General features: G+C 35.3%; 58 protein-coding genes (1 of these 58 running past the window's edge). 50 read left to right on the top strand and 8 right to left on the bottom strand.

Going from position 1 to position 57,671, the window contains the following annotated elements; translation table 11 throughout:
• From BUB90_RS21725 to mutY, 3 genes are all read left to right on the top strand, one after another.
• On the top strand, positions 1-752 hold the 3' portion of the coding sequence (locus BUB90_RS21725) for an RsiV family protein (protein WP_084139427.1). Its footprint begins 193 nt before the window's first position; only the last 752 of its 945 coding nucleotides appear in the window; its start codon lies beyond the left edge, outside the window; its stop codon occupies positions 750-752.
• 76 nt (positions 753-828) lie between these two features.
• Positions 829-1,311 (top strand): DNA-deoxyinosine glycosylase, encoded by a 483-nt coding sequence (locus BUB90_RS21720; protein WP_073291485.1) that lies wholly within the window; start codon positions 829-831, stop codon positions 1,309-1,311.
• A 95-nt stretch (positions 1,312-1,406) separates the two neighbouring features.
• Positions 1,407-2,573 carry an A/G-specific adenine glycosylase gene (gene mutY / locus BUB90_RS21715; protein ID WP_073291482.1) on the top strand — a complete coding sequence of 389 codons (1,167 nt, stop codon included), beginning with the start codon at positions 1,407-1,409 and terminating at the stop codon, positions 2,571-2,573.
• A gap of 303 nt (positions 2,574-2,876) precedes the next feature.
• Here mutY and BUB90_RS24185 read toward each other — a convergent pair whose 3' ends face one another.
• The 3 genes from BUB90_RS24185 to BUB90_RS21705 all read right to left on the bottom strand — a co-directional run bounded on the left by BUB90_RS24185 (position 2,877) and on the right by BUB90_RS21705 (position 5,932).
• Positions 2,877-3,011: a hypothetical protein gene (locus BUB90_RS24185; protein WP_278277321.1), complete on the bottom strand. Its 135-nt coding sequence runs from the start codon at positions 3,009-3,011 to the stop codon at positions 2,877-2,879.
• Between the two features lie 152 nt (positions 3,012-3,163).
• Complete coding sequence (locus BUB90_RS21710) at positions 3,164-4,060, bottom strand: LysR family transcriptional regulator (protein ID WP_073291479.1); 897 nt, start codon at positions 4,058-4,060, stop codon at positions 3,164-3,166.
• 174 nt (positions 4,061-4,234) lie between these two features.
• Positions 4,235-5,932 carry a S8 family peptidase gene (locus BUB90_RS21705; protein WP_084139426.1) on the bottom strand — a complete coding sequence of 566 codons (1,698 nt, stop codon included), beginning with the start codon at positions 5,930-5,932 and terminating at the stop codon, positions 4,235-4,237.
• Positions 5,933-6,157: 225 nt separating this feature from the next.
• Here BUB90_RS21705 and leuC point away from each other — a divergent pair, with 225 nt between their 5' ends.
• Together leuC and leuD are read left to right on the top strand one after the other, a co-directional pair.
• The gene (gene leuC, locus BUB90_RS21700; RefSeq protein WP_073291476.1) at positions 6,158-7,423 is read left to right on the top strand and encodes a 3-isopropylmalate dehydratase large subunit; all 1,266 of its coding nucleotides are present in this window, start codon (positions 6,158-6,160) and stop codon (positions 7,421-7,423) included.
• A gap of 139 nt (positions 7,424-7,562) precedes the next feature.
• Positions 7,563-8,048 carry a 3-isopropylmalate dehydratase small subunit gene (gene leuD, locus BUB90_RS21695; protein ID WP_073291474.1) on the top strand — a complete coding sequence of 162 codons (486 nt, stop codon included), beginning with the start codon at positions 7,563-7,565 and terminating at the stop codon, positions 8,046-8,048.
• Positions 8,049-8,143: 95 nt separating this feature from the next.
• On the opposite strand, the gene BUB90_RS21690 is transcribed toward leuD, so the two are convergent.
• Positions 8,144-8,536 (bottom strand): hypothetical protein, encoded by a 393-nt coding sequence (locus BUB90_RS21690; RefSeq protein ID WP_073291472.1) that lies wholly within the window; start codon positions 8,534-8,536, stop codon positions 8,144-8,146.
• A 313-nt stretch (positions 8,537-8,849) separates the two neighbouring features.
• Between BUB90_RS21690 and BUB90_RS21685 the strand changes: the two genes are divergently transcribed.
• The 12 genes from BUB90_RS21685 to BUB90_RS21630 all read left to right on the top strand — a co-directional run bounded on the left by BUB90_RS21685 (position 8,850) and on the right by BUB90_RS21630 (position 26,517).
• The gene (locus BUB90_RS21685) at positions 8,850-10,226 is read left to right on the top strand and encodes an aminopeptidase (protein WP_073291470.1); all 1,377 of its coding nucleotides are present in this window, start codon (positions 8,850-8,852) and stop codon (positions 10,224-10,226) included.
• A gap of 224 nt (positions 10,227-10,450) precedes the next feature.
• Positions 10,451-11,539: a 3-isopropylmalate dehydrogenase gene (leuB, locus tag BUB90_RS21680; RefSeq protein ID WP_073291468.1), complete on the top strand. Its 1,089-nt coding sequence runs from the start codon at positions 10,451-10,453 to the stop codon at positions 11,537-11,539.
• Positions 11,540-11,630: 91 nt separating this feature from the next.
• Positions 11,631-13,301, top strand: coding sequence for a dihydroxy-acid dehydratase (ilvD, locus tag BUB90_RS21675; RefSeq protein WP_073291466.1), 1,671 nt, complete (start codon positions 11,631-11,633; stop codon positions 13,299-13,301).
• 33 nt (positions 13,302-13,334) lie between these two features.
• Positions 13,335-15,011 carry a biosynthetic-type acetolactate synthase large subunit gene (gene ilvB, locus BUB90_RS21670; protein WP_073291464.1) on the top strand — a complete coding sequence of 559 codons (1,677 nt, stop codon included), beginning with the start codon at positions 13,335-13,337 and terminating at the stop codon, positions 15,009-15,011.
• A gap of 354 nt (positions 15,012-15,365) precedes the next feature.
• Positions 15,366-16,451: a 3-phosphoserine/phosphohydroxythreonine transaminase gene (serC, locus tag BUB90_RS21665; RefSeq protein WP_073291462.1), complete on the top strand. Its 1,086-nt coding sequence runs from the start codon at positions 15,366-15,368 to the stop codon at positions 16,449-16,451.
• Between the two features lie 52 nt (positions 16,452-16,503).
• Positions 16,504-17,667 (top strand): phosphoglycerate dehydrogenase, encoded by a 1,164-nt coding sequence (locus tag BUB90_RS21660; RefSeq protein WP_073291460.1) that lies wholly within the window; start codon positions 16,504-16,506, stop codon positions 17,665-17,667.
• Positions 17,668-17,742: 75 nt separating this feature from the next.
• On the top strand, positions 17,743-18,984 hold the full coding sequence (locus BUB90_RS21655; protein WP_073291459.1) for a DUF1015 domain-containing protein: 1,242 nt from the start codon (positions 17,743-17,745) through the stop codon (positions 18,982-18,984).
• Between the two features lie 243 nt (positions 18,985-19,227).
• Complete coding sequence (locus BUB90_RS21650) at positions 19,228-19,863, top strand: YesL family protein (RefSeq protein WP_073291458.1); 636 nt, start codon at positions 19,228-19,230, stop codon at positions 19,861-19,863.
• A 248-nt stretch (positions 19,864-20,111) separates the two neighbouring features.
• Positions 20,112-22,757: a 1,4-alpha-glucan branching protein GlgB gene (gene glgB, locus BUB90_RS21645; RefSeq protein ID WP_073291457.1), complete on the top strand. Its 2,646-nt coding sequence runs from the start codon at positions 20,112-20,114 to the stop codon at positions 22,755-22,757.
• A 47-nt stretch (positions 22,758-22,804) separates the two neighbouring features.
• Positions 22,805-23,704 carry a mechanosensitive ion channel family protein gene (locus tag BUB90_RS21640; protein WP_073291456.1) on the top strand — a complete coding sequence of 300 codons (900 nt, stop codon included), beginning with the start codon at positions 22,805-22,807 and terminating at the stop codon, positions 23,702-23,704.
• A gap of 77 nt (positions 23,705-23,781) precedes the next feature.
• Complete coding sequence (locus BUB90_RS21635) at positions 23,782-24,045, top strand: hypothetical protein (protein WP_073291455.1); 264 nt, start codon at positions 23,782-23,784, stop codon at positions 24,043-24,045.
• Between the two features lie 354 nt (positions 24,046-24,399).
• Entirely contained in the window at positions 24,400-26,517 is a 2,118-nt protein-coding gene (locus BUB90_RS21630; RefSeq protein WP_073291454.1) for a glutamine synthetase III family protein, read from the top strand.
• Position 26,518: 1 nt separating this feature from the next.
• Here BUB90_RS21630 and BUB90_RS21625 read toward each other — a convergent pair whose 3' ends face one another.
• The gene (locus BUB90_RS21625; RefSeq protein ID WP_073291453.1) at positions 26,519-26,839 is read right to left on the bottom strand and encodes a DUF3892 domain-containing protein; all 321 of its coding nucleotides are present in this window, start codon (positions 26,837-26,839) and stop codon (positions 26,519-26,521) included.
• 327 nt (positions 26,840-27,166) lie between these two features.
• Between BUB90_RS21625 and BUB90_RS21620 the strand changes: the two genes are divergently transcribed.
• From BUB90_RS21620 to argC, 3 genes are all read left to right on the top strand, one after another.
• Positions 27,167-29,281, top strand: coding sequence for a glutamine synthetase III family protein (locus tag BUB90_RS21620; RefSeq protein ID WP_073291452.1), 2,115 nt, complete (start codon positions 27,167-27,169; stop codon positions 29,279-29,281).
• 288 nt (positions 29,282-29,569) lie between these two features.
• Positions 29,570-31,288 carry a methyl-accepting chemotaxis protein gene (locus BUB90_RS21615; RefSeq protein ID WP_073291451.1) on the top strand — a complete coding sequence of 573 codons (1,719 nt, stop codon included), beginning with the start codon at positions 29,570-29,572 and terminating at the stop codon, positions 31,286-31,288.
• Between the two features lie 361 nt (positions 31,289-31,649).
• The gene (gene argC, locus BUB90_RS21610; protein WP_073291448.1) at positions 31,650-32,711 is read left to right on the top strand and encodes an N-acetyl-gamma-glutamyl-phosphate reductase; all 1,062 of its coding nucleotides are present in this window, start codon (positions 31,650-31,652) and stop codon (positions 32,709-32,711) included.
• 175 nt (positions 32,712-32,886) lie between these two features.
• Here the strand turns inward: argC and argH are convergent, their stop codons facing one another.
• Positions 32,887-34,266 (bottom strand): argininosuccinate lyase, encoded by a 1,380-nt coding sequence (gene argH / locus BUB90_RS21605; RefSeq protein ID WP_073291446.1) that lies wholly within the window; start codon positions 34,264-34,266, stop codon positions 32,887-32,889.
• Between the two features lie 399 nt (positions 34,267-34,665).
• On the opposite strand from argH, the gene BUB90_RS21600 reads away from it, so the two are divergent.
• From BUB90_RS21600 to BUB90_RS21555, 10 genes are all read left to right on the top strand, one after another.
• Complete coding sequence (locus BUB90_RS21600) at positions 34,666-36,165, top strand: carboxypeptidase M32 (RefSeq protein ID WP_073291444.1); 1,500 nt, start codon at positions 34,666-34,668, stop codon at positions 36,163-36,165.
• 301 nt (positions 36,166-36,466) lie between these two features.
• Complete coding sequence (eno, locus tag BUB90_RS21595; RefSeq protein WP_073291443.1) at positions 36,467-37,774, top strand: phosphopyruvate hydratase; 1,308 nt, start codon at positions 36,467-36,469, stop codon at positions 37,772-37,774.
• A gap of 364 nt (positions 37,775-38,138) precedes the next feature.
• A complete protein-coding gene (thiM, locus tag BUB90_RS21590; protein ID WP_073291440.1) occupies positions 38,139-38,960 on the top strand; it encodes a hydroxyethylthiazole kinase in 822 nt (273 codons plus the stop codon).
• 34 nt (positions 38,961-38,994) lie between these two features.
• Positions 38,995-39,633, top strand: coding sequence for a thiamine phosphate synthase (gene thiE, locus BUB90_RS21585; protein WP_073291438.1), 639 nt, complete (start codon positions 38,995-38,997; stop codon positions 39,631-39,633).
• Position 39,634: 1 nt separating this feature from the next.
• Positions 39,635-40,441 (top strand): bifunctional hydroxymethylpyrimidine kinase/phosphomethylpyrimidine kinase, encoded by an 807-nt coding sequence (gene thiD / locus BUB90_RS21580; RefSeq protein WP_073291436.1) that lies wholly within the window; start codon positions 39,635-39,637, stop codon positions 40,439-40,441.
• A gap of 135 nt (positions 40,442-40,576) precedes the next feature.
• Positions 40,577-41,881, top strand: a complete 1,305-nt coding sequence (thiC, locus tag BUB90_RS21575; protein ID WP_073291434.1) for a phosphomethylpyrimidine synthase ThiC — start codon at positions 40,577-40,579, stop codon at positions 41,879-41,881.
• Between the two features lie 313 nt (positions 41,882-42,194).
• A complete protein-coding gene (locus BUB90_RS21570; protein WP_073291431.1) occupies positions 42,195-43,322 on the top strand; it encodes an ArsR/SmtB family transcription factor in 1,128 nt (375 codons plus the stop codon).
• A gap of 105 nt (positions 43,323-43,427) precedes the next feature.
• Positions 43,428-45,233 carry an ABC transporter ATP-binding protein gene (locus BUB90_RS21565; protein WP_073291428.1) on the top strand — a complete coding sequence of 602 codons (1,806 nt, stop codon included), beginning with the start codon at positions 43,428-43,430 and terminating at the stop codon, positions 45,231-45,233.
• 77 nt (positions 45,234-45,310) lie between these two features.
• Positions 45,311-47,113: an ABC transporter ATP-binding protein gene (locus BUB90_RS21560; protein ID WP_139241838.1), complete on the top strand. Its 1,803-nt coding sequence runs from the start codon at positions 45,311-45,313 to the stop codon at positions 47,111-47,113.
• Positions 47,114-47,369: 256 nt separating this feature from the next.
• On the top strand, positions 47,370-47,996 hold the full coding sequence (locus BUB90_RS21555; protein WP_073291423.1) for a polysaccharide deacetylase family protein: 627 nt from the start codon (positions 47,370-47,372) through the stop codon (positions 47,994-47,996).
• Here BUB90_RS21555 and BUB90_RS21550 read toward each other — a convergent pair.
• Positions 47,941-49,521 (bottom strand): recombinase family protein, encoded by a 1,581-nt coding sequence (locus BUB90_RS21550; protein ID WP_073291421.1) that lies wholly within the window; start codon positions 49,519-49,521, stop codon positions 47,941-47,943. The two genes, BUB90_RS21555 and BUB90_RS21550, sit on opposite strands and share 56 nt — an antisense overlap.
• Positions 49,522-49,644: 123 nt before the next feature.
• Here BUB90_RS21550 and BUB90_RS24180 point away from each other — a divergent pair, with 123 nt between their 5' ends.
• Positions 49,645-49,776, top strand: coding sequence for a hypothetical protein (locus BUB90_RS24180; RefSeq protein WP_278277320.1), 132 nt, complete (start codon positions 49,645-49,647; stop codon positions 49,774-49,776).
• On the opposite strand, the gene BUB90_RS21545 is transcribed toward BUB90_RS24180, so the two are convergent.
• Entirely contained in the window at positions 49,773-50,156 is a 384-nt protein-coding gene (locus tag BUB90_RS21545; protein ID WP_073291419.1) for a helix-turn-helix domain-containing protein, read from the bottom strand. The two genes, BUB90_RS24180 and BUB90_RS21545, sit on opposite strands and share 4 nt — an antisense overlap.
• Positions 50,157-50,418: 262 nt before the next feature.
• Here BUB90_RS21545 and BUB90_RS21540 point away from each other — a divergent pair, with 262 nt between their 5' ends.
• The 19 genes from BUB90_RS21540 (at position 50,419) to BUB90_RS21465 (ending at position 57,671) form a co-directional block, all read left to right on the top strand.
• Complete coding sequence (locus BUB90_RS21540; protein WP_073291417.1) at positions 50,419-50,613, top strand: helix-turn-helix transcriptional regulator; 195 nt, start codon at positions 50,419-50,421, stop codon at positions 50,611-50,613.
• Between the two features lie 99 nt (positions 50,614-50,712).
• Positions 50,713-50,850, top strand: a complete 138-nt coding sequence (locus BUB90_RS23735; RefSeq protein ID WP_170865563.1) for a hypothetical protein — start codon at positions 50,713-50,715, stop codon at positions 50,848-50,850.
• Positions 50,851-50,860: 10 nt separating this feature from the next.
• The gene (locus BUB90_RS21535) at positions 50,861-51,559 is read left to right on the top strand and encodes a BRO family protein (RefSeq protein ID WP_073291415.1); all 699 of its coding nucleotides are present in this window, start codon (positions 50,861-50,863) and stop codon (positions 51,557-51,559) included.
• A 267-nt stretch (positions 51,560-51,826) separates the two neighbouring features.
• A complete protein-coding gene (locus tag BUB90_RS21530) occupies positions 51,827-52,063 on the top strand; it encodes a hypothetical protein (RefSeq protein ID WP_073291413.1) in 237 nt (78 codons plus the stop codon).
• Positions 52,064-52,271: 208 nt separating this feature from the next.
• On the top strand, positions 52,272-52,508 hold the full coding sequence (locus BUB90_RS21520) for a hypothetical protein (protein ID WP_073291409.1): 237 nt from the start codon (positions 52,272-52,274) through the stop codon (positions 52,506-52,508).
• 83 nt (positions 52,509-52,591) lie between these two features.
• Positions 52,592-52,729 carry a hypothetical protein gene (locus tag BUB90_RS23730; RefSeq protein WP_170865562.1) on the top strand — a complete coding sequence of 46 codons (138 nt, stop codon included), beginning with the start codon at positions 52,592-52,594 and terminating at the stop codon, positions 52,727-52,729.
• Between the two features lie 228 nt (positions 52,730-52,957).
• Complete coding sequence (locus tag BUB90_RS21515; protein ID WP_073291407.1) at positions 52,958-53,854, top strand: phage replisome organizer N-terminal domain-containing protein; 897 nt, start codon at positions 52,958-52,960, stop codon at positions 53,852-53,854.
• Between the two features lie 4 nt (positions 53,855-53,858).
• On the top strand, positions 53,859-54,014 hold the full coding sequence (locus BUB90_RS23725; protein ID WP_170865561.1) for a hypothetical protein: 156 nt from the start codon (positions 53,859-53,861) through the stop codon (positions 54,012-54,014).
• Complete coding sequence (locus BUB90_RS21510) at positions 54,007-54,276, top strand: LexA family protein (protein WP_073291404.1); 270 nt, start codon at positions 54,007-54,009, stop codon at positions 54,274-54,276. Before BUB90_RS23725 ends, BUB90_RS21510 begins: the two co-directional genes overlap by 8 nt.
• Positions 54,254-54,646 (top strand): hypothetical protein, encoded by a 393-nt coding sequence (locus tag BUB90_RS21505; protein WP_073291402.1) that lies wholly within the window; start codon positions 54,254-54,256, stop codon positions 54,644-54,646. The genes BUB90_RS21510 and BUB90_RS21505 overlap by 23 nt, the downstream gene beginning before the upstream one ends.
• Positions 54,636-55,004, top strand: coding sequence for a nucleoside triphosphate pyrophosphohydrolase family protein (locus BUB90_RS21500; RefSeq protein ID WP_073291400.1), 369 nt, complete (start codon positions 54,636-54,638; stop codon positions 55,002-55,004). Before BUB90_RS21505 ends, BUB90_RS21500 begins: the two co-directional genes overlap by 11 nt.
• A gap of 30 nt (positions 55,005-55,034) precedes the next feature.
• Complete coding sequence (locus BUB90_RS21495) at positions 55,035-55,424, top strand: beta-sandwich lipoprotein (protein ID WP_073291397.1); 390 nt, start codon at positions 55,035-55,037, stop codon at positions 55,422-55,424.
• A 21-nt stretch (positions 55,425-55,445) separates the two neighbouring features.
• Positions 55,446-55,658: a hypothetical protein gene (locus tag BUB90_RS21490; protein WP_073291395.1), complete on the top strand. Its 213-nt coding sequence runs from the start codon at positions 55,446-55,448 to the stop codon at positions 55,656-55,658.
• A gap of 63 nt (positions 55,659-55,721) precedes the next feature.
• Entirely contained in the window at positions 55,722-56,000 is a 279-nt protein-coding gene (locus BUB90_RS21485) for a hypothetical protein (RefSeq protein WP_073291393.1), read from the top strand.
• Positions 56,001-56,036: 36 nt separating this feature from the next.
• On the top strand, positions 56,037-56,327 hold the full coding sequence (locus BUB90_RS21480; RefSeq protein ID WP_073291391.1) for a hypothetical protein: 291 nt from the start codon (positions 56,037-56,039) through the stop codon (positions 56,325-56,327).
• Between the two features lie 31 nt (positions 56,328-56,358).
• On the top strand, positions 56,359-56,526 hold the full coding sequence (locus BUB90_RS23720; protein ID WP_170865560.1) for a hypothetical protein: 168 nt from the start codon (positions 56,359-56,361) through the stop codon (positions 56,524-56,526).
• Between the two features lie 16 nt (positions 56,527-56,542).
• Complete coding sequence (locus BUB90_RS21475) at positions 56,543-57,022, top strand: hypothetical protein (RefSeq protein ID WP_073291389.1); 480 nt, start codon at positions 56,543-56,545, stop codon at positions 57,020-57,022.
• A 23-nt stretch (positions 57,023-57,045) separates the two neighbouring features.
• Entirely contained in the window at positions 57,046-57,378 is a 333-nt protein-coding gene (locus tag BUB90_RS21470; protein ID WP_073291387.1) for a hypothetical protein, read from the top strand.
• A gap of 86 nt (positions 57,379-57,464) precedes the next feature.
• Positions 57,465-57,671: a hypothetical protein gene (locus BUB90_RS21465; RefSeq protein WP_073291385.1), complete on the top strand. Its 207-nt coding sequence runs from the start codon at positions 57,465-57,467 to the stop codon at positions 57,669-57,671.

The following is a 57,671-nucleotide window of genomic DNA, read 5'->3' as shown; positions in this document are numbered from 1 at the left end:
AGAAGATTTTTATCCGTACAGGAGTAAGTATTGCAGCATGTTTTGGTGTATTTATAATAGGATTAAATTCAAGTGAATCATTCGCTAAAGGAGTGGAGAACATACCTTTTATAGGTACAGTTGCCAAAGTGTTAACGATTAGATCGTACGAAGATACCAATGAAGATAGAACAATTAAAGCTGAAGTACCACAGATTGAAGTGGAAAGCGACAAGGAGGAAGTAAAACAAGCAGTTGTTGATATTAACAAAGAAATAGAGGCATTAGTTGATGAGCATATCAAAGAGGCGGAAACACATATTGCTGAGTACAAAGAGGCCTTTCTAGAAACTGGTGGTACTAAAGAAGAGTTCACAGCGAAGAATATTCACGCCAATGTTGTTTATGAAGTAAAAGCACAAAACGATAAGATAATTTCAATCGTAATCACTTCTTATGAAGACTGGTCAAACGCTTACACAGAGCAATTTTTCTATACCCTTGATTTATCAACTGGAGATGTGATAACATTGAAGGACGTCTTAGGTGATAATTATATTAACAAGGCAAATGATGCAATTCGTGATGAGATGAAACAAAGAGTTCAGGAAGATGTAGATATGACATATTTTACAGAAGATGAAGGCGGATTTGTTAGCATTGATGAGAATACACAGTTCTATGTTAATGAAGCTGGTAATCCTGTAGTTGTATTTGCTAAATATGAAGTAGCTCCAGGATTCATGGGTATTCAAGAATTTGAAATAAAATAAATTAAATTGTTCAATAGAGAGCATGGAGTAGAAATAGAGTTGCAAACTACTCTAGCTAGTTATATAGGAGGCATATATGTCTGATGCAGTGGTACACCCAATACAACCAATCTTTAATGAAGATTCTAGAATTCTGATACTTGGTACATTCCCTTCGGTAAAATCTAGGGAAGGTCAATTCTTTTACCATCATCCACAGAATCGGTTTTGGAAGGTATTGGCTGCGGTTTGTGAGACAGATTTGCCTTCTTCTATTGAGGAAAAGATACAGTTTTTACTTGCGAATAAGATAGCAGTATGGGATGTAATTCAAAGTTGTGAAATTTGTGGGTCTAGTGATAGTAGTATTAAGAATGTGGTCCCCAATGATTTATCTGTTATACTTGATCATTCCAAGGTGAATCATATATATGCAAATGGAAATAAATCGTATGAACTTTATAATAGATATTGCCTTTCTAAAGTAGGTCGTGATATAATAAAACTTCCGTCGACTAGTCCAGCAAATGCTTCATTCTCACTTGAGAGATTAATTGAAGCTTGGAAGGTCATTAAGTAGATTAAGGTCGCGATAAAGGTAGTTCAATTTGGCTCCGTTGACCTAAGCTTAATAGAAGCAGTTACCGATGTTTGTCAACCAAAGAGAGGCTTGTAATGAATACAATAGATGTTAGTAAATCATATGAATATGGAGAGATTGTTCCTTATCTTGTGGACTGGTATGAAGCAAATGCGAGAATCTTACCGTGGAGATTAGAGCCCGAACCATATCATGTATGGATTTCTGAAATTATGTTACAGCAAACAAGAGTTGAGGCAGTGAGAGGATATTATGATCGTTTTCTTACAGCATTACCTACAATAGAAGACTTAGCCAATGCGTCAGAGGAGGTATTACTAAAATTGTGGGAAGGACTTGGTTACTATACAAGGGTCCGAAATCTTCAAAAAGCAGCCAAAGTTGTTGTTAATGAATATGGAGGTAGTTTACCAGCCTCCTACAAGGAATTATTAAAGTTACCCGGTATAGGAAGCTATACCGCAGGGGCAATAGCATCAATTGCTTATGGAATTCCTGTTTCAGCGGTAGATGGTAATGTACTTCGGATTGCAAAACGTCTAGCCGGAAGTTTTGATGATATCACGAAAGCCAGTGTTAAGAAGCAACTAGAGATAGAATTTACTGCAATTACACCAGAAGATGCAGCAGGGGCATTCAATCAATCATTAATGGATTTGGGTGCAACAATATGCATACCAAATGGAAAGCCATTATGTGAGAAGTGTCCAGTGATGCATCTGTGTATAGCATTTAAGAAGGATCTACAATCACAGATTCCGGTTAAGCCGAAGAAAAAAGGAAGAAGAATAGAAGAAAAAACAGTGTTCGTACTTGAATGCAATGGGAAGATCGTATTGCATAAACGTCCCGGTAAGGGGTTGCTAGCTGGATTATGGGAATTGCCTAATATTGAAGGGAAGAGTTCGATAGATAGGGTACAAGATATGTTAAAACTATCATCAATTAAGAAGGAATTTGCAGATATAGAACTAACTTCCTTAGGGGAAGCAAAACATATCTTTAGTCATGTGGAGTGGCATATGACAGGTTTCCACATAAAATACAAGGATAGTGAACAAATGAAGCGGTTTTGTGGACAATTAGTGCAAGATTATAGTGCTGTTGTGGATAACTCTCCTTTAAAAGAGGATTCCAATCAACATGAGAATTGTCTAATCATTCCTTATGAGGAAGTGATAGAGTCATATGCCCTACCTTCCGCTTTCGAAGGATATAAGATTTGGAAGAGTAGTAAATAAAATAAAGAGACAAATTTGATGATTACTGTGTTTTAGGATGCACAATAATAAAAAATTTGTCTCTTCTTTTATCGCTAGTAATTAATAAGCAATTTCGAAATTCTTTATAATGTTGACAAACATATCAATAGTGTTATGTCTGCCGTTACAATTCCCTGAATTGTGTTTACGTCACATACAATGTTTTTTTGTATGGGTAAGTAACACAATTTTAAGGAAATTGTAGTAGGTAGCCTTAAAACACAGATATGTTGTCAACATGGAAAAGAGTTTCCAGGTTGCCTCCTAGTAATTAATCAAAATTTATCCGAATAATTTTCCGATTCCAAAACCAACCCCAGCAAAGATACATATAAGCAAAAGTACTTCTCCAATCGCTTTTAGTAGAAGAAGCTTAATCTTATTCAATCGTTCTTTCTTAGTATCGTAGATATACATAACAATTCTCATTCCTTTCAAATATAAAACAAAACAGACTAGTGATTTCTAATACTATTAAACCACAAATCAAAAGATTATGTTTTAAGATATGAGGAAGAATTGATGAAATATTCTTATGAAAATCTTATGAATTTATTAAGAGGTGTATTCTATTCCTTTTGTTGGTAAAAATCTATGAATTTTTGCAAAGATTCAGATGGTTCTGCATTCGCTGCATAGGCAAAACCTACTTGTCGTTTTGAGATAGGGGCTACGAAGGGTACTTCAATTAAGGCACCACTCTTTAGCTCGTCTCGAACGAAATCTTTAATAACACAACCGACTCCAAGACCAATCTTTGCAAATTCGATTAATAAGTCCATGTTGTTTACTTCGAGAATCTTATTCGTCTCTACATGGTACGTTCTGAAATAATTATCAATATACATTCTGGTTATATTCTCTTCATCAAGAAGCATTAGATTGGCTGATTTGAATACATCAAAGTGGTCATCTGCCTCACGGAGTTTAAGATTATCCATATATGTTTTCGTTGCAACAAAACCATCTTCGATTTCTGCAATTGGGAAAAAAGTTATATTACGTAGTTGCTCGGGTTTTGCAATCAATCCAATATCAATCTTCCGATTTCCAAGTAACTCCATGGTTTGAAATGTTGATTGACAATCAATTGTAACCTTTATATGAGGATATTTTGCTATAAATTCCTTGAGATAAGGTATTAATAAGTATTTACAAAGAGTACTACTGACACCGATACGAATATGACCAATTCCAAGTTCATTAACTTTACGAATCGTTTCTTCCCCAAGTTGTAATGTTTCAAATGCGGATTTAGTATGTTCGTAAAGCATCTTGCCCTCGGTTGTTAGGTGAACTCCTCGTGAATTTCTTGTGAATAAGGTAACTTCAAGATTTTGTTCTAATTTACTAATAGCTTTACTAATAGCAGGTTGGCTAATATATAATTCCTTCGCTGCCCGTGATATATTACCGACCTCTGCAACACAATTAAATATTTTGTATAGCGATAAATTTTGTTCCATATTAACCTCCACGCTAGCAAGTGATGCTTGCCTTATCTAAGTAATTCAAAAATCTCTTTATTATATTACATAACTTACTATTATAGTAGTATTATAATTTTATGATATTATATTATACCAATAAGAGGTAAGAATGCAAGTGAATCTTACAATTAACTTACAAGAGTGCTTAAGTTATTGTCGCAGTTTATCGAAAAAACCATATATATTAATCTCTCCGTAACCCCAGACGTTATTAGGGTAAGTTATATCTGGATCACGAGTAGCTCCGCGAATTAGTAATTCTTTGATCTCGACGCTGTTAATATCACTTAAGTTATTATTTACGATACCCCATTGTAAGATCATAGCAACAATACCGGCAGCGAATCCAGCGGCTACACCGGTTCCTGAATATGCGGTGAAAGTACCTGTTAAAGTAGGTCCTTTAATATTGAAACCTGGTGATGCTAGGTCAGGTTTGATTGCGCCTGTACTGGTATATCCTCGTCCGGAGGAGATATAAATAGAACCCTTTTCTGGATCATAAGCTCCAAGTGTTATTGGTAGAAGGGCATCTCCGGGAGATGTAATAGTTGTATTTGGTGACGAATTCAGGAGAAAGGTATCTTTTGAGATTATTGGACCTGATGGTAACCAAACATGAAATGTTGAATCTGAATTTTCTAGATTATAGAGTCTCAATTTCCATATTCCACTCATCGCATTTTCAAATCTTACCATAATTAATTGTTCACCGGTAGTACTTTCTGTAATTACATTATTAATCCATATATTTGTAGGTTCGAATATGAAATTATGTTGATAACAGCTTGTAATATCAGGATATACGGTAGGTAGATGTTCACCAGTTGGTGAGATTACATCGATAGCTAATCGCTGTGGAGAACGTTGCCAGATTTCCATTGGGAACATTTTATCTTTTTCGCCGATGTTGAGTTCGAATTCTTCATACGGTACACCCACAGTATTCACTCCATAGTAATGTCTTCTTGTGTTGCCCTCATTGCCAGCTGCAATAGTAATGCCAATACCAGATAAGGGACTGACGTAAGATAGGTAAGAACTAAGGGGTTCTTGGCCACTATGTGAACCTTGGTTGGTACCTAAGGCGATGCAAATTGCAATGGGACGTCTTAATTGAATGGCAATCGCAGTGACATACTTTACACCAAACATAATATCTGTCTCTTGATAGCACTCCGTATCGTTTGATATGTTAAACATATAGCGGGTAATTTCCTTGGCTTGCTTTAATTTAACAACAACGAATTCTGCGTTTGGTACAACACCGCTAAAGGTGTTTGCAATATCTTCTGTTCCACCAATAATACCAGCTATAGCAGTTCCGTGGCCGTTTGTATCAGTAGAAGGAACATGCTTAAGGGGAGTATCCGAATCAAGTGCTGTATTGATAAGGTCACGGTTATATTCTGCACCATAAGGAAATCCAAGGGGAGGAGATGTACTATCATTAATGGTTTGATCCCAAATAGATACTATACGGGTTTTACCATCTTTATAACGAAACGCAGGATTTTCATAATCTAATCCAGTATCTATAATACCTATTAAGGTACCTTCTCCGTATAGATTGAAATTCGGATTTCTTTGAATTCGGCTAACTCCTGTTTCTTCTAGGGCTTTTGCAGATTGCAAGGTATAGCATTTTGGAAAAGATAGATACGAAATGTTACCAATACTACATTTATTAAGCAGATTAGCATGCAGATTAATAACAGAATACTTGTAATTGATTTCTGTGGTCTGTGTTGCATAAGAATAAGATTCAAGGGAGTTATTCTCAATAATTAGGTCTGCATAATTGGGATCGACTAATTGATTTAAGTTAATATCCGTATTATTCGCCATGATATAGCCACTCTTCAAGGTTTTGTAATATAATATGAATTAAACTACTGAAACATAACTCATTAACATAGCAAATATGAGTTATATGTATTTCATTTATACTAAGCCATGTGTTAGAATGACCCTATGACGAATTAACCAATCCGCTAAGTGGTGATGGTTATAGAAAATTAGCAAGGCAGATCAGAGGATATGCTTAGACTAACACAATAGGAGGATTTAATTATGGGAATGACAATGACACAAAAAATATTGGCTGCCCATGCTGGTCTTGATTACGTATCTGCAGGGCAATTGATTGAAGCAGATCTTGATTTAGTATTAGGTAATGACGTAACAGCACCAGTAGCTATTCATGAAATGGATAAGATGAATACAAAAACTGTATTCGATAAAGATAAAATTGCACTAGTACCAGATCATTTTACACCAAACAAGGATATCAAGTCTGCGGAGCATTGTAAATGTATGCGTAATTTTGCTAAAGACAATGATATTACAAATTATTTTGAAATTGGTGAGATGGGAATTGAGCATGCACTATTACCAGAAAAAGGTCTTGTTGTAGCTGGCGATGTAGTTATAGGTGCGGATTCACATACTTGTACCTATGGAGCACTTGGAGCATTCTCTACAGGTGTTGGTAGTACGGATATGGCAGCAGGAATGGTTACAGGAAAGGCATGGTTTAAAGTACCAAGTGCAATAAAATTCGTGTTAACAGGAAAGCCTGCTAAGTGGGTTAGCGGAAAAGATGTTATCTTACATATTATTGGATTAATTGGTGTAGATGGAGCTTTATATCGATCTATGGAATTCGTTGGTGATGGTATCGCGAATTTATCCATGGATGACCGTTTTGCTATGGCGAATATGGCAATTGAAGCTGGCGCTAAGAATGGAATCTTCCCAGTAGATGATAAAACCGTTACATATATGAAAGAACATTCTACAAAAGAATTTACTACGTATGAAGCGGATGAAGATGCAGAATATGATGAAGTGTTTACAATTGATTTATCAACATTAAAATCAACTGTTGCATTCCCACATTTACCTGAGAATACAAAGACAATTGATGAAGTAGGAGAAGTAGAAATCGATCAAGTTGTAATTGGTTCATGTACGAATGGTCGTATTGATGACCTTAGAATTGCTGCAAAAGTATTAGAAGGACGTAAAGTAGCAAAAGGTATGCGACTTATTGTATTTCCTGCTACACAAGCGATTTACCTTCAAGCGATGGAAGAAGGCTTACTTGCTACCTTTATTAAGGCAGGTGGTATTGTATCCACTCCAACATGTGGACCATGTCTTGGCGGTCATATGGGTATCCTTGCGGCAGGAGAAAGAGCTGTTGCAACAACAAACCGTAACTTTGTAGGACGTATGGGACATGTAGAATCGGAAGTATATCTTGCAAGTCCAGCTGTAGCAGCTGCAAGTGCAGTAACTGGAAAGATATCAGGTCCTAGTGAACTTGGTTTATAGAGAAGAAAGTGAGAAGGATAATAGTATTCACACTTATAAGTTGAAAGAACATCAAATATAATGAAAGGAGCCATGCACTGCCTTCTTTCAACTGTTGTTGGCAGTAACACAAGTAACTTGTGTTATGCATGGAGGAATTATGAAAGCAAGTGGAACAGTACACAAATATGGTGATAATGTAGATACAGACGTAATCATTCCAGCAAGATATCTTAACTCTTCTGATCCAGCTGAATTAGCTAAAAAATGTATGGAAGATATTGATGCGGACTTTGTTAATAGAGTGAAACCAGGTGATATAATGGTAGCGAACAAAAACTTTGGTTGTGGTTCATCAAGAGAGCATGCACCAATCGCGATCAAAGCATCAGGGATTAGCTGTGTTATCGCAGAAACCTTCGCAAGAATCTTCTACCGTAATGCCATTAATATTGGTTTGCCTATCATTGAATGTGAAGCAGCTGCTAAAGAGATTGAAGCAGGGGATGAAGTTGAAATTGATTTTGATAGTGGTATGATTTATGACAAGACAAAGGGAACGCAGTATCAAGGGCAAGCCTTCCCAGAGTTTATGCAAAGGATTATCAAAGCTGAGGGGCTTATTAATTATATAAATCAGAAATAATTAAACCGGACTAGTTCGGACAATAATATTACAGGTACGCAATGAATTGACAACGATTTGTCATTCTTATGCGTACCTGTTATTTTTTGTTTATCTTATTCTTTTTCGCCGTTTTTAGGTTTAGCAAATACTATTCTGCATACAAGACCAAGTCCCCCGAATATAGCAATAATATAAAGTAGCCATTCATATAACGAAATGGTTTCAAGACGAATATTAACGGACATTATAATTGACACAAGTATTATTAAAACACCTAGACCAGCAACCAATTTGGATAGAAAAGACTCTGGTTTAGCAAATACCATGATAATACCAATGATAAAAGGAACAAACACAGCACCAGTAGGAATACGAACGGTACCGTAATAGATACCACTACTGAAGAAACTACTGGATACACTAACTCGACCAGTGAATAAGTACAAACCAATTACTAACATAGCAAGTCCTACAATAAATTCTACTAACTCATTTCTTTGTTTCATATAACAACCCTTCCTTTCTCAAAACTTGCGAATTTTGGGCCGCAAGCATTAATTCGCGTGTGAGAAATCTTGATTTTTCACACAACCCTCCTACTAAAGCACTGCTTACAGTATATACTAAAATATGGTATATGAAAACTAATTTATTGGAAAGATTTATAATAGATATATAAAATATGGATATCAATTTCTGCAATGAATAATTAGTACAATATACATGCATATACAAAATATTAGATAATCCATTGACTCATATAAGCAAATACCATAAAATACATAGTATACAAAATAAGTACTTACGGAGGTAAACAGAATGAAAGAAGTAACATGGTCAAAATATTCAGAAACAGAATTAAATGAATTAGAAAGCCTTAATAAAGGCTATAGAGAGTTCCTTGATAATGGAAAAACAGAACGAGAATGTGTAGAAGCAACAGTAGCAATCGCAAAAGAACACGGTTATGTGGATCTTAATGATATAATTGCTGAGAATAAAACACTTAAAAAAGGTGACAAAGTATATGCAACTTGTATGAAGAAAGCAATTGCATTATTCAATATTGGAAGTGAGAAGATTGAAAATGGTTTATCAATTCTTGGAGCCCACATCGATTCTCCAAGATTAGATATTAAACAAAATCCATTATACGAAGATAGCGGTTTTGCATATCTTGATACACATTATTATGGTGGGATCAAGAAATATCAATGGGTTACAATTCCACTTGCTATTCATGGTGTTGTGGTTAAGAAAGACGGAGAAGTTATTGATGTTGTAATTGGTGAAGAAGAAACAGATCCAGTATTGTTTATCTCTGACTTATTAGTACATCTTGCTGGCGAACAACTTGAAAAGAAAGCAGCGAAAGTTATTGAGGGAGAAGCACTTGATCTTGTATTTGGTACGATTCCATTAAAAGATACAGAAAAAGATGCAGTCAAAGCAAACGTTTCGAAGTTATTAAAAGACAAATATGGATTTGAAGAAGAAGATTTCTTATCCGCTGAATTAGAAGTGGTACCAGCTGGTAAAGCAAGAGAAGCAGGTATGGATGCAAGTATGATTATGGCATATGGTCAAGATGATAGAGTTTGTGCGTATACTTCTTTAATCGCTATGTTGGAAGTAGAAGATATGAAGAAAACAAGTTGTTGCCTATTAGTAGATAAAGAGGAAATCGGAAGCGTTGGCGCAACTGGTATGCAATCAAAATTCTTTGAAAATACATTAGCAGAATTAATTGATCGTTTGGAAGGATTTTCTGAACTTAAGTTAAGAAGATGCCTTAGCAATTCAAAGATGTTATCTTCTGACGTTAGTGCCGCTTATGATCCATCATTCGCATCTGCTTTCGACAAGAAAAACTCAGCATACTTCGGAAGAGGTATTGTATTCAACAAGTACACAGGTGCTAGAGGGAAATCAGGCACAAATGATGCCAACGCAGAATACTTTGCGAATATTCGTAAGATGATGGAAACACATAACGTTGCATTCCAAACTGCTGAACTTGGTAAAGTAGATATGGGCGGCGGCGGAACAATCGCTTATATTCTTGCACTTTATGGTATGGAAGTAATTGATAGTGGTGTAGCTGTACTTAACATGCATGCACCATGGGAAGTAACAAGCAAAGCTGATGTTTATGAAGCGAAGAGAGGCTACGTAGCATTCTTAAAGGAAGCATAAGAACCACAGTAACCTTAACTATATAATTTACGAAATAATAGAAAGTCTTTATCTGGGACTTTCTATTATTTTTTAATAATTTACATTGATTTTTTTAAGAAAGTAAGCTAATATATGAATAAGTAATAAAAAAATGAAATATCATAACTTAAAGTTATATAATATATAATCTAAAGGAATGAGCATATTTGACAAATTGATTTAAGGAAAGGATGTTGGCAAGAATGAATTACAATATAGCGGTAATACCTGGCGATGGAATTGGACCTGAAATTGTTACAGAGGCAAGAAAAGTATTAGATATGATTGGTAGTACATATGGTCATACATTTGATTATACAGAAGTTTTAATGGGAGGTTGTTCCATTGATGCAACAGGAGTACCATTAACAGATGAAGCAATGGCAACAGCATTAGCAAGTGATTCGGTTTTACTTGGTGCAGTAGGGGGCAATGTAGGCCAGTCAAATTGGTATCAGTTACCTCCTAATCTAAGACCAGAAGCAGGACTTCTTAAGATTCGTAAAGGATTGAATCTATTCGCTAATATTCGTCCAGCGGTTCTATTTGATGAACTTAAAGGAGCTTGTCCTTTAAAGGAAGAGATCATTGACGGTGGATTTGACTTTGTAGTAATGAGAGAACTTACTGGTGGCTTATACTTTGGTGAGCGAAAGACTTACGAAGAGAATGGTGTAACGACAGCCATGGATACTCTTACATATAACGAGAATGAGATTCGTAGAATTGCCAAATGGGGGTTCGATATAGCTAGAAAGAGAAACAAGAGAGTATGCAGTGTAGATAAGGCTAATGTATTAGATTCCTCAAGATTGTGGAGAAAAGTCGTGAAAGAAGTTGCAGCGGACTATCCAGACGTAGAACTAAGTGATATGTTAGTTGATAACTGTGCAATGCAGTTAGTAAAGGACCCTAAACAATTCGATGTCATCTTAACAGAGAATATGTTTGGAGACATCTTATCCGATGAAGCAAGTATGGTAACGGGTTCAATTGGTATGTTAGCATCGGCTAGTTTAGGTGATACAAAGTTAGGTTTATATGAACCTAGTCATGGCTCAGCACCTGATATTGCTGGTCAGAATAAAGCGAATCCAATAGCAACGATTCTATCGGCAGCCATGATGCTTCGTTATTCCTTTGATTTAGAGAAAGAAGCAGATCAGATTGAAGATGCAGTAAAAGCTGTCTTAAGAGATGGTTACCGTACTGTTGATATTATGTCAGCGGGAAAACAATTAGTAGGTACGAAAGAAATGGGTGACCTAATTTGTCAATATATTAATAAATAAGAGATTTTATACGATACTATGTTAAAACGATAAAGAGTATGATAGAATGAAAAAGAATAGTGTCGATACAGGAAAAATAGGAGGTAGTATTATGAGAAGTGATTCAGTTAAAACTGGTATGCAACAGGCACCACACCGTTCCTTATTTAATGCACTTGGAATGACAAAGGAAGAATTAGAGAGACCTTTAGTTGGTATTGTAAGCTCTCATAATGAGATTGTACCAGGTCATATAAATTTAGATAAAATTGTAGAAGCCGTAAGAATTGGTGTAGCCATGGCAGGTGGTACTCCAGTGGTGTTCCCAGCAATTGCAGTATGTGATGGTATTGCAATGGGACATATCGGTATGAAATATTCGCTTGTAACGAGAGATTTAATCTGTGACTCTACAGAAGCAGTAGCTATGGCACATGGATTTGATGCTCTTGTTATGGTACCTAACTGTGATAAGAATGTTCCTGGTCTTTTAATGGCAGCAGCAAGACTGAATATCCCAACAATATTCGTTAGTGGTGGTCCAATGCTTGCAGGTCGTGTAAGAGGTGAAAAGAGGAGCTTGTCTAGTATGTTTGAGGCAGTTGGTTCATACGCTGCTGGTAAAATGACAGAAGAAGATGTAGAAGAGTTCGAGAATAAGGTTTGTCCTACTTGTGGTTCATGTTCTGGTATGTACACTGCTAATAGTATGAACTGTTTAACAGAAGTACTTGGTATGGGACTTCGTGGTAATGGAACAATTCCAGCGGTATATTCTGAGAGAATTAAGCTTGCTAAGCATGCTGGTATGAAAGTAATGGAGTTATATGAGAAGAATATCCGTCCTCGTGATATTATGACAAACGAAGCATTCATGAATGCCTTAACAGTAGATATGGCTCTTGGATGTAGTACCAATAGTATGTTACATTTACCAGCGATTGCTCATGAAGCAGGAATTGATTTGAATCTAGATATAGCAAACGAAATTAGCGCAAAAACACCAAATTTATGTCATCTTGCACCAGCAGGTTCAACCTATATGGAAGACCTTAATGAAGCAGGTGGTGTGTACGCAGTTATGAATGAATTAAATAAAAAGAATCTATTATATACAGATTGTATTACTGCTACAGGAAAGACGGTTGGCGAAAACATAGCAGGTTGTGTAAACCGTGATAAAGAAGTTATTCGGGAGATAGATAATCCATACAGTACTACAGGTGGTATTGCAATCTTAAAAGGAAATCTTGCACCAGATTCCGGTGTTGTAAAACGTTCTGCAGTAGCGCCAGAGATGTTAAAACATCAAGGTCCAGCCAGAGTATTTGACTGTGAAGAAGATGCAATCGAAGCAATCAAAGGCGGTAAGATTGTTGCTGGTGATGTTGTTGTTATTCGTTACGAAGGACCGAAAGGTGGCCCTGGTATGAGAGAGATGTTAAATCCAACATCTGCAATTGCCGGAATGGGACTTGGCTCAAGCGTAGCACTTATAACGGATGGTCGTTTTAGTGGAGCCTCAAGAGGTGCTTCTATCGGTCATGTTTCTCCAGAAGCTGCTGTTGGTGGTCCAATTGCTTTAGTCGAAGAAGGAGATATCATTAAGATTGATATTAATGCCAATACACTTGACATGGATGTGTCAGATGAAGAATTAGAGAGAAGACGTGCGAATTGGAAACCAAGACAACCAAAAATAACAACAGGTTATCTTGCACGTTATGCAGCTATGGTTACTTCTGGTAATAGAGGAGCAATCTTAGAGGTACCACATCAGTAAACAACCAGATTAATGAGGAAAGAGGTGTAGTATATGCAATTAACAGGTTCAGAAGTATTAGTAGAGTGCTTAAAAGAACAGGGTGTTGATACGATTTTTGGCTATCCTGGAGGTGCTGTTCTCAATATTTACGATGCGTTATATAAACATCAAAATGAGATTAGACACATTCTAACTTCCCATGAACAAGGTGCTTCACATGCTGCAGATGGTTATGCAAGATCAACGGGTAAGGTTGGGGTTTGTTTGGCAACTAGTGGTCCAGGAGCAACAAATCTTGTTACTGGAATTGCCACTGCATATATGGATTCTGTTCCAATGGTAGCCATTACAGGTAATGTTACGGTACCATTACTTGGAAAGGATAGTTTCCAAGAAGTTGATATAGCTGGTATTACGATGCCGGTTACGAAACATAACTTCATTGTAAAAGATGTAACAAAATTAGCGGATACGCTTCGTTTGGCATTCAAGATTGCGATAACTGGAAGACCTGGTCCTGTGCTTGTAGATATTACCAAGGATGTAACTGCTGCTAAGACTGAGTATACAAAAGTTGTTCCTGAGAAAATTGAACGTGTAACAGAAACAATTAAAGAAGAAGACCTTGTAACAGCAGCCCAGATGATTAAGGAAGCGAGCAAACCAATGATATTCGTTGGTGGAGGCGCGGTAATCTCTGAAGCGAGTGAGGAACTTAATACCTTTGTTGATCTGGTAGATGCTCCAGTTTGTGATACGTTAATGGGTAAAGGTGCATTCAGTGGAGAAGATGAAAGATATACGGGAATGCTTGGGATGCATGGAACTAAAACATCAAACCTTGCTGTTACGGAGTGTGATTTATTAATTACAATCGGAGCCAGATTTAGTGACCGTGTTACTGGAAATATTGATAAATTCGCAGCAGGCGCTAAGATTCTTCAGATTGATGTGGATCCAGCAGAAATCAATAAGAACGTTATAACAGACCATAGTATCGTAGGTGATATTAAGATGGTACTTAGACGTGTGAATGATAAATTGACACAGCATAATCATAGTGAGTGGATACAACATGTGTTGGATATGAAAGAAAAATATCCTTTAAAATATAACAAAGATATCTTAACCGGACCTTACATAATTGAGAAGGTATATGAGATAACAAAAGGCGATGCCATTATCACTACGGAAGTTGGTCAACATCAAATGTGGGCAGCCCAGTTTTTTAAATATCAAAAGGCTAGAACCTTCTTAACTTCAGGTGGACTTGGTACAATGGGGTATGGCTTAGGTGCTTGTATTGGTGCTAAAGTTGCAAACCCAGATAAGATTGTTGTGAACATGGCTGGTGATGGTTGTTTTCGCATGAACATGAATGAGATTGCCACAGCAACTCGTTATAATATTCCGATTATACAGATAGTATTCAATAATCATGTACTTGGTATGGTGCGTCAATGGCAGTCATTATTCTATGAAGAGAGATATTCTTACACGGTATTAAACGATGCGGTGGATTTTGTGAAATTAGCAGAAGCTATGGGAGCAAAGGCATATCGTATTACGAAGAAAGAAGAAGTAGAGGGCGTTTTAAAAGAAGCTATTGAACTGAATATTCCAGTAGTGATTGATTGTCAAATCCAAAGTGATGATAAAGTATGGCCAATGGTTGCACCAGGTGCTGCTATTGATGAAGTATTCACAGAAGAGGATCTCAAGAAGTAACGAATAATATGTCCTAGTATTGAATAGTATGAAATTAGGATGTTTTCAGTATCTTTTATATGGCTATAGATCTCAGACGGAGTACAACCTTTCGTCTGAGATCTAGCCTATGATGATTGTAAGCGGAGCGGATGAATACTATTTATTTTGTAGACCAATGGCTCTTAGCAAGAATACAGTGATATTCTTAATTTAGAAAATCATGGATATTGCTTCTTTGAGTATATGATGGTAGAATACTGATAACTAATTTAACAATTTAGTTGAAAAAGACAATTAAGGATTGACTTCATATTTTTTTAGTTTTATAATGTAACACGATAAAGTTGTCAAGTAAAAAAGGAGGAAGTACGAGTGAGTAGAGTATTTAATTTTTCAGCAGGTCCAGCTGTTTTACCTGAAGAAGTGTTAAAAGAAGCAGCAGCAGAGATGTTAGATTACAATGGTACAGGAATGTCAGTAATGGAGATGAGTCACCGTTCCAAAGCTTACCAAGAAATCATTCAAACTGCAGAAAAAGATTTAAGAGACCTAATGAATATACCTGATAATTACAAGGTATTATTCTTACAAGGCGGAGCATCTCAACAATTTGCGATGATCCCGATGAACCTTATGAAGAATAAAGTAGCTGATTACATCATCACAGGTCAATGGGCTAAGAAGGCGTTCAAAGAAGCTCAGATGTATGGTAAGGCAAGAGCAGTAGCATCTTCAGAGGATAAAACTTTCTCCTATATTCCAGATTGTTCAGACTTAGATATTGACGACGATGCAGATTATGTGTACATATGTGAAAACAACACAATCTATGGAACTAAGTTCAAGACATTACCGAACACAAAAGGTAAAACGTTAGTAGCCGATGTATCTTCTTGTTTCTTATCAGAACCAGTTGATGTTTCGAAATATGGTGTTATCTATGGTGGTGTTCAAAAGAATGTTGGTCCAGCAGGTGTTGTAATTGTTATTATTCGTGAAGATTTAATTACTGAGGATACTCTAGATGGTACTCCAACAATGTTAAAATATAAAATCCATGCAGATAACGACTCATTATACAATACGCCTCCAGCTTATGGAATCTATATCTGCGGTAAAGTCTTCAAATGGTTAAAGAAGATGGGTGGCCTTGGGGCTATGAAAGAGCATAATGAAAAGAAAGCAGCAATCCTTTATGATTACTTAGATCAAAGTAAACTATTCAAAGGTACCGTTGTAAAGGAAGATCGTTCCTTAATGAATGTTCCTTTTGTAACAGGTGACGAAGAACTAGATGCTAAGTTTGTTAAAGAAGCAAAAGCAGCAGGTTTTGAAAACTTAAAAGGACACAGATCAGTTGGTGGTATGAGAGCTAGTATCTACAATGCAATGCCAATTGAAGGTGTTGAAAAGCTTGTTGATTTCATGAAGAAATTCGAAGCAGAAAACGTAAAATAGAGTAAGAACGTCATACAAAAAGAGATTTAAGAGGATATGGGAGGACAATAACATGGTTAAGTATAATTGCCTTAATCCAATTGCAGATATTGGTTTGAATTTATTTACAGAACAATATGTTAAGACTGATGCAATTGATGAAGCAGAAGCAGTTTTAGTACGTAGCGCTGCCATGCATGATTTAGAGCTTAGTGATAACTTATGTGCTATCGCTAGAGCAGGTGCAGGTGTTAACAATATTCCACTTGATAAATGCGCAGAAAAAGGTATTGTAGTGTTTAATACACCAGGAGCTAACGCTAACGGTGTTAAGGAACTGGTGGTTGCTGGTTTGATGCTTGCTTCGCGTGATTTAGTTGGTGGTATGAACTGGGTTAAAGAGAATAAAGAAGATGCAAACATTGCTAAGACAATGGAAAAAGCAAAATCCAAATTCGCAGGTAAAGAAATTCAAGGCAAGAAACTAGGTATTGTTGGTCTTGGAGCAATTGGTGTACTTGTTGCCAATGCCGCTAACCGTCTAGGTATGGAAGTGTATGGTTGTGACCCATTTATCTCAGTAGAGCATGCTTGGAATCTTTCAAGAGATATCAAATACGTTAAGACAAGAGAAGAAATCTTTAGAGAATGTGATTATATATCCGTTCATGTACCATTATTAGATGATACAAGACAGATGATCAACAAGGATACAATGGCAACAATGAAAGATGGGGTAGTAATTCTTAACTTTGCAAGAGATCTTCTTGTGAATGATGACGATATGGCAGAAGCTTTAGCATCAGGTAAAGTAGGAAAATACGTTACTGATTTCCCAAATGCAAAGACAGCTAATATGGAAGGCGTTATAGCATTCCCACACTTAGGTGCATCAACAGCTGAATCAGAAGATAATTGTGCTGTTATGGCAGTGAAAGAAATCGTTGATTTTATGGACAATGGTAATATTAAGAATTCAGTAAATTACCCATCATGTGATGCCGGTATATGTGCTAGTGAAGGACGAATTGCAATTAACCATAGAAACATTCCAAACATGTTAAGTCAGTTTACAACTGTATTCGCTGCTGAGAACATTAATATTGATAACATGGTTAACAAGAGCCGTGGTGATTTTGCTTATACAGTGATAGATATTGCAGCTTCTTCAACTCAAACATTAGTAGAAAAATTAACTGCTATTAATGGGGTATTAAAAATTAGAGTTGTTAAATAATTGAAATGAATATAATAATAAAACAAAGGGCTGTTAAAATTAACAGCCCTTATTCGTGATAAAGGAGATGAACATATGGCAAAGATTAAACCTTTTAGATGTATTAGACCGAATGTAGATGTTGTATCGAGAGTAGCAGCATTACCATATGATGTGTATAGCAGAGAAGAAGCAAAAGCTGAAGTTGCAAAGGAACCCTTATCGTTTCTAAAGATTGATCGAGCAGAGACAGGGTTTGATGATTCTGTTGATACCTATGATGCGAGAGTATATGCGAAAGCGAAAGAGACATTAGAAGCAATGACCTTAGATGGAACCTTTATAACGGATGAAGATGCGTGTTATTATCTTTATGAACTTATTATGAATGGTCGTTCGCAAACGGGAATTGTAGCATGCGCTTCTATTGATGATTACTTGAATAATGTAATTAAGAAGCATGAAAACACACGAGAAGATAAGGAGATTGACCGTATTAACCATGTAGATATATGCAATGCACAGACAGGACCAATATTCCTAGCCTATCGTGCCACTATACAGTTGAATGCGGTCGTTGATAAAGTGAAGAAAGGTGTTCCATTATATGCGTTTACTTCACCAGATGAGATTACTCATAATGTGTGGAAAGTAGTAGACCTTGATGATAATGCAATCATTGAAAAAGCATTTGCTGATATGGATCAAATCTATATTGCAGATGGGCACCATCGCTGTGCCTCAGCAGTTAAAGTAGGATTAAAGAGACGTAATGAGATGCCTACTTATACAGGAGAAGAAGAATTCAATTCATTCTTATCGGTATTATTTCCAGATGAACAGTTAATGATTATGGATTATAATAGAGCAGTGAAAGATTTGAATGGTTATTCTAAGGAAGATTTTATTAAAGAGATAGAGAATAATTTCGACCTTACGCTAGTTGGGGAGAAAGCATATGCACCAGAACATAAATCTACTTTTGGAATGTATCTAGACAACCAGTGGTATAAGTTAGAGGCCAAAGAGAACTTGAAGGCTATTACTGACCCTGTAGAAGGGTTAGATGTATCGGTGTTGCAGGATTATTTGTTAAATCCTATACTCGGAATTGAAGACCCAAGAATGGACAAACGCATTGAGTTCATAGGTGGTATCAGGGGCCTTTTAGAACTTGAACGTAGAGTGAATTCTGATATGGAAGTAGCTTTTTCCATGTATCCAACATCAATAGGAGAATTGTTTGCAGTAGCGGATGCAAATAGATTAATGCCTCCAAAATCTACATGGTTTGAGCCTAAATTAAGAAGTGGAATATTCATTCATTCTTTGGACTAGTGTCCTCCTCACATCAACAATAAACATTCTTTTATGAAGGAAGATGTTTGTTTTATTTGGAATTGTATAAATTGTATATTTGTTAATATTTTTTTCATTTGATTATATCAGATTTTATGATAGAATTATATTATGAATTAAATTATGTCATATAATTGTCGAATGATTACATAATAGGGGTCATATCGATGGGACAATCCAAATCATGAAAGTGAAATATATAAAAGAATGGAGATTATAAGTATGGGTAGCTTTTTTAGCCTAGAAGGTGGTTTTTTCAGTGGAATGGGAAAAATCTTTGATATTATGTTAGTAAGTTTGCTTTGGGTATTATGTTGTATTCCAATTATAACAATCGGACCAGCAACTACAGCTCTTTACTATTGTGTAGTTAAGTCGATACGTAGAGAAAGAGGATATGTAGCAAAAGAATTTTTCCACTCATTTAAAGTGAATCTTAAACAAGGAACAATTGTTGGTCTGATTTTTACATTACTGGCTGTTGTTATGTCATTTAATTTCCATATTGTTAGACAAATGGAAGGTAAATTAGGTAGTATTTTATTTGGAATCTATATTGCATTAAGTTTATTTATCATTATCACTGCAATCTATGTATTTCCAAACTTATCAAGATTTACGTTGACATTCAAGAATCTTTTTAAGAACTCAATTATTATGGCAATCAGACATTTGCCATTTACAATTATAATAGCAGTTATAGTTGCATTTGCAGCATTTCTAATGTGGTGGATACCTATTGCAGCTTTATTTGTACCGGGCGTAGCCTGTTTGCTAGTATCGTTTTTGATGGAAAAAATATTGAAGAAATATACTCCAGAAGATGCTGGACGTCCAGATGCTTGGTATATGGAATAATAAATGGTTATATAAGATGTCGAAATATAATAAACAAAGCACTATGATTGTATAAAAATAAAGAAAGACAGGTGTGAATTTTGTACTATTCTTGAACAATATGTCAAGAAATACAATATTTACACCTGTTTATGTATAACTGCATAATACATATCAATGAAATGGTATTTATTACTAAATATAATTGTTTTTTAATGGAAATAGTGATACAATATAAGTAATATTGTGATACACAGGGAGGACATTATATGAACGATATATTATACAATTTATGTGATTGGGCAGAAATCGAAGCAATTGTCTATTCAGAGCATGATAATCCTCATACTATTCTAGGAGCACATGTAGTAGAGGAAGGTATCTTATTTAATATATTTATTCCTACGGCAGCGAGTGTTGTATTACATATGACAAAAACAGGTAAAGAATATACAATGGAGATAGCTGATGAAGCTGGATTCTTCTCAGTACTAGTAAATGGTAAGAGAATTCCAGAATATACTTATGTAGTTACTTATGATAATGGGGACAAGCAAGAGATTGTAGACCCATACCGATTTGATCCGGTAATTGATGGAATGGATTTAAAACTGTTTACAAGCGGAATACATTATGATATATATAATAAATTAGGTGCACACCCGATGGAAATTGATGGAGTTTGCGGTGTTTTGTTTGGGGTGTGGGCACCGAATGCAATTCGAGTTAGTGTTGTTGGTGATTTTAATCTATGGGATGGTAGACGTCATCCTATGAGAAGATTAGGGGATTCTGGTGTGTTTGAACTATTTATTCCAGGTCTGCACTGTGGTGAACTTTACAAATATGAGGTTAAAGTAAATAGTCAATGTGTAATGTTGAAAGCGGATCCATATGGATATGCTTCCGAGTTAAGACCTGCAACAGCATCTATTATTTATGACATTAATTCCTATCAATGGAAAGATCAAAACTTTATAGCAAAACGGGAGGACCGCGATTACAAAGAAGAGCCAATGTTAATCTATGAAGTTCACTTGGGGTCCTTTAAGAAACCAGAAGACGAAGATAGGACTTTCTATAATTATAGAGAACTTGCCGTTATGATAGCAGATTTTGTGAAAGAGATGGGATATACGCATGTTGAATTAATGCCGATTATGGAACATCCATTGGATGCCTCCTGGGGATATCAAGTTACAGGATATTATGCTGCGACTGCAAGGTATGGAACACCAGAAGACTTTATGTATTTTGTAGAGTATATGCATATGCACAATATTGGAGTAATCTTAGATTGGGTACCAGCGCATTTTCCAAGAGATACATTTGGTTTGGCCAATTTTGATGGGACATGCCTATATGAACATCACGATCCTAGACAAGGTTCCCACCCTCATTGGGGAACGTTGATTTATAACTACGGAAGACCAGAAGTTGCAAACTTCTTAATTGCTAATGCATTGTTTTGGGCTGAGAAGTATCATATTGATGGGATACGTATGGATGCAGTGGCTTCTATGTTATATCTTGATTATGGTAAAAATCATGGTGAATGGGTTGCCAATATATATGGAGGTCATGAGAACCTAGAAGCAGTAGAATTCTTACACAATCTATCTAAGGTTTTTAGAAAGAAGCATAAAGGGGTTTTGTTAATTGCAGAGGAATCCACAGCTTGGGAGAAAGTAACTGGTGATGTGGAAGATGGGGGCTTGGGATTTGACTTAAAGTGGAATATGGGGTGGATGAATGACTTTGTTAACTATATTAAATGCGACCCTTTATTCAGAAAAGGTCATCATGGTGAATTAACGTTCAGCATGATTTATGCCTATAGTGAAAACTTCGTTCTTGTATTATCTCATGATGAAGTGGTACATGGAAAAGGTTCTATGATTAATAAGATGCCAGGAAGTCATGACCAAAAGTTCGCAAATCTACGTGTTACGTATGGTTATATGATGGCACATCCAGGAAAGAAATTATTATTCATGGGACAAGATATAGCTCAATTTGATGAGTGGAATGAGAATGAAAGTATTCAATGGAACTTACTAGAATATGACTCACATCGAGAAATGAAAGATTATGTGAAGGCATTAAATCGTCTATACAAGGATTATCCTGCTTTATACCGAATGGATTTTACTAGTGAAGGATTTGAATGGATCAATAGTTTGGATGCGGATAAGAGTACCATAAGCTTCTTAAGAAAGACAGAGAAGGAAGAAGAAACCTTATTAATTATATGTAACTTCACGCCAGTAGTGTATGAAAACTTCAAAGTAGGAGTTCCGTTCAAGGGCAAATATAAAGAAACCTTTAATAGTGATAAGGAAACATTTGGTGGTAAAGGATATGTGAATCCAAGACTCAAATACTCTAAGAAAGATGAATGCGATGGTCGTGAGAATTCAATACAAATTACAGTGCCACCACTTGGAATTAGTGTATTCACATGTACTCCAGTAGTTGAAGTAAAACCTGATAAGCTAATGGAGAAGACATCTGCAAGCACGAAGACTACTAAAGTAGAGAAGAAATTGGAAAAGGTGTCAAGGACTTCCAAGGGTTCAACGGAGAAGAAATCTACAACCTCAAAGAAGTCTCCAACTGCAAAGAAACCAACAGCGAAGAAATCGTCAAATGCTAAGGTCGAAGAAATACTTGCAGTAGAAACTGACATACAGGAAGAAGCAGTAGTTACAGCAGTAGAAACTGACATACAGGAAGAAGCAGTAGTTACAGCAGTAGAAACTGACATACAGGAAGAAGCAGTAGTTACAGCAGTAGAAACTGTTATTCACGAAGAAGTGGCTGTAACTACAGTGGATGCTACTGAAGAAACATTAGATGAAGTTATTCAACCTGAGAAAAGAAAGCGAGGAAGACCTCGTAAGCAACCAGTATAACAAGGGTTGTAATTACACATTAGATATTAGAATAATAGGAGATAAAGATGAATTTGAACACAATATTTCTATCAACTCAATCTCTGCAAGAAGGTGCTGAGGAAGTAGTAAAGAAAGTATCAAAACTATCAGAATATCTTGGTAAAGCCCAAGATCAGCTTATAGCTTTTGGATGGAAATTGCTTGTTGTAGTATTAATATGGTTTATAGGTAAGAAAATCATTAGGGTAATACTCCATATATTAGAGAAGACATTCAATAGAAGCAATATGGAGACTAGTGTATCTACATTCCTGATGGCAGTTATTAAAGCAATTCTATATGGTATCTTAGTTGTAATATTAATTAGTAATATTGGTGTGGATACCTCATCCTTAGTAGCAGTACTTGGCACCGCCACGTTATCAATTGGTTTAGCGCTACAAGGTAGTTTAGCAAACTTTGCTGGCGGTGTTTTAATACTTATTATGAAACCATTCCGTGTAGGTGATTATATTATAACTCCGGATAAAGAAGGAACTGTTACGGGACTTGATATCTTCTATACACGAATGTTAACTGCTGATAATCGTTTAGTAGTTATTCCAAACGGAACGTTATCCAATTCTAATATTATTAATGTAACACATGAACCTATACGTCGTTTGGATTTATCTGTATTAATCGACTATTCTGAGAATATTAAAAAAGTTAAGGATATTTTGGAACGAGTTGCTAGCGAACATGAATTAGTATTAAAGGATTATGACACACAAATCTTTGTTAATAGTTTTGATCCTAGTGCAATTAATATTGGTATTCGTATGTGGGTAAAAACCGAAGATTATTGGACTCTTAAGTGGGATATACTTGAGAAAATCAAAGAAGATTTTGATGCCAATGACGTAACAATACCATTCGATCAGTTAGATGTTAATATTACGAATCGAGACGTTGTTTCCAAATAATAACCTTAATAAGAAGAAATCTATGACCTGAAATAGAAGTAGAAGTAGATAAAAAAGATAAAGTATGAGGTAAGAGCATGTTAGAGGTAAAACAAAGAATAATACAAGAAATTGAAGTAGAAGATGGTTATGTTTTTGAGATTCATGAATTACCCGCTGATAAAGATACGATAGTTGAAGTATGGGTATATCAAAAGGAATACACAACTAAAATCCATGCATTTAGTATAATGAAAAGTACCATTTCAAATCCAACCAAATTATACAAACATATCGAAGACAATATGAAGGAATATATTGATACGTATAAGGAAGAAGTAATTGAAGAAATAGAAGATTAACCACAAACTTATAAAAATTAAGAAATGCAATATTTTAATTAATAAAGCTAAGTTAAAAAGTATAGAAAATGTCACATATCCGCATATAATATTATGTAAATTAACAAAAAGAAATTTATGTCTTTTCTTTTGGAGTAAAACATGGTATTTTATTAATAGCGGATTTGAGTATCCGTATCAAAGGGTGTTCTCAAATTTTATTTGAGGACACCTTTTTTATATAAGCTGAGCTAATAGTATTAATTAATTATATTGTTTGCTCTTTAATTTCTTATATAATGCGGGGAATACGGATTCAAAATAGATAGGATACCATGTACATATCCTTAGACAAAACGGAAGGAAGATAGGAAAATGGCGTTAAAAAATGTGATATCAGAAGTATTTGCGATCGATGTATTTAATGATGCTGTAATGGCAGAGCGTTTACCAAAGAAGGTTTATGCAGCTCTAATGAAGACAATTGAAGATGGAGAAGAACTCGATCATGAAATTGCGAATGTTGTTGCACATGCAATGAAAGAATGGGCATTAGAAAAAGGTGCAACACACTATACACATTGGTTCCAACCAATGACAGGTATTACAGCGGAGAAACATGATTCATTCATCAGTCCTGCTTCTAATAGCGGCCAAGCGATTCTTGAATTCTCTGGTAAAGAGTTAATTAAGGGAGAGCCAGATGCTTCTTCATTCCCATCTGGTGGACTTCGGGCTACCTTCGAAGCAAGAGGGTATACAGCTTGGGATTGTACATCACCAGCGTTCTTGCGTGAAGATGCAGCTGGGGTAACGTTATGTATTCCTACGGCTTTTTGTTCCTATACAGGAGAGGCTTTGGATAAGAAAACACCACTTCTTCGTTCCATGGAAGCAATTAATACACAAACTGTCCGTATACTTAAATTATTCGGACATGATGATGTAAAGAAAGTTGAGTGTTCTGTTGGTCCAGAGCAAGAATATTTTCTAGTAGATCGTGAAAAATATTTAAAAAGAGAAGATTTAATCTTCACTGGTCGTACGTTGTTTGGCGCAATGCCACCAAAAGGTCAAGAATTAGATGATCATTATTTTGGTAGCATTAAAGAACGTATCGCTGCTTATATGAAAGAATTAAACATTGAATTATGGAAACTAGGTATTTTATCAAAGACACAACACAACGAAGTAGCACCTGCACAACATGAGATGGCTCCAATCTATGGTACAGCTAATATTGCAACAGATCATAATCAATTGGTTATGGAGACAATGAAAAAAGTTGCTAAGCGTCGAGGACTAGAATGCTTATTGCATGAAAAACCATTCGCTGGTGTAAGTGGATCTGCAAAACATGATAACTGGTCACTTGTTACCAATACTGGAAAGAATCTATTAGAACCAGGGAAGACACCTAATGAGAATATTCAATTTTTATTATTCTTATCGGCTATTATTAAAGCGGTAGATGAGAATGCAGTTTTACTTCGCATGTCTGCTTCTAACCCAGGTAATGATCATAGATTGGGTGCAAACGAAGCACCACCAGCAGTTATATCAATTTTCCTTGGCGAGCAATTAGAAGATGTTATTAATCAGCTTATTGAAACAGGGGAAGCAAGATCTTGCAAACAAGGTGGTAAGCTAAATACTGGTGTTCATACCTTACCTGAACTTAAGAAAGATGCAACAGACCGTAACCGTACATCACCGTTTGCATTCACTGGTAATAAATTTGAGTTCCGTATGGTTGCTTCCTCCATGTCAGTAGCAGATGCGAATATTGTATTGAATACAATCGTGGCAGATGCCTTATGTGATATGGCAGATGAATTAGAGAAGGCAGATAATTTTGATATTGCTGTTCATGATTTAATTAAACGTACCTTAACAAATCATCAAAGAATTATATTCAACGGTAATGGATATTCAGAAGAATGGAAGGCAGAAGCTAAGAGAAGAGGACTTCCTAATACACCAACTATGGTTGATGCAATCCCATCATTAATTGACGCCCGTACAGTTGAAATCTTTGAAAAATTTAGTGTTTTTTCGTCTAAAGAATTACATTCTCGTGCAGAAGTAAATTATGAGAATTATTCAAAGACAATCAATATAGAAGCTAAAACAATGATTGAGATGGTTAATAAGCAATATATTCCAGCCGTTATTAAAGCAGTGAAAGGCTTGGCTGATTCTATTAATAGTATAAAAACAGCTGTACCAAGCGCTGATGTTTCTGTCCAGAGTGATTTACTAATTCAATGTTCTGAACTTCTAGCAAAAGCAAAAGCTGCCGTTGTTAATCTTGAAAATATAGTTGCAACAGCTGCTACAAAAGCAGAAGGTAAAGAACGAGCAATATATTTTAAAGATGTGGCAGCTAAAGCTATGGAAGAACTAAGAGCACCAATCGATGAATTAGAACTTATTATTGATAAATCTATATGGCCAGTTCCTACCTATGGAGATTTATTATTCGAGGTATAAATTAACCTTGTACGCTGTTTTCAGATACTGTAGGTAGGCTGCTTAAATTGTTGTTTTCTGTATTATCAGGAAGAGATTTAAGATATTCCTGACCATTACGATGGGAGATTCCTACGCCATTTATGCCACCGTTTTTAGCTAGTGCTACTCCTTCTTCTTTGGAAAGAGTACTTCCGTCGGATAGCTGGTAACCAGTAACCTTCCCACTGTGTTTTACCAATGCAACAATATTTTTAGCATTTGGCCCTGGACTCGGGATATTATCAAGTGCATTCATTGCAAGGGAAGAAGTATTTAATTCATTATTATCGTTTTGCAACATTAGTCATCACCTCTTTCTATGCTTAGTATGTTCGATGTGATAGTTAATATACTAGAGAACATTTCATAATTATGAAGAATTTAAGTAAGAACAGACTAATGGTTGTTTGACATAAGAATTCTAACTACCAAATATTAAAACTTAAAAAAAATAAAAAAAGGGTATTCCCTTTTGGGGGAAAACGTGGTATTTTATATCTAGGCGGATAAAAGATTATTCGTGGAACAAAGGTGTTCTCAAAGTGTATTTGAGAACACCTTTTTTATTTTGCATGAATAGTTTCGATGCTACATAATTTTAATTATTAATGGAAGGAAGGATAAAGATATGGCAAAAGACGTAATTTCAGAAGTATTTGCAATTGATGTATTTAATGATGTAGTTATGGCAGAGCGTTTACCTAAGAAAGTATATGCTACTCTTAAGAAGACAATTGAAGAGGGAGAGGAATTAGACCTTGATATTGCGAATATAGTGGCACATGCTATGAAAGAATGGGCACTTGAGCGAGGTGCAACGCACTATACACATTGGTTCCAACCAATGACTGGTATTACAGCAGAAAAACATGATTCTTTCATTAGTGCGGCATCGAATGGTGGTAATGCAATTCTTGAATTCTCAGGAAAAGAGTTAATTAAAGGTGAGCCAGATGCATCCTCATTCCCTTCAGGTGGTCTTCGTGCTACATTCGAAGCTAGAGGATATACTGCATGGGATTGTACATCACCAGCATTCTTAAGAGAAGATGCGGCAGGTGTTACATTATGTATACCTACAGCTTTTTGTTCTTACACAGGAGAAGCTCTTGATAAGAAAACGCCACTACTTCGTTCCATGGAAGCCATTAGTACGCAAGCAGTACGTGTGTTAAAGTTATTCGGACATGACGATGTTAAGAAAGTTGATTGTTCTGTAGGTCCAGAACAAGAATATTTCTTAGTTGATAAAGAAAAATATATGAAGAGAGAAGACCTGATCTATACTGGCCGTACCTTATTCGGGGCAATGCCTCCAAAAGGTCAAGAGCTTGATGATCATTATTTCGGAAGTATTAAAGAAAGAATCGCTGGATACATGAAAGAATTAAACGTAGAGTTATGGAAACTTGGAATCCTTTCTAAAACACAACATAACGAAGTTGCTCCAGCACAACATGAAATGGCTCCTATCTATGGAACAGCCAATATTGCAACAGACCATAATCAATTAGTAATGGAAACCATGAAGAAGGTTGCGAAACGTCGTGGACTTGAATGTCTTCTTCACGAAAAACCATTTGCAGGTGTTAATGGTTCAGGCAAACATAATAACTGGTCGCTCGTTACAAATACAGGTAAGAATCTTCTTGAGCCAGGTAAAACTCCTCATGAAAACATTCAATTCTTATTAATCTTATCTGCAATTATTAAAGCAGTAGATGAAAATGCGGCATTACTTCGTTTATCAGCATCAAATCCAGGAAATGATCACAGACTTGGAGCGAATGAAGCACCTCCTGCAATCATCTCTATCTTCCTTGGAGAACAATTAGAAGATGTAATCAGTCAATTAATTGAAACTGGTGAAGCAAAATCTTCAAAACAAGGTGGTAAGTTGAATATTGGAGTACATACACTTCCAGAGCTTAAGAAAGATGCTACAGATAGAAATCGTACATCACCATTTGCATTCACAGGTAACAAATTCGAATTCCGTATGGTTGCTTCGTCCATGTCAATCGCTGGTGCAAACACGGTATTAAATACTATTGTTGCAGATGTATTATCTGATATGGCTGATGAACTTGAAAATGCTGAAAACTTTGATTTAGCTGTACATGACTTAATTAAGAAGACATTAACAGACCATCAAAGAGTTATCTTCAATGGCAATGGTTACTCAGAGGAATGGGTAGCTGAAGCAGAACGTAGAGGACTTCCAAATGTTAAGACGATGGTTGATGCAGTTCCTTCTCTTGTAAGTGAGAAATCAATCAAGATGTTTGAGAAATTCAAAGTATTCTCAGAGGTGGAATTACATTCTCGTGCAGAAATCAACTATGAAGCATACTCAAAAGCTATCAATATTGAAGCTAAGACTATGATTGAAATGGTTAACAAAAAGTATATCCCAGCTGTTATTAAAGCAGTTGCTACATTAGCGGAATCAATCAACAGTGTGAAAGCTGCTGTTCCAAGTGCAGATGTAAGCGTTCAAACGACTTTATTAACGGATACCTCAGCTTTACTTGCAAAGGCAAAAGCAGCAGTTAATAGATTACAAGAAGTTGTCACAGAAGCTGCTACGAAAGAAGAAGGAGCAGAACAAGCAACCTATTTCAAGGATGTTGTATTCCAAGCTATGGCTGAACTAAGAGCTCCAATTGATGCATTAGAATTAATCATTGATAGAGAAGCATGGCCAGTACCAACATATGGAGAATTGTTATTTGAAGTATAATAATACTAACTTTCTTGATAAAATATAATTAAATAATATAAATTAAATAGGTAGAAATTAATATTTAGAGAACCACATAACGCGGTGTATAGTTATGTGGTTTTTAGTATATATATGTTTAAAAATGGGAAATAAATGAATGAAGTCTTGCCAGAATTTATGTAAGATGTTATTATGTAAAGATAGTATTTAAACTCCTAACACGAGACGGTTAGTGCTATAGTATTAGAGAAAAGGAGAAGTATAGTAGTAGAAGATAGGTACTACTACGTTATACTAATATGTATTATGAAGAAGAGAAATCATAAAAATGGATTTGCGAAAAAATTATTAGGGATGTCTGTATTACAGTATATAGTATCTTCCGGGGTATTAATTTTAATCGCTAGTATCTGTTTGATATCTGGAATGCGATCGGAAGCAATCGATGGCTTAGCGAGTATGGCTAAAACCATTCAAATTACTATTGATTCTATGGATACAGGGGATTATGCCATTAATGAAGGCAATGAATTAATAAAAGGAAATATGAATGTTACCGGGGAGAAGGAATTACTTGATACATTGGCTAAAGAATCAGGTAACGAGATTACGTATTTTTATGGGGATACTCGAGTTGCAACAACAATTAAGAACAAAGATGGAAGTGCTATTATAGGAACGAAGGCATCAGATAAAGTTGTACAAAAAGTATTAAAAGAAGGAAATACATATACGGATTACAATATTAAAATTAATGAAAAGCCATATTATGCGTATTATATGCCATTAAAGAATGCGGATGGTAGTATAGTAGGTATGCTTTTTGTAGGTAAAGAGTGTAGTGATATTAATGCTTTTATTAGATCCAAAATTGAAACGATATTAATGTTTGCAGTAGCTATGGTTATTGCATTCAGTATTGCAAGTTTCTTCATTGCTAAATTATTCGCTAATGGCATCGTATTAGTAAAGGGTGCATTGACAGATCTTGAACGTGGAGAGCTTAAGATAGAAGTTAATGATAAGTTGTTGAATAAGAAGGATGAAATTGGCGAAATAGCCAGAGCGCTAAATAATGTAATAATACGATTCAAATCCGTTATTGGAATTCTTAATCAAAGCTGTGACACCTTATTGGTAGAAGGAGAAGGGCTTGAGAGTTTAGCGACGCAATCAAGTAAGACTTCTGAAGATATCAGCATTGCAATTGATGAGATTGCAAAGGGTGCAGTAACACAGGCTTCGGATATCGAAAGTGCTACTTTGAATGTAGCTAATATGGGATCATTAATTGAGAAGATTACGGGTGATATTGAATCATTGAATATAATTACTGAGGCTGTTCTTGAAACTGAGAATGAAGCAAATAATAATATGAATGAACTATCAGAGTCTAATGTTAATACGACGAATGCGATAAATCGAATTGCTGCTAATATCGAAAAGACTGATAATTCTGTTCAAAAGATAGGAGAAGCGCTTAAACTAATAACGAATATAGCAGATGAGACGAATCTTCTATCTTTGAATGCCTCAATTGAAGCTGCAAGAGCAGGGGAAGCAGGAAGAGGTTTTAGTGTCGTAGCGGCGCAGATTCAAAAACTTGCAGAAGAATCTAATGCATCAGCTAAAAAGATTGATGATATCCTTAAGATGTTAGCCGAGGACTCTAAGGCTTCCATTCGCGTAATGAATGAAGTTCAACAGAATGTGAAAGAACAAGAGGAGAAATTGAACGATACAAAAACCAAAATTACTCAAGTTAGTGAAGGAATTAAGCAATGTAATCATAATACTGAGAATATTAATCAACAAGCAGGTGAGTGTAATACCTCTAGGGTTGTGGTAATGGATGTGATTCAGAATCTTTCTGCTCTATCAGAGGAAAATGCAGCGGCAACAGAAGAAACAACAGCTTCCATGGAGGAATTAACAGCTACGGTTCATGTTGTTTCAGAAGCAGCTCAAAAGATGCAAGAGCTTGCTACTACATTATATGACGAAGTGAAATTCTTTAAACTCTAATTATGTAAAATAATAGAAGTTCTCGTTGTTTACAATATTTTCATATGGTATATAGTAGTGGAAGACGTATAGTAGTTATAGTAAGGGCAAGGCCAAACAAGTTGGTTTTGCCCTTATTTTTCGGTATGCAGAAATAACTTTTAAAGATAGGATGCCATTATTGCCAAATGGACAAATCTAAAAAAAACAGACATAAATGTTAAAATTAAGACTTGAAAATATTGGAATAAAATAGTATCATATACAAAATAATTCTTTAGAAAGGAAAAATCGTATCTATAATTTCCGAAGTCCATTGCAAAAACGCATAGCAAAGGGTGAATGGGTAGAATGATTTCAGTATCGATAAGGAGATTTGAAAATGGTTAAAGTCGGAATATATGGTGCAACAGGTTATATGGGGGCAGAGGCTTTGAGAATTTTGCTTCAACATCCACAGGTAGAGGTAGTTTGGGCAACTAGCAGAGATGGAGAGGAAGCGCTAAATTATCATAAGAATTTCTATAAGAGAGGTATTCAATTTACAAAGCCAGAAGAAGTGAGTGGGAAAGATTGTGATGTTGTATTTTTTTCAACACCTACTGGATTAGCAGCAGAAATGGGGAGTAAGTTTTTACATGAAGGCAGTCGGATTATTGACTTTGGAGCAGATTTCCGTTTGAAAGATCAGGCTACATGGGAAGAGGTTTACGGACGTAAACATCCTAATTGGGAGCTTGCGAAACAGGCTGTATATGGTATAAACGAACTTCATAAGGAAGCAATAGTTAATACGAAGGTGGTAGCGAATCCTGGATGTTTTTCATCCTCTGCTATATTAGCGCTTGCACCATTAATTAAAGAAAATCTGATTGATTGTGACAAAATAATTGTCGATGGTATGTCGGGCACAGCAGGAGCGGGTGTTGATTTGGATTTTGCACTTCATCATCCACAGATGCATAATAACATTTTACCCTATAATGTTGTGAACCATAGACATTCATATGAAATTGAGCAAGAGTTAATGGGCATCTGTAATGAAAAAGTAAACATTAATTTTACTTCTTATTATGTACCAATCTCTCGTGGCATTCTATCGGCTTGTCACTGTTTTCCGGTTGAACATGTTACCAGACAGTCACTTTTGGAATTGTACAATGAATTCTATAAAGATTCCTATTTTATTAAGGTTATTGATATTCCTGAGAACAAAGATTGTGCTTGGAACTATATGCCTTACCCATGGGTGTCTTCAGTTGTCTCAACGAACTTCTGCCATATCGGTCTAAGTGTGGATGAAAAACGTAATCGAATCGTGGTGTTTAGTGTTTTGGATAGCATAGGAAAGGGTGGCGCTCAGGTTGGCGTTCAAAATATGAATCTGATAATGGGGTTAGATGAAAGAGAAGGCTTAGAGAATTATGGTCTCTATCCTTATTAATAGAATGGTAATATAGCAGTTTTTAGTATTCAGAATAAAATGGGCTTTAATAATATGGATAAAGAAAAATATTAGAAGGTATAGAGTATGTAATGGGAAATGTATCATTAAAAGTAAACGAGCTTATTCCCTTAATGTGGGAACAAGCTCGTTTGTACAATCTTTATGAATACTATTATACTAAGTTGGCTATATAAGCATCATTCAATTCAACGACTTGTTTCATCACTTCTTTACCAGGAGCACCTATGGTATTACGTTTGTTGACACAAGTTTCTAAGCTAATCGCTTCATAGATATCTTCTTCGAATACAGGGCTAATCTTCTTGTATTCATCAAGTTTCATATCATCAAGTGATATATTCTTATCGATACAATATAAAACCAACTGTCCTACAATACCATGGGCATCACGGAAAGGTACCCCATGATTAACTAAATAATCAGCAGCATCTGTGGCATTGGTAAACCCATTCTTAGCACTTGCTTCCATAGTCTTGTTGTTGAACTTCATTGTAGAAATCATTCCAGTGAATAAAGAAATACAACCTTTGACTGTATCAATTGCATCAAATGTAAGTTCTTTATCTTCTTGCATATCTTTGTTATAAGCAAGAGGAAGACCTTTCATTGTAGTAAGTAGAGACAGTAATGCGCCATAGACACGACCAGTTTTACCACGAACAAGTTCCGCAATATCTGGATTCTTCTTCTGTGGCATAATACTACTTCCGGTACTATAGGCATCATCGATTTCAACAAATTGATATTCATTGGAATTCCAAATAATGATTTCTTCACAGAAACGGCTTAGATGCATCATAATAGTGGAAAGAGCGCTTAATAATTCTATTAGGTAATCACGATCCGCAACCGAATCCATACTATTAAGAGTTGCACCAGCAAATCCTAATAATTCAGCAGTATACTCACGGTCAAGTGGATAAGTAGTTCCCGCAAGAGCACCAGATCCAATTGGTGAATAGTTCATTCGATGATAGATATCAGTAAGTCTTGAATGGTCACGTTTGAACATCTCAAAATAAGCTCCCATGTGATGAGCAAGTGTAATTGGTTGAGCTTTTTGTAGATGAGTGAAACCAGGCATGAAAGTCTCAATGTTATCCTTCATAATTATATTCAATTCAACTAATAGAGCTTTTACTAATTCTTTAATCTCGGTAACTTCATCTCTAGTATATAGTTTCATATCAAGAGCAACTTGATCGTTACGACTTCTACCTGTATGAAGTTTCTTACCTGCGTCACCCACACGTGATATGAGGTTTGCCTCTACAAAACTATGAATATCTTCATGTGTGCTATCAATAACGAGAGTACCATTCTCAATATCCTCAAGAATACCGTTCAGGCCATCAATGATAGTAGCCTTCTCTGCATCAGTAAGAATACCTTGTTTCGCAAGCATAGTAACATGTGCGATGCTTCCTGTAATATCCTGTTTATAGAATTTTTGATCAAAGGAGATAGATGCATTAAAATTATGTACAAGTTGATTTGTTTCTTTCGTAAATCGACCGCCCCAAAGTTTCATATTAGGTACCTCTTTTCTGTTAAAATAATATTATGTATAAACATGCAAAAATGTAAATAACATTCACAGAGTGAATAAATATACTGTTACTTAAATATGTAGTTTAAATACATAGTAATACCAATATATTACCTTGTTTTTTCTAGAAAATCAATACAAATAATGCTGAAATATAAGAAAAGTTCTATTTATTAAAAAAAATACTGGAAAAATATATGGACTATGATAAACTGAAATTGAGGTAGTTTTTTATAAGAAAATATAGCAAACGGTATAGAATTAGACGTGTAATAATATAAACACACAGTGAATTTATATACATTCTATATATCCTAGCTACCGTATACGAGTGGTAACAAGAATCTACTCGAAGTTATTTTGAAAGGAGTACATTAGAATATGAGTAAATTATTTGAAGAATTACAGCCATTTCTTGATAAGAACATGGCAATTGAAACAGCTTTAACATTGTTAAGTTGGGATAATGAAACATTAGCACCAGAAGAAAGTATTGAATTTACTGCAAAGGCAATTGGAGTTCTTGCAGATGAAGCCTTCCGCTCATTTGTTAATCCTGAGGTTCGTGAAATTCTAACAAAGTTAGATGAACATAAAGAGGAACTGGAAGACAAAGAGAAGGCGATCCTTAAGAACTTATTAAAGAGCTATGAACAGATGGAGAAGATTCCACCAGAAGAGAACAAAGAATTCAGTGAATTAACAGCAGTTGCAGGAAACATCTGGGCTAAGGCTAAGAATAACAATAACTTTGCTGAATATGCACCCACATTAGAGAAGATTATTTATTTTCAAAAGAAGTTTGCAGAGTATCGTAAAAAAGATGGAGAAAAACTATACGATATCTTATTGGATGATTACGAAGAAGGATTTAATACTGAAAAGTTAGATGCTTTCTTTAATAAGATAAAAGAGGAAATCGTTCCATTAATTAAAGAAGTTGCTGCAAGACAAGATCAGATAGATAAATCGTATAACTATTTATCTTACGATGTAAAGAAACAAGAGGATTTTAGCAGATATCTTGCTGAGTACATTGGTTTTGATTTTAAGAAAGGTGTAATCGCAGCAAGCGAGCATCCATTCACTACAAACCTACATAATCATGATGTACGTATTACAACTCATTATTATGAAAACAATTTAGAAAGTTCAATTTTCTCCATTATTCACGAAGGTGGCCATGCCATCTATGAGATGCAAGTAGCAGATGAACTAACACAAACGCCTGTTGGTGGGGGGGCATCTATGGGTATGCATGAATCACAATCACGTTTCTTTGAGAATGTAATCGGTAGAAGTGAAGAATTCTGGACTCCAATCTATCCTAAATTACAAGAGATGTTTAAGGAGCAATTAAAAGAGGTATCACTTCAACAATTTGTTGCAGGTATTAACAAATCCGTACCTTCTCTTATTCGTACAGAGTCGGATGAATTAACGTATACACTTCATATTATTATTCGTTATGAAATCGAGAAGATGTTCCTCGAAGGTAATCTTGACATTATGAAACTACCTGAAATCTGGAATCAAAAATATGAAGAATATCTAGGTGTTACTCCATCAAGTGATAAAGAAGGAATCCTTCAAGACGTTCACTGGTCAATGGGCAGTATCGGATATTTCCCTTCCTATGCTTTAGGTAACGCGATTGCAGCACAGATTTACTATCATATTAAAACAATTATGCCATTTGATCAGTATCTAAAAGAAGGAAATCTAGCACCGATTCGCGAGTATTTAAAAGAACATATTCATAGATTTGGTGCAACGAAGAATACCAATGAGTTCCTTATGGATATGATGGGTGAAGAATTGAATGCCGATTACTATGTAAGATACTTAAAAGAAAAGTATACGAAATTATATAATCTATAAGCATTATACAATTTAGCTACTATAGTTAATAGGTGAGCTAATATAAATGAGGCTGTTGCAAAATATAGTTATAATATCTATAACATATTTTGCAACAGCTCTCTTTTTTTGCTGTGAAATCTGGTAATCCTTCTTTTTAGATTATTGAGTTTTTAAACAAGACTCATTTGACGAGTTATTACCAATTAGATTGGAATTAGGCCTAAATCGGAGTTACTACCTTTTACAATGAATAAAATAATCAATTCATGTGGATAGTACTATATTGATAATATTAATGGTATAGAAAGGAATTATTGACATGGAAAGAAAAATTAAACTTGTAAAAGCAAGAGAAATTCTTGATTCTAGAGGTAATCCTACTGTTGAAGTTGAAGTCTTACTTGAGGATGGAAACATTGGTAGAGCGGCGGTACCATCAGGAGCTTCAACAGGAGCTTTCGAAGCGGTTGAATTACGGGATGGAGACAAGAAGCGTTATATGGGAAATGGTGTTTTGAAAGCAGTAAAACATGTGAATGGACCGATAGCAGAATTATTAGTAGGAAGAAATGCTTTGAATCAATGCGAAATTGACCGTGTAATGATTGAAGCGGATGGAACAGATAACAAAGGTAAATTCGGTGCTAATGCAATACTTGGAGCCTCCTTAGCTGTTGCAAAAGCGGCGGCGGAATCTGTTGAGCTCCCATTATATCAATATATTGGCGGTGTGAATGCGAAAGTTCTACCAGTTCCAATGATGAATATCATTAATGGTGGTAAGCATGCGGATTCTAGTTTGAATATACAAGAATTTATGATTATGCCAGTTGGTGCAGAATCATTTCATGAAGCACTAGAATGGAGTACGGTTGTTTTCCATACACTTAAGAAGTTATTAAAAGGTGACGGATATGTAACCGCAGTAGGTGATGAAGGAGGATTTGCTCCTAAGTTTAACTCCGATGATCAAGCATTAGAGTATATTGTCAAAGCAATACAAGAAGCAGGCTATACGCCAGGTGAAGATTTCTACATCGCAATGGATGCAGCAGCTACAGAGATGTACGAAGAAGCAGCAAAAGCAGGTAGAAAAGGAGAATACCTATTCTGGAAATCAGGTGAATATAAAACTGTTGATGAGATGGTTGCCTATTGGGAAGATATCTGTAATCGATATCCGGTTAAATCTCTCGAAGATGGACTAGCAGAGGAAGACTGGGAAGGTTGGGAAAAACTTACGAAAGCTCTTGGTGATAAGGTACAATTAGTAGGTGATGACTTATTCGTAACGAATACAAAACGTATTAAGAAGGGTATGGATATGGAAGTATCCAATTCTGTATTGATTAAATTCAACCAAATTGGTACGCTAACGGAGACATTAGAAGCAATTGAAGCTGCGAAATGTAACCGTTGGACTGCGGTAGTTTCTCATCGTTCCGGTGAAACAGAAGATGTAACACTTGCGGACATTGCAGTTGCTACCAATGCAGGTCAAATTAAAACAGGGGCTCCATCAAGAAGTGACCGTGTTGCCAAATATAATAGACTCCTTAGAATTGAAGAACAATTAGGTGAGGATGCGGTTTATTTAGGTAAGAATGCATTCAAAGGGAAACAATAGTTGAGAATTTGCGCTTGTAAAGTTAGACTTGTAATATTACGAATAGATGCTATAATATAGCTAAATAATGCTACGAGAAATTATAGCAATTATCGACTCCTTGAAATCTTCAAGTGTGAAGTTGGAGTAACCTATATAACAACTATAACAACGGGGGGCTCACGTAAGTGGGCTGAGAGTAAGCTGTATCGCTTTGACCCAAAACCTGATTTGGATAATGCCAACGTAGGGACATATGCAGAGTTCGTTTATATTGCGATGCCTTTTGGCGTCGCTTTTTTTGCGACTGCACCTTGTGGAAGAATGTGGCATACCACGTTCTTTTTTTGTATTCAAATCATATGAAAGGAGCAAGTTTATAATTATGTTAAGAATATGTTTAGAAAATGTAAGAACCAAAGCACCTTTAGTACATAATATTACCAATTATGTGACAGTTAATGATGTTGCTAATATTCTGTTAGCTTGTGGGGCAAGTCCTATCATGGCAGATGATAAGGAGGAAGTTGAGGAGATTACTTCAATTTGTGGTGGACTGAATGTCAATATAGGAACGTTAAATCATAACACCATTCCGTCTATGCTATTAGCAGGAAAGAAAGCTAATGAATTAGGACATAAAGTAGTACTTGATCCGGTAGGAGCAGGAGCAAGTACGCTACGTACGGAAACAGCGTTAAAACTTATGAACGAAATAAAATTTGATGTAATTAGAGGGAATATTTCAGAAATTAAAACACTTGCATATGGCAGTGGTAGTACGAAAGGGGTAGATGCTGATATTGCGGATGCTGTAACGAAAGAAAATCTTAACGACGTAGTTGCATTCGCTAAAGCATTTGCGAAAAAGACAAAAAGCGTAATCGCCATTACTGGTGCTATAGATTTGGTTAGTGATGCTAACACTTGTTATGTTATTCAAAACGGACGTCAAGAAATGGGGCGTATCACAGGTACAGGTTGTCAGTTATCTGGTATGATGACTGCTTATCTAGCTGCAAATCCGGAACATACCTTGGAAGCGGCAACAGCAGCGGTATGTGCTATGGGACTTGCTGGAGAGATTGGATACAACAATATGAAGGATGGTGATGGTAATTCAACTTACAGAAACCGTATTATTGATGCAATTAGCAATATGACAGGTGAACAATTACAAAGTGGTGCCAGATGTGAAGTTCTATAATTTTATTAGGAATAAAAGAAAGTGAGGGCTAGTCATGAATTGTAAAAGTGAAGATTTGTTAGTCTATGCAGTTACAGACAGAAGTTGGCTATATGGTGAGAGTCTATATAGTCAGGTTGAAAAGGCTTTAAAGGGTGGTGCTACCTTTATTCAGTTAAGAGAGAAAGAATTAGATGAAGAACAATTCTTAAAGGAAGCCATGGAAATAAAAGAATTATGTAAGAGATATCATGTACCGTTTGTTATTAATGATAATGTAGAGATTGCTGTAAAGGTAGAGGCAGATGGCGTTCATGTTGGACAGAGTGATATGGAAGCGGGTAATGTAAGGGAAAAGCTAGGCAAAGATAAGATAATAGGTGTTTCTACCCAGACAGTAGAACAAGCACTATTAGCAGAAAAACAGGGAGCGGATTACTTAGGAGTAGGGGCAGTATTTCCAACAGGTACGAAACTTGATGCCGTAGAGGTTGGTTATGATAGATTACAAGAAATCTGTAAAGCTGTACATATACCAGTTGTAGCAATTGGAGGGATCACAAGAGAAAATATTATACAACTAAAGGGAAGCGGAGTAAGCGGTGTTGCAGTTGTAAGTGCAATATTCGCAAGTAAAGACATTGAAGCAGCAACGAAAGAACTTTGCAATAAGACAAAGGAGATGATTGGTTAATATGTATAAGGCATTAACTATTGCTGGTAGTGATTCAAGCGGTGGTGCTGGTATTCAAGCGGATATTAAAACTATGACAGCTCATGGTGTGTATGCCATGAGCGTAATTACAGCATTGACGGCACAAAACACAACTGGTGTTACAGGAATTATGGATGTAAGTAAGGAATTTTTGGAAGAGCAGATGGATTGCGTATTCACAGATATTGTGCCAGATGCGGTTAAGATAGGTATGGTATCTTCAGAAGGATTGATTCGAAGTATTTCAAAGAAATTAAAACAATATGGAGCACAGAATGTGGTCGTGGATCCTGTAATGGTAGCGACTAGTGGTTCTAGATTAATTACGGAAGAAGCGATATCGGTATTAAAGGAGGCGTTATTTCCTTTGGCAGATCTTCTTACCCCTAATGTACCTGAGACAGAAGTAATTGCTGGGATCAAGATCAAGACAAAAGAGGATATGGTGAAGGCTACGAAGATGATATATAACAGGTACGGTTGTCCTGTACTTTGTAAGGGAGGACATTTTGGAAATGATGCAGATGATTTATTGTATATTGATGGAGAGATACATTGGTTAAAAGGAGAAAGATATGATAACCCCAATACCCATGGAACTGGTTGTACATTATCAAGTGCTATCGCTTCCAATCTTTCGAAAGGATATTCTATGATTGAAGCAGTGAAACTTGCAAAAACCTATGTCGCGAAAGCGATTGATGACAATATGAATCTTGGTAAGGGAAGAGGCCCATTGAATCATATGTGGAAGATAATGCAATGCGATGATAATTTTATTTTTTAATATAATTAGATTTCGCAACGCGAAGTCTTAGTACTGCTACGTGTGAAGTTAAGGTTAGCAAATTGACGAAATCTAAGTTAAAACTAGCTTTTGACACTCTAACCAGGTAATAATTAAATAAGATTGGAGAATATTATGAGAGATTATGCAACACAAATGGAAGCCGCAAGAAAAGGTATTGTAACAGAACCGTTAAGAAGTGTGGCGGAGAAAGAACGTATGACAGTAGAGGAATTACTTCCTCTTGTAGCGGAAGGTAAGGTTGTAATCTGTGCCAATAAGAATCACAAATGTATTGATCCGCAAGGAATTGGTTCCATGTTAAAAACTAAGATTAATGTTAATCTCGGAATATCTAGAGATTGTAAAGACTATAATGTTGAGATGGAAAAGGTAATGCAAGCAGTGAATATGGGAGCAGAGGCTATCATGGATCTATCCTCTCATGGTAATACGATACCATTTCGTCGTAAATTAACATCAGAGTGTCCTGCGATGATTGGAACAGTTCCCGTGTATGATTCAGTAATTCACTATCAGAGAGATCTAGATACGTTAACAGCCAAAGATTTCATTGATGTAGTACGTTTACATGCACAAGACGGTGTTGATTTTGTTACGTTGCACTGTGGCTTAACAAGAAAGACGATTGATCAAATTCGTAAACACAAACGTAAGATGAATATCGTATCAAGAGGAGGCTCGCTTATATTTGCTTGGATGTGTATGACTGGTAATGAGAATCCATTCTACGAGTATTATGATGAAATATTAGATATTTGTAGAGAATACGATGTAACAATATCCTTAGGTGATGCCTGTCGCCCAGGGTGTCTTGCAGATGCATCGGATGTTTGTCAAATTGAAGAATTAGTTCGCCTTGGAGAATTGACAAAACGTGCTTGGGAGAAAGATGTACAAGTTATGGTAGAAGGACCAGGGCACATGCCAATTGATCAAATAGCAGCCAATATGAAGATTCAGCAAACAATCTGTAATGGAGCACCTTTTTATGTACTCGGACCATTAGTAACTGATATCGCACCTGGTTACGATCATATTACGGCAGCGATTGGTGGTTCAATAGCAGCAGCAGCAGGAGCCGCTTTCTTATGCTACGTTACACCTGCAGAACATCTTGCACTTCCGAATCTAGACGATGTGAAACAGGGAATTATAGCATCTAAGATAGCAGCACATGCAGCAGATATAGCAAAAGGAATTCGTGGTTCCAGAGAGAGGGATGACCGTATGGCTGATGCCAGAAGAGAGTTAGACTGGGAGGCGCAGTGGGAATGTGCCATTGATCCTGAAACAGCAAAAGCAATCCGAGAAGATAGAAAACCTGAACATGATGATACCTGTTCCATGTGTGGTAAATTCTGCGCAGTACGTAGTATGAACAAAGCTTTGGCAGGGGAACATATCGATATATTATAGCAAAAATGTTTCTTCAATACAAAGAATAAACGTATAAAGAGTTTCTTCATTTTGAAGAATTTAACTAGACAGATGAGAAGTTAATGATTAAATATTGTCCTCAAACCAAGATAAAATATGGTTTGGGGATTTTTTTGTAGAGTTAGTGCTACTTATACATGAAAATGTTTGTATGGGAAAAATATGTAATAAAATTATTGACAAATTTAATATTAAATGATATATATTAGATGAATGTGAAATGATTATATATGATAGATGACTAATATAATACTTGATATCTAATAATAAGTAGGAAGGAGATGAAGTACGTATGATACAAATTATAGATAAGCCATGTTGGCCACTAGAAGCCATTAATGTATTAAGAAAAGAAGTTTCAGATGATTATGACAGAATCACAAGTCATCCAGAAAAATTCGGTAAGACGGAAACAGAGATGGAAGCGATGTTTCAGCTATATTTGAATTATAAAAAAGAGGTGCTTCCCGAAATACTAGATATCTTTTCTCGCTATGATGAAGTGAAGAGATACCTAATTGCAGAAGAGAAAAAAAAGTATGATTTGCTTATGGCAGTAGCGATGACTGCATTAGACAATAATAACTTAGAGTCTCTAGATGCGAAGCTTCTTGAAGACCAGTCATACCAAAAACGTTGTCTTGCAATTGTTTTGGCTGCCTTACTTGAGGAGGATATTGATCTTGATGATTGCGCTTTGCTGAAAGAATTCGAAAATCCAGCTGATGTAATTCGTAAAATGGAAAGTCTAGAATTATCAGATGATATAAAGTTGAAATATATGGATTTATATCTTAATATGGACAGTTTTATCAAAGTATTCTATAAGATGATGGAGGAGATGATTCCTTGTTTGCAAGAACACTTCTACTTAATCGAAGAAGAGTGTAGACATAGAATTGAGGAAATTAGAAGTCCTATGTTTATAGAATATTTGCAAAATGGCTCTTATGGTGTTGCTTTTGAATTTGATGAGAAAGTTATTTATAAAGTAAGTTTGAATATCTTTCAATTTAACAGTCTTGCTTTTATGGATATGGATGAAGGGATAAGAAACTTTGTATTAGTGCATGTTGGTATGTATATTCAAGAATTAGTAATGGAGAAGATTAAAAAGAATCTGATTACAGATTCTGAGATGACTACCATTTGTAAAGCATTAGGAGATGCCAATCGTTATAAGATGCTTAAGCTCTTTCTGAAAAACGAGAAGATGTATCTACAGGAATTGGCCAAAGAAATTGGGGTAACGCCAGCTACGGCCTCCCATCATCTGACGTTACTTATTGAAGCTGAATTGATTACCATGTTATTGAAAGAGAAAGAAAAAGATAGAAAGGTGGTGTACTATCAGGCAAATAGAGAACGTCTGCAACAGCTTTCAGAGACATTTCTTAATATGTCAAATATGAGAGAATGAGGAAGGAATATAAGAAGATTTGATAGGCAATTAAGAAATACGTATCTGTTATCTACATGGAAAAATTTTTGCATTAACTAATTATAGTTAGAGGGGAGATAGAGTATGGAGACAAAGAAATATCCATTAAGCAAGACGCTAAAGCGAATGCTTGCGAATGCATGGATAGAAAATAAAAAGTTATTTGGGCGAGTAGTTTTATATATGATCATTGCCGGTATCTATCCATTCTTCGCGGTGGTGCTACCAAAGTTACTTATTGGAGTATTAGAAACGAATGGAGATAATGTAGAAGATTCTATTAAGCAAGTAGTAATGATTGTTGGAGGATTTTTTATACTAGCAGGATCATTTGGCTTCTTACAAGCATATATCCATGATGCTGACTACAATAAGATATCTAGACTTCGCTTAAATTGTTTGAATGTAACATTTACGAAGCTATTAACCATGGATTATAAGTATAGAGAAGATGCACAATTTCTTGATCAATATAATCTGGCGTTTGAATCAACGAGCTCCAACGATAATGGAGTGGAAGGTATCTATCATAAATTATATGATATGCCGGCGGGAGTAGTATCAATCCTCATCTTAGCTTTATTAATTGGTTGGAAGAATCCATTAATCTTACTAGGGATTCTATTGAATATAGTGGTAGGGCTTCTAGTAGAGAAGACTGCAAACGGGTATCAATATTCTATGAGAGAAGAAGAAGGGAAAGCCCATAGAAGAAAAGATTATTATTACAAAACTACTTATGATTTTGCATATGGTAAGGATTTACGTCTGTTTGGCTTTGAGAAACGTATTATTGACAATTATAATTTTGAAATTAGTCAATATGTCAAGATCACTCGGTTGGTACAGAATAAGCAACTTCGTTTAGGAGTATTGTCACTATTGGCAGCGTTAGTTAGTGATGCTTTAACATATGGTTTACTTATAGTGGGAGTAATTCGGGGCATGTCTATTGCTGATTTTTCTATGTATCTGTCAGCGGTAATAACGTTAACAACGTTATTAATTACCTTCTCAAAAGATGTTGCTTTCGTATACAAAGAAGGATTATATGTAGAAGACTTCTATCGCTTTATTGACGCAGATCTAGGTACGAAAGGTGGAGACAGAGAGGCACTAGCAGAGACACTAGAGGTTGAGTTTCGTAATGTGACTTTTCGTTATCCAGGAACAGAGAAGGATATTTTCAAAAACTTGAATTTTACCATACATAAAGGTGAGAAACTTGCAATTGTAGGTATTAATGGAGCAGGTAAAAGCACCTTGGTTAAATTGATGACAGGTCTGTTCGAACCGACAGAAGGAGAAATCTTGATTAATGGTATACCACAGAAAGAATTCGACAAACAAGAATATTTCAAGATGTTTTCAGTAGTATTTCAGGATGTTAAACCAATCGCATTTACAATCGGAGAGAATGTTTCATGCGCTTCAGATGATATACAGACGGCACAGATCTTAAATTGTTTAGAACGTGTTGGACTTGGAGATAAGGTGAAAAGCTTTGATAAGGGACTCGATCAGATGATGCTTAAGATTATCGACGAGAACGGGACACAATTCTCAGGAGGAGAAAGTCAGAAATTAATGATTGCCAGAGCACTATATAAAGATGCGAATATGGTTATACTTGATGAGCCAACTGCAGCGTTAGATGCATTAGCAGAGGCAGAAATCTATAAAGATTTTGACGATTTAGTAGCTGGTAAAACATCGGTATATATATCACATCGTCTTTCTAGTACGAAGTTCTGTGATAAGATTGCCTTGTTTGATGGCAATGGACTTGCGGAGTATGGAAATCATGATGAACTTATGGAGCTTAGGGGAGAATATTATCATATGTTCTCAGTTCAAGGCAAGTATTACAAAGAGGAGAGTTTAGGTTAAAAAACGACGTTTTTACAACCAGAGATTTGTGCTATGCATCAAGTCTCTAGACTTAGGAAAGGTGTGTGTATGTTAGTATGAGACAGGGGAATAACAAAGAGGTAAAGAAGATAAAAAAAGTATTTGCATTAGCATGGGGAATATCTCCCTTGTATATTATATTACTTATCATGAATTCATTAATTGGTGCGATGCAGATAGTAGCCAACGTTGTACTTCCAAAGTATCTAATTGATGAATTGGTTACCAGTAGAAATACTGGGAGTTTGTTGTACATAGGCGGTGCAATTGTATTAAGTAATTTGATATTCAGTTTTTTGGGAAAATTGATGACAAGAAATCTCGCAATTCAAAACCGTTATATGAATGAGAAGATGAATCAAGCATTAGGAATTAAAATTATGAATGTCGATTATTCGTATCTTGAGAATCCGTATTATCTAGATTTGAAAGAACGAGCAGCATTTGCCTGTACCAATCAAAGTGCGGTTTATAATCTAATAAATAATAGTGCCGATTTGTTGAAATCTCTTGTTACGCTGTTTAGTATGGTAGCGGTTATGCTTACACTAGGACCTGTCTTATTCCTAGTGAGTGCGGTAACGATTATATTAACTGTAGTAGTATTGACTTCGTTCTCAAGTTATCAAGTTCGTTTTTTTGAGAAAATTATCCCGGTAAATAGAAAGTACGGATATTATCTAGGACTTGGGTATTCGGAGGATGAGATTCAAAAAGATGCTAGATTATATGGTATGGAGCCAATGCTTTTGTCAAGGGTTGTTAACTATACGAATGAGTTTATGGGAGAATTTAATAAATACTATAAGAAACAAGGAAAAATTCGTGGAGCAGTAAATATTATAGCAAATCTTCAAGCGGCATTAACGTATGGATATGTCGGTATTCGTGTAGTAACGAAGCAGTTTGGAAAACAAATAGGTCTGGGTTCTTTTATGATGTATGTGAATGCTTCGATACAATTTACGGCGACGTTTCGTACTTTAACAGATAATATTGTGGGGACGAAGCAGATGCTTGATTACCTTGATCCATTTCTCGAATTGATGGACCTTCCGGAGGTAAAACAAGAAGGGGATATTCCTTTTGAGGGGGATATCGAGAGTGTATGTTTTGAACATGTAACATTCTGTTATCCTGGTAGTGAGAAAGAAGTGTTATCGGACCTATCCTTCCAGATTAATAAAGGAGAAAAAATCTCAATTGTAGGATTGAATGGCGCAGGGAAAACAACATTGATTAAATTAATATGCCGCCTCTACCATCCTACCTCAGGTAAGATTCTCATTAATGGCAAAGACATATTCGATTATGATTACGATAGTTATATCAAGAATATAGCAGCCGTATTCCAAGACTATAAATTATTCGCATTTTCTTTGCTTGAGAATATAACATCGAAAGATAAAGAAAGGGTTGATAAAGGCGAGGTAAATGAGATCGTTAAAGAAGTAGGCTTGGAAGAAAAAATTGAGGAGCTACCAAATGGTTTAGACTCCTTATATGGGAAAGCATACGACGTGAATGGTATTGAGTTATCAGGTGGACAGAGTCAGAAAGTTGCTATCGCTCGTGCCTTATATAAGAATGCATCTATGGTAATTATGGATGAACCAACAAGTGCGCTAGATCCATTAGCAGAAGCAGATATCTATCACAACTTTAACAATATGGTTAGTAATAAAACAGCAATCTATATCTCACATCGAATGTCAAGTAGTGTGTTCTGTGACCGTATCCTTGTACTTGACGGAGGTAGTGTATCTGATTTTGATAGCCATGAGAATCTCATGAAAAAGGGAGAAAGCTTGTATTGTAAGTTATTCAAGGCACAGGCTGAAAATTATAGTGAAGCATAATGAAAAGATATTAGAAAAGGAAGCAATTTGCTTCCCTTTTTAATGTTGTGGATTATGGATTAATTAGCGAAGAATTATAGTTTAACAGTATAGTTGTTAATTGCATGAGGACAGTAGATACTATGTACGATTTGGTAATGAAAGGTATGAAGAATCTGCTAACAACATGAAAGTGGAAGTGAACTAGATTGTTCGCATATAGTACTTGCCTACAACCATATATTAATAACAAGCAATTATCTTTAAGGTGTTAGATATGGACATTGATGAAGAAAGAGAGAAGATAGGTAAGTTCATTAAGGCGGGTCTTGTTGTGATGAGTATAATATTGCTTCTTGGAATTATCGGAGGCTCTGTGAAAAAGGTGGTTACTGTTTCGAAGATGCAAGATGAGCGTAAACTACCTATATATTGTGTTGACTGCTCGGAGAAGAAAGTAGCTCTTTCTTTTGATGCTGCCTGGGGGAATGAAGATACGCAGGCAATTCTTGATATATTAGCAAAGCATAACGTCCATGTAACATTCTTTATGACGGGTGGTTGGGTAGAGACTTATCCTGACGATGTGAAAGCGATTGCGGCAGCAGGGCATGATCTTGGAAATCATAGTGAGAATCACAAGCAGATGTCACAGTTAAGTAAGGAAGAATGTAAAGAAGAGATTCAGAAGGTTCATGACAAGGTTAAGGCGTTGACAGGGATTGATATGACATTGTTCCGTCCGCCTTACGGAGACTATAATAATACCTTAGTAGAGTCAGTGAATGAATTGGGATATCATTGCGTACAATGGGATGTGGAAACACTAGTCATCAAAAGAAAGATGACTATATACGGTAATCTACTACTATTTCATCGTTGTAAATCGTTATCTGACTTATAAAAAGTTTTGATAATCTTTTCCTTGTTTCAATATCGCCATTCCTTAATTGATACTCAATATCATTATTCTCTCTAAGCTCATTTCTGATATTAATCAAATCCTCGTTTCCTTCAATTACATTGCCTTCTAGTTCATTTAATTCATTACTCAATACTTTCTTTTCTGTGTCTAGTAAAGTTATCCTTTCTTCTAAATATTTAATTAGTGTGTTATTTCCAGTAGCAATTGACGTAATTAAATTTTCTATTTCAGTTTCTATTTTTACTAGTTTCATTTCTATATCTTTCTTTTTATGAATATACTCAAGAGGAACCGAATTATCTAGCTTTGTATTTTCTACAAATTCAATAAAATCTTTGTTATGAATATGGTCTATCAATTTATTGATTACTGTATTATCAAGCATATCCAATCTTGTAGTTTTGGCATTACAGGAATCTTTTCCACGATTTTTTTTCGAACTGCAAACATAATACATAGTTCCATTACCTGAACCACTTGTTGATATGCTATATCCGCAGTAACCGCATTTTAATAAACCGCTGAATTGAGATTTTCCACTTGTCCCAGATCTAGAAGGAATTGGTTTGATTCTCCCTAGTTTATGCTGGACTTTTATCCAAGTTTCACTATCTATGATAGGTTCATGCTCCATAATACAAAGATATTGTTCTTCGATTTTTCTACATCTTTTATGTTTGCTTAAACCTTTACTTGTTTTTCCATAAATATTTATCGACTTAGTTCCATCGAAATCAGACACATCATTTACAAAATTTGCACCATTTGATTTGAAATACCCATATATTTTAATATCGTTTTGAGTATATAGCGCACGACATAAATAATCCGATATAACACGCTGAGTCCATACCCTTTTACCGGTCTTGTTTCCCCTTGATTTATAGCCACAAAGATTTAGTTTTTCAATTATAGTAGTTGTAGAACCGTCTGGTTCTAGATACCAGTCATAAATCTTTCTAATAACTTCGGCTTCTTCTTGGTTAATTTCAAGTATAGTATAGTTTTTTCCACCACCATTTACTCGCTTCAATTTATACCCATAAGGAGCTGGTCCACCTCCCCAATGGCCAAGTGCAGTACGATAATAATAATTATCTGTTACACGTTCTACAACGGTTTCCCTTTCTAATTGCGCAAATGTCATTATAATATTTACCATCGCCCTGCCCAATGGAGTTGATGTATCAAAATTTTCTGTAGCCGACACAAACTTACAACCATATGATTCTAACTCAATAATTAGATTACTGAAATCGGCCATAGACCTGCTCATTCTATCTAATCTATAACAAATGATTTTTTCTATCTTACCATCTTTTATGTCTTTCAACATTTTTTTGAATTGAGGTCGTTCTAAGTTTTTCCCTGAATACCCTTTATCACTATAAACTACATAATCCCATTCATTATATTGGCATAACGCTATACATTTATCTATCTGTGATTCAATTGATAAACTGTCTTTTTTGTCAAGTGATTGCCTTGCATAAATAGCTATCATTGTATATCCTTTCTTGCCTGTTTATAGACATAAAATATTTATTAAACGTACTCTTGCTAAATAAAGTTAATAGTTGTATAATTAAAAAGCAAACAAATGTTCTGTTTTTAAGGGGGTTTACTATTGGATAAAAATGATGATGATATGAATTGTATTAAAGCAAGTATTATTGAATTAATTAAAAATATAAATGATATATCAAGTTTATATAAGATAATAACATTTATAAAATTTTTAACAAAGAGCAATAATTAGTTTTGCTCTTTGTTTGCAGCTTTTAATGTATATAATAATAATCTTTTTGTGCTATCACTTGCTCGAACATACTCACGCATAAATTCTAAATCAAGTTCATCATTTTTAGCTGATAGCATTCCGAAATAGCATTCAAGTTCACATTTTTCTTTAAGAAAATCAAAACTAATCTTCCTTTTTTCTGACTGTTTCCCTAACAAATAATCAGTATCTACATTAAAATAATCTGCTATCTGGTTTAACACATCAAGGCTAGGCTGTCTTTCACCTAATTCAAGCATTGATATAGTTGAAGGAGATAGCTTTAATTTATCTGCCAGATCCTTTTTACTCAATTTCTGTTCTTCTCTTAATAATTTCAATACATCTTTAAAAAGCATATTATTTACCTCGTGTTTGTTTTATTCTTGCTATATGTATATTGTATCACGAATCGTGATGTATGTAAACACAACAAGTGTTATAAAATGTAAAAAGGTAAAAATATACAACATATGACTGTTAAAAAGTAACAAAATTATGCATAATTACATGATGAAATTTGTAAAAAGTAAATAAAAATACTAAAAACATCACTAAAAGTGTTGACCATAATCACACAAAGTGATAATATGGACTTACAACAAAACAAGGAGGTGATTAATGGTGGCTAATACAATTGCAGAGAGACTGATTGAGTGCAGAGGTAATAAAAGCCAAGCACTGGTAGCTAAAGAAACAGGAATAGCACCATCAACAATTTCAATGTATGAAAATGGAGAAAGAGTGCCAAGAGATTCAAATAAAATTATTCTTGCAAAATACTATAATAAAACAATACAAGAATTATTTTTTTAGTCATTAACAACACTATAAGTGATGATAACGACACGATAAGAGATGGTAAACATGTACAACCCATAATACATATAATGTATAAAAACATTAGGAGCAAAAATGAAATATAAGAATGCAACATATAGCACGCTTAATGGTTTTAAAGTAACAGAAAGAGTTTTGGATATTCCAGAACAAGAAGCAAGAGAATATGCTAAAGAAATCAAAAAAGCAATATTAGAACTAAAAAAGAAATAAGGAGGATCATATGAACGATTTAAAAATTTTTACAAGTGCAGAATTTGGACAAGTTCGAACAGTAACTATTAACGAGGAACCTTATTTTGTTGGAACAGATGTAGCAACAATATTAGGATATGCAAAACCACAGAATGCAATTGCTACACACGTTGATAAAGATGATACCCTAAAACAAGGCATCACAGATTCGTTAGGAAGAATACAAGATACAACAATCATTAACGAAAGCGGTTTATATGCTTTAATCTTCGGTAGCAAGTTAGAATCAGCTAAACGATTTAAGAAGTGGGTAACAAGTAAAGTACTACCAGATATTCGCAAAAATGGTACATATCAAAAGCCACTTACAACTCAAGAAATTATGAGAGAACAGCTTACAATGATTGATAACGTATCGGATCGTGTTACAGCACTTGAGAACAACATGACAATTGACTACTCGCAACAACTCGCATTAGAAAAACTAGTTAATAAGCAGGTAATAGATGCACTAGGGGGAAAAGAAACAAACGCTTATAAAGAGATTAGTAGAAAGGTTTTTACTGAGTGCAATCGTGATATCAAGAACTACTTTAATGTAAATAGCCGAAACAACATAGCTGTAATCGACTTTGATAAGGCTAGACAATTTATACAGAATTGGAAACCTTGCTATACTACACAGTTATTTATCAATGACTGTAATCAGCAGATGTGCATCAATTAGGAGGACAAGCAATGAGAAATCAAAGAATAAAAGAAGTATTTGCTGAAACAGATACAAGTATATTCAAAAATTAGAGGGATATGAACTAAACAGATCAGAGGAATGTACAAGCAAAGAAGATTGTTCTGATAACTGTTTAATCCTTGAATTTATCAAACAGATTGAATATGTATACATTGCAAAAAGTGTAATGTTAAGTGAAGAAGGAATCTCATGTACTGGTGATTACATATTAGACATTATTCCAGAACAGGAGGACAAGCAATAATGGAAGAAAAAGCTATAGTAGAATTGACAGGAAAAGCATCTACCCTAATACATCTAAGTGAGGACTATGAAACAATTTTAGAAGATGAAAACACATATAGTGTTAGAAACATAAAAATAAATACAAATGATGAGAATTTACAAGCTATTGTAATGATTCATAAATTAAAAGATGGTCATTACAGAAACTCGACATTAGATAAAAGTGGGGTAGCATATCTATCTCAAAAGTATTAATGGTGAAGCCTATGAGAACAGCAAAGGTAATTAACAGGACAAGCATAGTAATAACAATTCTGATGTTTATACTTGCATACGGAACAATCGGGGCCTTAGAGCAAGGCAACATAAATATGCTACAAGCAACACGCAGGCTATTAATATTTATACTACTGATACTGTTTAACAGTAGTGTTGCTTATCTAACAGGGAAGGAGGACAAGCATTGAGCATTAACAGAATAAGCAAGCAGAATGGAGTAGCAACGCAGCTACATCAAAAACCTAGGGATTGTGGTTATGGTGGAAAAGAATATAAGAAACCATTTGAACAGTGCTTAGTAGATGAAATTAAGATTGATCAATACAACGAAGAAATAACAGAAGTACTGAAAGAAATACCAGATCATCAAGGATATTTGCTACTTAGAAAAGTCTTTGTTGATTTAGGCATAAGAAAATAATCCTAAGGAACTGGCATTCCAAAGGATTCAACATATAAAAATAAATTCAAGGTGAGAATATCACAAACGGAGGTAATAGTCAAGTGGACGTAAAGAAAATTGCACATGAAGTCTATAAAACTGTTGATAAAAACTATCCAATTCCTAATCAGTTATATGCTTTGATAATGAAATCAATAACTAATACTTTAAAAGAGCAATTTAAACAAGAGACAGCATAAATCAATATAAAAACTGATCGTATGATTAAAGAATCTAATACTTGTACAGAAGAGAGAATTGTAGGGTTGACATATGAGAAAGTACTACTAAATTTGGGTTTACGTAACGAAGGAACGGTTGAAACACCTTAAGAAACATACATAGTTGTTGCATTTTAAATATATCACAGTATTAGATGCATAAAACAGCCTAGGGGATACTGCCTATCCCCTGGAAGGAGTGATAACTTGGGAGACGTTAAGTGGATTAGGTTAAGCATTGATATGTTTAACAATCGTAAAATCAAATACTTAAGAAGCCTGCCAGAAGGGAATAACATAATTCTAATATGGGTTATGCTCCTAACTATAGCAGGAAGATGTAATACAAGTGGAATGATATTTTTAACGGAAAATGTACCATATACAACAAAAATGTTAGCTAAAGAGTTGGATTTTGAAGAAAATACAATAATCCTCGCAATAAATGCTCTTGTGCAACTTGGAATGATAGATTATTATAACGAGAATTTACTAATAACTGGTTGGGAAGAACATCAAAATATTGATGGATTAGAAAAAATAAGGGAACAAGCAAGAAAAAGGCAAGCTAAATTACGAAGTAAGCAAAAGCTATTATCTGATAGTAACGCTACACATAACGTTACAGTAACGCAAGGTAACGCAATAGAACTAGATAAAGAAATAGAAATAGATATAGATAATAAAGAACATAGTCTTGCATACGAAAAAAAGTATGCAAACGATTCCTTTGAAATGAAATGCGTTAATTACTTAATAAACAGTATAGCTAGTGAAATGCCTAACGCAAAGATACCGGATAATGATAAATCAATAGATGATTGGTGTGATCATGTCGAGAAGATGAAAAGACTTGATAAACAGAGCGAAGCAGATATATGGTCTACTCTCTTATATGCTACAAGTGATAACTTTTGGAAGAGCAATATAAGGAGCACAAAGAAGTTTAGGGAGAAATATGAGACATTATTTTTACAGAGCAAGAACAAGAAGAATACTAAGCCACAAACACAATCTACAAACAAATTTAATCAGTTTCCACAGCGCGTATATAGCCAAACCGATTATAGTAGCCTAGAGCAGAGATTATTGAATAAGGGGTGATATCATGAAGTGTAAAGAATGTATTTGCAAGGAAGGATCTACAAAGTCAGTATGTATTAATCCAGATAGTGATAACTACACGGATTTTGTAAAAGACGTAGAAGGTTGTGACGTTGGGATAGAAGAAATGTCCAAGGAGGAATACGAAGCGTATGAATAAAGTAGGAGAGAAACGTAGAGAGCAGATACGAGATTTTATTGTTAAATACAATAAAGAACATGGATATGGCCCAACTTACGAAGAAATAAAAAATGGTGTATACGTAAGTTCCTCATCTTGTATACAGAATCATATTTATACAATGTTAGCTAATGGAATGCTTGAGACAGATGCAGAAATGGGCGCATCAAGAGCGTTGAGAGTACCTGGTTATGCATACGTAAAGGTAGGTGATGATAGTGAGAACACGAAATCAAGTTGATCTTGAAGAATTGAAAAGACTATATGATGATGGTTACTCACATCATGAACTATGCGGATACTTCCATGTGTCTACAGATAGTTTATCACAAATCTTAAAAGAAAATGGGTTTAAAAGAAAGCAAAGAAAAGGTAGGCCTAGAAAAGCGTTGGTAGAGAAATTCAAGCCTATGAAGCCTACTAGAAAGCCTAGAGATAGAGAATATGCGTGTCCAGTGTGCGGTAAGATATTTTATGATTATGTAGGTAGCGTGGCAGATAAATGGCCATACCAACGGTGTATAAACAACAGAGAGCGTAAGATTTGTACATGGTCATGTACAGTGAAGTATGACAAGTTAACGGAGGGAGTAAAGAACGATGCAAATTAAAGAATATCAAGATTTAGCAATGAGGACGAATGACGGTAAGTGTACGGAAAGACTAAACTCTGAAATAGAAAAAGGACAAGGGATAGTTGATGTAGGAGGAATAATTAATGCATGTTTAGGACTAGCAGGAGAAGTTGGCGAAGTTAATGACATGATTAAGAAAATAATTTTTCACGGGCATCAAATCGAAGGTGATGAAATAAAAAAAGAGATCAGCGATTGCATGTGGTACATAGCATTAATGTGTGAATCATTTGGATTTAGCATGAATGAGATTGCAGAGATTAATATTGAGAAGCTAAAGAAACGATATCCGAACGGATTCAGCGAACAAGCAAGCATTAACAGAGTAGAGTAAATAAATTTAAAATCAAAAGGAGAATTTAATATGAAAAAAGGATTATTATTTATCGCATTAACAATAGCATTACTATTAACAGGGTGTACAACGCAGGCAGATAGAGTATCACAAAATTTATCTCAAGAAGCGGATAGCTTCAACGTAATAAGACAGTTAACAGTTATCAATTGCATTGAGGGAGATGTATTGTTTCAGATGACAGGCAAATTGTCTATAACAGCAGATACGAACGATAATCAGCTAGAAATAATTGTAGAAGATGAAAACGGTAATTATCAAAAACACTTTGTAGGATTAAGTGACAATGTAACTTATGTAGTTGAACAATTGAAAGCTAAAAATGTATCAAATTACAAATATACTCTTAATTACAATCCTAAGATGTGGATTCCTATAGAATTTGAAAATATTGATTAAGAATAAAGGACGGTGATTAATATGGAAAATTGTGATCACGAATGGATATTTCAAGAAACCCAGAAAAAGACAAGCGTTAGCGGATATGAACACTATTATGCACATTATCACAGAATAGATTTATATTACTGTAAAAAATGTTGTGAACAAAGGAAAATTGAGCAAAAAGAAGGAGTATCATTGCCGTTTGGCGGGATACGTAATTTACCTAAGTTTGCACCAGTTTGGTATTAAAATAAAGGTTTAGCACACTAAGAACTTACAAAAGCACAACAAAATGTAAAGGAGTTGACAAAAATGGATTTAAAAGTCGTTTCAAAGAAATTTAATCATGATGTTAGTTCATTTGCTAAGTTGCTTGGGTACAGTAGACCAGCATTGTATCAAATTGCAGATGGAACTAATAGAGTGTGTACCCCGAGATATTATGCAGCAATGACGTTGCTTAAGCTTGAGAGTGACAGAATGTATGAAGAAGATTTAAAAGCTGCAGAGCAAAGGCAATTAGATCGTGAGAAGTCTATAGCTGAAATGTGTAAGAATGTTGGTGCTATAAATGTAGTAGAACGAGTATAACAAAATAAAGGTTTTTTAGGAAAGGAAGAACAAGAAATGCTGGAAATTGTTAACGAAGAATTTGATATGTTCATGCAAGACGTGAAAGAACCATCTTTTGTTTTTGGTAGTTATTTAGACGAAACAGATTATGAAGATGAGTATTGTCACAATGATATTCATGAGGCAATGCATACTTTAGAAGAAAAGATAGAGGGTTATTTACATATTAATTATCCAAATAAATTCATAGTATCTTCAGGTTGGTGTGTTCATGTTATGACACCTGATAGAGCTAGGCAATCAAGAATTACAGAGGGAACTATTGAAAGATGTTTGGTTAAATAAATAACTAAAGGTTTAGGGAAGGAAAAAGCGAATGAAAACAGGAACATGTAATTATTGTGGTGATGACAATCAAATTGTTAGAGGAACACCTTATATGGCAGATATACCAGCCAAAATGTGTGAACATTGTTGGAACATGACAAGAAAAGAGTATTTAGCAAGTGAAGGAACTGACATTGGAGAATTTGATACTGATTAAAGGAAGGAGCTAATCAATGAAAAAATATTATGTAGTTGATAAAGATAGTGAAGTAGCAAAAGCATATTCAGCTTGGAAGAAAGAACAGTACGAAATAAATAGTACCTTTAAGGAATTAGCTAAAGAATGTGAAATAGAGACAAAAGAATATTACCCAGTAGTAGATAGATTGTGGATAGTACCTACTAAGAAAGATAGAGAAAAATTCAAAGACGAGATGAAGAAGTCATGCGATGGAGAATTTAAGAAGAGTTCGGCTACATCAAAGGCATGGGTAGCAAAGTGCAAGGAAAGGGATATAAAGGATTTATGTAGACCACATCTAATGTTCTTCTTTTCCAATACTGGTAGATGCTATGAGAGTATGTCAGAGGTAAACGGAACATTTTATGCTACATACGAATCAAAATGCGACTTCGAGTGCTTCAACGATGCATTCAAGGAAATCAAAGCAAGTGAATATTACAAAGCGTTAGAAGATGCAGGAGCAATGTAAATGATTAGGGAAGGAAGGATTATATGAGCAATGTTGTGATTAATATACCTGACAATGGTTGGTTCCAGAGTGGAAGTAATGTTGTTCCTAGTGACAAAATGCTATGTGTTGTACTCCATGCACTTGGAGACAGAACACCAAAAATTTATCAATACAGAGAAGCGGATTGGCTAAATAGAGATAGCGATTATTTTCTTGATGTAAGTGAAAAGTGGGAATTGGATTCGGTTGAGTGTGGAGAAGAGTGGAATCCTGGATTTCTGCAAATGAGTGTGGTAGACAGTTGGAAACCACTCGGGCTACCAGACAAGGAAAACAAAAGAATTATTGATGATATTGAAGAGTGGTTTGACTAGATACATTGTAGTTGCGGTAGGGCAGGCTTGACCGCTACCGTAACGTTTTGCCAACGATGGCAAGATATATCAGGAAGGAGTTAAGTATGAAAGAGCAAAAGTTGTACGTATGTGATCATTGTGGAACACAATATAAAGATAAAAATGATTGTAAAGGATGCGAAGATGGGCACAAAATACCTGTTGCAATAGATACTGCATCATGGGTATCTATAAAACAAAACGGAAGCGGCTATCCAACAAAAGTCCATGTAGCAATGAGTAACGGAGAAACAATAACTTATAACAGGTAA

This window comes from Anaerosporobacter mobilis DSM 15930 (assembly GCF_900142955.1).
Lineage (GTDB): Bacteria > Bacillota > Clostridia > Lachnospirales > Lachnospiraceae > Anaerosporobacter > Anaerosporobacter mobilis.
This window is presented reverse-complemented; position numbering and strand designations above follow the sequence as displayed.

Coding starts and splice junctions, on each gene's coding strand:
- BUB90_RS21720 (WP_073291485.1), top strand. CDS start 829: ATGTCTGATGCAGTGGTACACCCAATACAACCAATCTTTAATGAAGAT.
- mutY (WP_073291482.1), top strand. CDS start 1,407: ATGAATACAATAGATGTTAGTAAATCATATGAATATGGAGAGATTGTT.
- BUB90_RS24185 (WP_278277321.1), bottom strand. CDS start 3,011: ATGTATATCTACGATACTAAGAAAGAACGATTGAATAAGATTAAGCTT.
- BUB90_RS21710 (WP_073291479.1), bottom strand. CDS start 4,060: ATGGAACAAAATTTATCGCTATACAAAATATTTAATTGTGTTGCAGAG.
- BUB90_RS21705 (WP_084139426.1), bottom strand. CDS start 5,932: ATGGCGAATAATACGGATATTAACTTAAATCAATTAGTCGATCCCAAT.
- leuC (WP_073291476.1), top strand. CDS start 6,158: ATGGGAATGACAATGACACAAAAAATATTGGCTGCCCATGCTGGTCTT.
- leuD (WP_073291474.1), top strand. CDS start 7,563: ATGAAAGCAAGTGGAACAGTACACAAATATGGTGATAATGTAGATACA.
- BUB90_RS21690 (WP_073291472.1), bottom strand. CDS start 8,536: ATGAAACAAAGAAATGAGTTAGTAGAATTTATTGTAGGACTTGCTATG.
- BUB90_RS21685 (WP_073291470.1), top strand. CDS start 8,850: ATGAAAGAAGTAACATGGTCAAAATATTCAGAAACAGAATTAAATGAA.
- leuB (WP_073291468.1), top strand. CDS start 10,451: ATGAATTACAATATAGCGGTAATACCTGGCGATGGAATTGGACCTGAA.
- ilvD (WP_073291466.1), top strand. CDS start 11,631: ATGAGAAGTGATTCAGTTAAAACTGGTATGCAACAGGCACCACACCGT.
- ilvB (WP_073291464.1), top strand. CDS start 13,335: ATGCAATTAACAGGTTCAGAAGTATTAGTAGAGTGCTTAAAAGAACAG.
- BUB90_RS21660 (WP_073291460.1), top strand. CDS start 16,504: ATGGTTAAGTATAATTGCCTTAATCCAATTGCAGATATTGGTTTGAAT.
- BUB90_RS21655 (WP_073291459.1), top strand. CDS start 17,743: ATGGCAAAGATTAAACCTTTTAGATGTATTAGACCGAATGTAGATGTT.
- BUB90_RS21650 (WP_073291458.1), top strand. CDS start 19,228: ATGGGTAGCTTTTTTAGCCTAGAAGGTGGTTTTTTCAGTGGAATGGGA.
- glgB (WP_073291457.1), top strand. CDS start 20,112: ATGAACGATATATTATACAATTTATGTGATTGGGCAGAAATCGAAGCA.
- BUB90_RS21640 (WP_073291456.1), top strand. CDS start 22,805: ATGAATTTGAACACAATATTTCTATCAACTCAATCTCTGCAAGAAGGT.
- BUB90_RS21635 (WP_073291455.1), top strand. CDS start 23,782: ATGTTAGAGGTAAAACAAAGAATAATACAAGAAATTGAAGTAGAAGAT.
- BUB90_RS21630 (WP_073291454.1), top strand. CDS start 24,400: ATGGCGTTAAAAAATGTGATATCAGAAGTATTTGCGATCGATGTATTT.
- BUB90_RS21625 (WP_073291453.1), bottom strand. CDS start 26,839: ATGTTGCAAAACGATAATAATGAATTAAATACTTCTTCCCTTGCAATG.
- BUB90_RS21620 (WP_073291452.1), top strand. CDS start 27,167: ATGGCAAAAGACGTAATTTCAGAAGTATTTGCAATTGATGTATTTAAT.
- BUB90_RS21615 (WP_073291451.1), top strand. CDS start 29,570: ATGAAGAAGAGAAATCATAAAAATGGATTTGCGAAAAAATTATTAGGG.
- argC (WP_073291448.1), top strand. CDS start 31,650: ATGGTTAAAGTCGGAATATATGGTGCAACAGGTTATATGGGGGCAGAG.
- argH (WP_073291446.1), bottom strand. CDS start 34,266: ATGAAACTTTGGGGCGGTCGATTTACGAAAGAAACAAATCAACTTGTA.
- BUB90_RS21600 (WP_073291444.1), top strand. CDS start 34,666: ATGAGTAAATTATTTGAAGAATTACAGCCATTTCTTGATAAGAACATG.
- eno (WP_073291443.1), top strand. CDS start 36,467: ATGGAAAGAAAAATTAAACTTGTAAAAGCAAGAGAAATTCTTGATTCT.
- thiM (WP_073291440.1), top strand. CDS start 38,139: ATGTTAAGAATATGTTTAGAAAATGTAAGAACCAAAGCACCTTTAGTA.
- thiE (WP_073291438.1), top strand. CDS start 38,995: ATGAATTGTAAAAGTGAAGATTTGTTAGTCTATGCAGTTACAGACAGA.
- thiD (WP_073291436.1), top strand. CDS start 39,635: ATGTATAAGGCATTAACTATTGCTGGTAGTGATTCAAGCGGTGGTGCT.
- thiC (WP_073291434.1), top strand. CDS start 40,577: ATGAGAGATTATGCAACACAAATGGAAGCCGCAAGAAAAGGTATTGTA.
- BUB90_RS21570 (WP_073291431.1), top strand. CDS start 42,195: ATGATACAAATTATAGATAAGCCATGTTGGCCACTAGAAGCCATTAAT.
- BUB90_RS21565 (WP_073291428.1), top strand. CDS start 43,428: ATGGAGACAAAGAAATATCCATTAAGCAAGACGCTAAAGCGAATGCTT.
- BUB90_RS21560 (WP_139241838.1), top strand. CDS start 45,311: ATGAGACAGGGGAATAACAAAGAGGTAAAGAAGATAAAAAAAGTATTT.
- BUB90_RS21555 (WP_073291423.1), top strand. CDS start 47,370: ATGGACATTGATGAAGAAAGAGAGAAGATAGGTAAGTTCATTAAGGCG.
- BUB90_RS21550 (WP_073291421.1), bottom strand. CDS start 49,521: ATGATAGCTATTTATGCAAGGCAATCACTTGACAAAAAAGACAGTTTA.
- BUB90_RS21545 (WP_073291419.1), bottom strand. CDS start 50,156: ATGCTTTTTAAAGATGTATTGAAATTATTAAGAGAAGAACAGAAATTG.
- BUB90_RS21540 (WP_073291417.1), top strand. CDS start 50,419: ATGGTGGCTAATACAATTGCAGAGAGACTGATTGAGTGCAGAGGTAAT.
- BUB90_RS23735 (WP_170865563.1), top strand. CDS start 50,713: ATGAAATATAAGAATGCAACATATAGCACGCTTAATGGTTTTAAAGTA.
- BUB90_RS21535 (WP_073291415.1), top strand. CDS start 50,861: ATGAACGATTTAAAAATTTTTACAAGTGCAGAATTTGGACAAGTTCGA.
- BUB90_RS21530 (WP_073291413.1), top strand. CDS start 51,827: ATGGAAGAAAAAGCTATAGTAGAATTGACAGGAAAAGCATCTACCCTA.
- BUB90_RS23725 (WP_170865561.1), top strand. CDS start 53,859: ATGAAGTGTAAAGAATGTATTTGCAAGGAAGGATCTACAAAGTCAGTA.
- BUB90_RS21510 (WP_073291404.1), top strand. CDS start 54,007: ATGAATAAAGTAGGAGAGAAACGTAGAGAGCAGATACGAGATTTTATT.
- BUB90_RS21500 (WP_073291400.1), top strand. CDS start 54,636: ATGCAAATTAAAGAATATCAAGATTTAGCAATGAGGACGAATGACGGT.
- BUB90_RS21495 (WP_073291397.1), top strand. CDS start 55,035: ATGAAAAAAGGATTATTATTTATCGCATTAACAATAGCATTACTATTA.
- BUB90_RS21490 (WP_073291395.1), top strand. CDS start 55,446: ATGGAAAATTGTGATCACGAATGGATATTTCAAGAAACCCAGAAAAAG.
- BUB90_RS21485 (WP_073291393.1), top strand. CDS start 55,722: ATGGATTTAAAAGTCGTTTCAAAGAAATTTAATCATGATGTTAGTTCA.
- BUB90_RS21480 (WP_073291391.1), top strand. CDS start 56,037: ATGCTGGAAATTGTTAACGAAGAATTTGATATGTTCATGCAAGACGTG.
- BUB90_RS23720 (WP_170865560.1), top strand. CDS start 56,359: ATGAAAACAGGAACATGTAATTATTGTGGTGATGACAATCAAATTGTT.
- BUB90_RS21475 (WP_073291389.1), top strand. CDS start 56,543: ATGAAAAAATATTATGTAGTTGATAAAGATAGTGAAGTAGCAAAAGCA.
- BUB90_RS21470 (WP_073291387.1), top strand. CDS start 57,046: ATGAGCAATGTTGTGATTAATATACCTGACAATGGTTGGTTCCAGAGT.
- BUB90_RS21465 (WP_073291385.1), top strand. CDS start 57,465: ATGAAAGAGCAAAAGTTGTACGTATGTGATCATTGTGGAACACAATAT.